Raw genomic sequence first — 46902 nt, 5'->3', positions numbered from 1 at the left:
CACTCGATGTAGTACTGCTCGAGAATCATCGTGGTTCCTCCGTATGAGTCGATTTCGTCCTCGATGTGGACAACCCTGCCACATACCCCCTAGGGTATGTCAAGTACCCCATGGGGTATCCAAGCGAACCCCGCTCCCCCCGACCGGAAGCACAACCATGAACACTCCTGCCGCCCCCGTCGCCCGGACCGCCGTCACCCCCGAAGCCGATACCCAGGTGCTGCATCGGCTGCGCCGCGCCCAGGGGCAGCTCGCGGGCGTCATCGCCATGCTCGAGTCCGGCCGCGAGTGCCGGGACGTGGTGACCCAGCTCGCCGCCGTCTCCCGGGCGCTCGACCGCGCCGGCTTCAAGATCGTTGCCGCACAGCTTCGTCGGTGCATGCTCGACGAGGAGGACGACACGTGCCCCGACCGGCTCACCGAGGAACAGCTCGAGCGCCTCTTCCTCGCACTGGCCTGAGGGCTACCGCCCGGCGACCCTGAGGGCTACCCGCCCGGCGACCCTGAGGGCTACCGCCCAGTGACCCTGAGGGCTACCGCCCAGCGACTCTGAGGGCTACCCGCCCAGCGACTCTGGGAGCTCCCCCCGGGTGACGACGTTCGCGCCGCGATCAGCGCCGTCGGGCCCTGACCACGGTGTCGTGCACGGTGACGACGCGTCCGTCCGGGTCGGTGACCTCCCGCGCGACGGCGGCATCGGTGACGACGTCCCAGCCGTCGGGATCGAGCAGCGCCACGACGTCCGCCCCCGTGAAGAACAACTCGGGTCGCGGCGGACGCGGCACGGTGGTCTGCAGGTCGGAGGGGTGATGCCCGACGATCAGGAGGGTGCCGCCGGGGGCGACCGCCTCCCCCAGCCGACGGAAGAGGACGTCACGTTCCGGCGAGGGCAGGTGCATGTACTGCGCGGAGACCAGGTCGTATCGCCCTCGGCCCGGGTCCCAGGCGGTCAGGTTCTCGTGCAGCCACGAGATGCGGCCGGCGACCTCGGCGCCGGCCCGGTCCGCGTGCTCGGCGGCGCGTTGCAGGGCGACGCCGGAGACGTCCACACCGTCGACTCGCCAGCCGCGCTGCGCGAGCCAGATGGCGTCCGCGCCTTCGCCGCACCCGACGTCGAGGGCGAGTCCGGGCGAGAGGCCGGCCACCTCCCCCACGAGGTGACGATTGGGCTCACCGCTCCACAGCGCGGGACGGGAACGGTAGCGCTCGTCCCAGAGTTCTTCGTCCTGTAGATGTTCGGGCACTACGACTCCTTCGATCGTCGGGAGGGGGGCGCGGCCGGCCGGCCGCGGACCGTATCGGCGAGTCGGGACCACACCGTCCGCGGCCGAGGCCCGATCAGCTCGCCCACCCGGCCGGGGAGATGCCGCTCGATCGCCGATTCAACTTCTTGCACAGAGGGATTGACGAGCGCGACCGGTCCGACGAAGACCGTCGGCACGATCTCGTCGCCGCCGCTCACTGCCCGGATCCGCGCGGCGGCGGCCCGGTCCTGCCAGATGTCGGTCTCGACGACCTCGATGCCGCGCCTGTGCAGGCCCCGGCGCAGGCGCGAGCAGAACGGACACCCGGGCCGCCACAACACCTCGACTCCGTCGACGAAGTCGGGCAATGTCATCCGGTTTCTCCTTCCGCCTACGTCTCGTCCATATACCCAGAGGGGTATACGACCTCACTGTACCGGCCCGCCCGGCGCTGCGCCGCGCGGCCGGCGCCGTTCCCCGGCACGGTGACCTTCGACCCTTTCCGGCGACGCCCGAGGGGTGGACCGTGGAACCACAGCCGCGAGGCGATGCGGAAGGAGAAGCCGTGGCCACGTGGGTCGTTCTGACCGGTGTGCTCCTGGTGGTGGCGCTGTTCGTCCTGTCGCAGGCAGTGCACGTGGTGACCCAGTACGAGAAGGGCGTGCTGTTCCGGTTCGGCCGGCTCATCGGCGTCAGGGAACCCGGACTGCATCTGATCATCCCTCTCGTCGACCGGTTGACGAAGGTGTCCCTGCGGATCGTGACGATGCCGATCCAGTCCCAAGGCATCATCACCCGCGACAACGTCAGTGTCGACATCTCTGCTGTGGCGTACTTTCGCGTCATCGACGCCGTGAAATCCGTCGTCGCGATCGAGAACGTGGCGGCGGCTATCGATCAGATCGCCCAGACCACGCTGCGCAGGGTCGTCGGCCGGCACACGCTCGACGAGGCACTGTCCGAAACGAATGTGATCAACGCGAACATCCGTGAGTTCCTCGACGTGTCCACTCTGGAATGGGGTGTCGAGGTGACGCTGGTGGAACTGAAGGACATCCAGTTGCCCGACAGTATGAAGCGGGCCATGGCGCGGCAGGCCGAGGCGGAGCGGGAGAAGCGGGCCAAGATCATTGCCGCCGAGGGCGAGTCGATCGCCGCGACCGCCCTCGGGCAGGCATCCGACACGATGCTGGCCCACCCGCTCGCCCTTCAGTTGCGCAACCTGCAGACACTGGTGGAACTGGGCGTCGAGAAGAACACGACCGTGGTGTTCCCGGCCCCCATGATGAGCGCCATCTCCGAACTGAAGACGTTCCTCGACCGCGAGATCACCGCCGCCACGGCGGGTCCGCCGCGTAGCGCCGCGGACAGCGCACGACCACCGGAATCCGAGATCGCCCGAAACGGCACCCCGGCACCAACGGTATCGGCACACGAGGGGTTGGGGTCATGACGGAACTCGACGGAGGTTCGGTCCTCGTCACCGGGGCAGCCGCGGCATCGGCGCCGCCGTCGCCACGATCCTCGCCGGTGAAGGCGCCGGTGTCGTCGTCGCCGACGTGCTCGACGACGAAGGCACCCGCCACGCCGCGACACTCGGCAAAGGCTCGAAGTTCGTGCACCTCGACGTGACCGACGAAGCGCAATGGTCGGAGGCGGTCGCCGTGGCCGAATCCATCGGTCCGTTGCGGGCGTTGATCAACAACGCCGGCATCCTGGCCGTCGGCACCATCGAGGAGCAGACCCGAGTCGAGTTCGAACGCGTGCTGCAGGTCGATCTCGTCGGCCAGTGGCTGGGAATGCACGTCGCCGGCCCGGCGCTGCGTCGCGGGCGCGGGGTCGTCGTCAACATCTCCTCGACGGCCGGCCTCATCGGCTACGCCGGCCTCGGCGCCTACGTGGCGAGCAAATGGGCCCTGCGCGGCCTGACGAAGACCGCCGCGCTCGAGTTCGCCCCCGACGGGGTCCGGGTGTGCTCGGTGCACCCCGGCCCCATCGACACACCGATGACGGCGGGAATGGACCGCGGCATCGCCGCCACGCAGCCGATCCCCCGCTTCGGCAGCCCCGAGGAGGTGGCCCGGATGGTGCGATTCGTCGTCACCGAGGCCACCTACTCGACCGGCTCCGAATTCCTCGTCGACGGGGGTGCCACCACCGGCTCGGTGCTGGACCTCGAGACAACGGATTCCCCAGCGACACAATAGCTCGGGAAACCAGAGCACCGGCGCCGGTGGAGTGATTCGATGACCGGGTGTGCAGATGGATGGCCTACTCGGGCGAGCCGATCCTCGTGGAGGACCTGCTGTTCAAGCCCGAGCATTCGCTCATCGACCAGAGCCTGCACTCCCACCTCGGAGCCACCACCACCAACGGTGACGGATTCGGAATCGGCTGGTATGGAATAGGTTCCGAGCCGGCCCTGTTCAAGAGCATCGATCCGGCGTGGAACAACCACAACCTGCGGGAGATCGCCGGGCAGATCCGCACCCCGCTGCTGTTCGCGCACGTGCGCGCCTCGACCGGCACGCAGGTGCAGCGCAGCAACTGCCACCCGTTCCGGCACGGGGAATGGCTGTGGATGCACAACGGCGAGATCCTCGGCTTCCGGGAGATCAAACGAGAACTGATGATGGCCGTGGATCCGTCGCTGTACCCGGACGTCGCGGGTACCACGGACTCCGAGGTGCTGTTCTTCCTCGCTCTCACGTTCGGTCTCCGGGACGATCCGTTCACCGCGGTCGGCCGCGCGGTCGGGATGGTCGAAAAGGTCGCCCGCGACCACGGAATCGACGACCCCGTACAGATGACCGTGGCCACCACGGCCGGCGACACGATCTGGGTGTTCCGCTACTCCACTGAAGGCCGGACCCGGTCGCTGTTCTACTCCACCGAGGTCGCCAAACTCCGCGAGCTGCACCCCGAGGTGGAGATGTTCCATCGTCTGGGCATCGACACCCGGTTCGTCGTGTCCGAACCGCTCCGCGATCTGCCGGGCGCATGGAACGAGATGCCCGAGTCCTCGGCCGCCGTGGTCGGCCCCGCGGGCAACGACATCCGGCGGTTCCGGCCGCTCGAGCCGGTGTAGCCGAGATCCGGGACGTTGTGCCCTGTAGCTGTGCGTCGGCAGCATGCGATGGTCTAACCTGCGTGAACGCAGCAGTGTCGAGGGCCCCCGAGAGGTCGATGCCATGAGTCTCGAGAGTTCACAGAAGGGGCCGGCGACGGCCTCGGGTTCCGCCCTGGTGCTCGCGGTGCTGGCTGCGGGCCAGTTCCTGATGACGCTCGACAGCTCCGTGATGAACGTGTCGATGGCGACCGTGGCCGCGGACGTGAACACCACCATCACCGGCATCCAGACCGCTATCACCCTCTACACGCTGGTGATGGCCACCCTGATGATCACCGGCGGCAAGGTCGGCACCATTCTCGGCCGGCGCCGGGCGTTCGGGCTCGGCCTGATCATCTACGGTGCCGGCTCGTTCGTCACCGGCATCGCACCGAATCTCACCGTCCTGCTCATCGGCTGGTCCCTGCTCGAGGGCATCGGTGCGGCCCTGATCATGCCCGCGATCGTCTCCCTGGTCGCGGCGAACTTCCCCGCCGAACGCCGTCCCGCCGCCTACGGACTGGTGGCCGCCGCGGGCGCTGCGGCAGTCGCGGTGGGGCCGCTGCTCGGCGGGGCGGTGACTACGTTCGCGTCCTGGCGCTACGTCTTCTTCGGTGAGGTCGTCGTCGTCTTCTTGATCCTGCTCACGCTGCGCCGCGTGGAAGACATTCCACCCCAGCGGATCCGGCTCGACCTCGTCGGCTCGCTCCTGTCGGTGGTCGGCCTGGGAATGTTCGTCTACGGCGTGCTGCGCTCGAGCGAGTGGGGCTGGATCCAGACCAAACCCGGCGGACCGCAGATTCTGGGTCTGTCCCCCGTCATCTGGCTGCTGCTCGGCGGCCTGTTCGTGCTCTACCTGTTCCTGCGCCGGGAGACGTACCTGGCGAAGACGGGCGGCGAACCGCTGGTCGATCCCGCGCTGTTGAAGAACAGCCAGCTCACCGGGGGGCTGAGTATGTTCTTCGCCCAGTTCCTCATCCAGGCCGGAGTGTTCTTCTCCGTCCCTCTGTTCCTGTCGGTGGTTCTCGAACTCAGTGCGCTCGAGACGGGCGTGCGGATCCTTCCGCTGTCGATCGCTCTGGTCCTGGCGGCCATCGGAATCCCGAAGCTGCGACCTCACGCGAATCCCCGGCTCGTCGTCCGGCTCGGTCTCGGGACCATGGCCGTCGGCATCCTCATCCTTGTGGGCGGAATGGATCCCGGCGCCAGCGCGGCGGTCGTGTCGATCCCGATGCTGCTGATGGGTCTCGGCCTGGGTGCGCTGGCCTCCCAGCTCGGTGCGGTCACGGTGTCCGCGGTGCCGGACTCGCAGAGTGCCGAGGTCGGCGGTCTGCAGAACACGGCGACCAATCTCGGCGCGTCCCTGGGAACCGCCCTGATCGGGTCGATCCTCATCGCCACCCTGACCACCTCCGTCATCGCCGGCATCGAGAACAACCCGGCGGTACCGGAATCGGTGCAGCAGCAGGCCACCACGGACATGGCTGCCGGGGTGCCGTTCCTGTCCGACACCCAGCTCGAGGATGCCCTGGCCGACGCCGGGGTGGACGAGAGCACCGCGGATGCGATCGTCGAGGTCAACTCGGACGCGCGGCTCGAGGCGCTGCAGGTGGCCTTCGCCGTCACGGCCCTGCTCGCCGTCGCTGCCCTGTTCGGCACCGGATCGCTGCCGCGCGTGCCGGTGGGCACCCGGCCCGGGGAAGGTCAGCGCAGGCCCGACGAGACCGACGACGAGCGCTGAGGCCGGAAGGCCAGGTCCCGGAGCCGCACCCAGTTCCAGGTCGGTGCCGAGACCAGGGCTCCCGGACGGTGCCGGGGCACCCGCACGCGGAGCGCCTGCGGCTCGACGGTGCATCGCACGGGCGTGGGCAGCATCAACGCTTCCCCGTCCACCCCGACCGGTATCTCCGGGGCGTCCGCATCGACGACCACCTCGGTGGCCGCGCGCTGCACCAGACCCCGGCTGCGCGTGCGGCGCAGCAGGTCGACCGCCTGCCCGGCGCCGGCCACCGAGATCGCCACCACTCCGAGCACGCCGCGGTCCAGACGGGGCCGGCGTCCCAGCCCCGCGAGGTCGTCGGTCGCGTACGGGTCGTTGCTCACCAGGACGGCCTGCGCGCCCTCCACCGTCGTGTCACCGTCGATGCGGGCCCGCAGCCGGGTCGCGCTGTCGCGGGCGAGCAGGTCGGGCATCATCCGCAGCGCCGTCCCGGTCTTGTCGTCCCGGTATGCCGGGCTCTGCACCACGTCGGCGTAGACGCCGAACGAGGCGTTGTTGACGAACACCCGTCCGCCGATCCTGCCGAGATCGACGCGCAGTTCCACCCCGTCCCGCAGCGCGTCCAGGCCCGCGGCCGGGTCCTCCCGGTCCAGGCCGAGGTCCAGCGCGAAGTGGTTCCGCGTGCCGGCGCTGATCACCAGGAACGGCAGTCCGTGCTCGGCCGCGATCGCCGCCACCAGGGCCTGGGTGCCGTCGCCTCCGGCGACACCGAGCAGGTCGGCGCCCCGCTCGACCGCCTGCCGGGCCAGGGCCTCGACGTCGACGGGACCCGGCCCGGCGAGCAGTGCCACCTCGGCGCCGAGTTCTTCGGCCTTGCGTTGCAGATCGAACTTCACGACCTTGCCGCCCCCCGAACGGGGGTTCATCACCAGGAACGGGCGGTGGACCGGCGGAGCGGGGTACTCGGGCATCCCCTGTTCCGAGCCCCGTCGCAGGGCCGCCCGCGCGCACAGCAGCGCGAGCAGCACCAGGGCAACCGACACCAGCGCGACCCACAGCACGCCCTCCCGCACGAACAGCACGGGCAGGGCGAGAGGTGCGATCACAGCCAGGCCCAGTGACAGCGCACGCGCCAGCCCCCGGGTCGCGAGGAACCAGTACAGGGCCGCGACCGTCACCGCTGCCACCGCCACGCTCACCACCAGGAGTGCAACAGCGCCGCGCAGGCCCGCGACGACCACCGGCACGACGGCAGCGCAGAGGACGGCGACGAATGCCGCCCGCGCCCACCATCGGCGCGAAGCCGGTACCTGGTCGCCGGGAGCGGCGTCCACCGGGTTCACGACCCGGTCTTCGAGCCCGGCAGCTTCTCCGTCGGCTGCTCGCCCGCCGGCTGTTCGCCCGTCGGAGATGCGCCCGTCGGAGATGCGCCCGTCGGAGGTGCCGACGTCACGTCCCCCGCCGGCTCTTCCCAGGCCCGGGCCGGCCGGATCAGCACCTCGAGCGCGAGCAACGCCAGCAGGGCACCGAGAACGATCCACACGACCACGAGACCGGTCGGGTACCGCCAGAACATCAGCATCAGCGCGGCGACGCCGATGATCGCCAGCCGCAACGCGGTCCGCGCCCGGTAGGCCCCGGCTTCCACCTGGTTCGGTGGCCGCGGCTTACGGGACCGCTGCACCGCGTCCATGCCTCGCCCGAATCCGCGACGGACGGCTGCCGCGGAGGCCGATCCCCCGGTCAGGTACGCCCCGACCGCGATCACCAGGCCGAGGACCGCCACCGCCCGCAGCGCGGTCCGCAGCGGCACCAGCACCGTGTCGGCGATCGCCGAGGCGGCGTCCGGGGACAGCACGTCCGGGGGAATGTCGCCGAGGTAGAGGGACCGGGCGACGATCAGCGCGATCGCGAGGATCAGCATCCCCACGAGCAGTGCCGTCCCGACGAACGCCAGGGCACGACGGCGACGGCCGGGCGGAGCAACGGCCACCGCGGCCACCGCGGCGGCGATCGTGAGCCACGGCAGCACATCCGACGCCGTGTTCAGGGCGCTGACCGCCCGTTGCGCCTTGATCAGTTCCGGCGACTGGAACAGCACGAACTGCTTGTCGATGTCCGGGATCTTCTCGGCGAAGGAGAATCCCCGGTCCAACAGACGAGCCTTGACGTTGTCGATGATCGTGCCGAGGGAGATGCTGACCGTGCCGCTCTCGTCCACCGTCACCGAGGACGGCCCGCCCTCACCGGTGACGACTGCCACCAGACCGGTGTGCGCGGCTCGGTTGGCCTGGATCCACAGATCCTCGAACTGGTCGGTCTGCACCAGCGACAGCACCGTCTCGTACACGAAGTTGCGTGCCTGCCCGGCGATCACCGGCGCGAGGCCCTCCACCGCCCGGTCCACGCGCGGCGCGTCCGCGGTCGCCGGAACGGCATCGGTCAGGGCGGTCAGCGCGTCGGACGTGAGGCCTTCGACATCGACCCGCGCGAAGATCTCGTCGGTGACCGTGCCCGCGATCTCGGTCTGCACCGCGGGATCGGAACCGAGCGGGGCCACCGTGGTGACGTACCGATCCGTGTCGAGGATTTCGCTGCGGACGAACCGCGCCGTCACCGACGTGATCGCCAGCAGAGCGACCAGCACGGTCAGGATCGCCACCGCAGTCCAGCGCAACGCGTGCCGCGGCGGACGCGACACGGGCGGGGGCGACGGCGGGGGCGCCTCGGGCGCGGCCTCCGTCCGCGCCCGCAGCGCGGCCACCTCGGCCCGCAACCGCTCGAGCTCGGCCCGTTCGGCGGTGTCGAGCGGAGCGGTGCCCGTGCCGCTGCGCGTAGGCTCGCTGTCCATCGTCATCTCATTCCACTCGGTGTGACACGGCGGCGGACGAAGCGCTCCAGGGGGATCGAAACCTCTGCACCCTTTGATATTCCGCCGATCGGTGGACGGCCCGGGGTCGATCACCTCGGTCCGGCCTTCACGCGAACCTAGTAGTCCAGCCGTGGATTCCAGGTCGATACCGCCCAGATGACCACCACGTCGAGAGCGATGATCAGAATCGACCACCACGGGTAGTACGGCAACCACATGAAGTTGAGCAGGATCGACAGGGCCGCGACGACGATCGCCGCGACCCGGCCCCAGGTGGCCCCGGTGAGGAGGGCAGCACCTACCACGATGAGGACGGCACCGGTGACGATGTGGATCCAACCCCATGTGGTGAGATCGAACTCGAAGGTGTATTTCTGTCCCACCACGAACAGTTCGCCCTCCGCGACCGCCGCGACGCCCTGCAGCAGTTGCAGAATTCCCACGGTGGCGAGAACGACGGCGGCACCGACCGAAGTGCCCGTCGCGATCTTCTGTCCGACGCTCCTTTCGGCGGTACTGCCCCGGCTCACGCTGCCGTGGCTCGCACTGCCCTGCCCGACACGCACATCCTCGGACACGACCCGTCCCCTTTCCTGAGATCCGGCTCGGTGATCTGCGGTGAAACGACCCGTCGTATCGCCTCCGTTCCTCAGCCGGCGGGTGAGCTTCGGAGCCGGGACCCGACTCGGGTCTGCGCCCAGGACTCGGGCCTCAGATCGTCGACCTGCACACGGGGACCGTAGAACTCGTGAACCAGGCCGAGGACGCGGGCGAGCACCTCCGCGTCCGTGAGATCGTCACGGAGCACCAGATGCAGTTGAGCCGGACTGTCGCCGAAATCCTTCGGCATCATCAGCCGGCACACCCAGTCGCTCATCCGGGCCTCCCGACGCAAGATCTTACCCGGCAAGAAGATCGAGAATGCCGCTTCGCGCCGACCGGCATCCCGACGGTCAACCCATCGACCATCCCGGGCTCCTTCCGACGTCGTTCCACTCCCGATCCAGGGCCGAGATCCTCCGCTTCGCACCGGCCCGGTGCACTCCGTAGAGGAGCAGCAGCGCGACACCGGAGCCCATCCCCCACACCGTGAGCGCGGCAACGACACCGGCTACGACGCCGTCCGAGCCTGTTCTGGGCGCGGCGACGGGATCACCGTTCGAGTCGATCCAGATGTCGATCGTCTCGCCGGGTTTCGCACCGAAGGGCACCTCCACCCTGCCCGTGCGTGTTTCACCGGTCTCGGTCGTCCACCGCGCCGTCGCTCGGTCCGGGTCGCCCGGACCCCGTGTCGCGGTGTCTGTCAGGGCGTCGGCTCGCGCAGGTGCCGGTTCCTCGAGAAGGACCGCCGCCACCTGGTGCCGTTGCTGATGCTCCTGCATCGCCAGTTGGCCGATCCGGGCGTAGGTCGCCGTCCCGTAGGCGGCGGCGAACGGAATCAGGACGAGCACGAACAGTGCCACGGCCAGGACGAGGGCGGATTCCACTCGCTCGGATCGTCGCATCAGGGGATTGCCGCTCCACGGAGCGCGGCGCCACAACCGGAGGGCCAGGGGCTGCTCTGCGTTCATCTCGATACTCCTGCAGTTGCTCGACTACAGTGTTCCGCCGCCGACGGCCGGTGGTGTAGAGCACAAGGTCACCGCTCGATTCGGGTGGTCGCGAGAAGGAGCCGGGGCCTCCGCCCGGCGGTGAGATCGAGGGTCTTTGTCCCCTGGGGAGAGGCCGGTCGCGGTGTCATTCTCGATGTGAGTCGCCCGGGTCGTCGGGAGCTCCGCCCCACCCGGGGTCCGCACACAGAGAGGTGCACATCATGGATTCGTTCTGGGATTACGTGTGGTACACGATCATCGTCTTCGCCTTCGTGGCCTACCTGATCGTGCTGTTCCAGATCTTGGTCGACCTGTTCCGCGATCACACCGTGTCCGGCTTCGCCAAGACCCTCTGGGTGATCGGGCTGGTCCTCTTGCCGTACCTGACAGCCTTCGTCTATCTGATCGCCCGGGGCCGCGGCATGGCGGAGCGGTCGATGCGCGCCCAGCAGGAGACCAAGCAGGCCACCGACGAGTACATCCGGCAGGTGGCCGGCAAGTCCCCGGCCGAGCACATCGCCGATGCGAAGGCTCTGTACGACTCGGGAGTGATCACCGAAGCCGAGTTCGAGCAACTCAAGGCCACGGCGCTGGGACGGACATCCGCTGGACAGGCGGGCATGCAGGTCCGGTAGGAGAGGTCCTGCACGGCATCGCGAGGACGGGCGATCCGGTTCCGAGATGCTCGAAGCAGGCAACCAGTAGGCCGCGCACCGAACGACATGAGGTGGTTCCGGGCGGGGCCTTCCGGATGGGGTCGGAGGACTTCTGCCCCGAGGACATCACCGGCAACGTGCGAGAACGGACGACGGTGCCGACACCCACCCCGGCGGGTCCTCGAGGGCGGATCACACCTCTGCGCACCGACTGCCGGCGCTATCGGCCCGCAGCCAGGCAAGGGGAAAGCACGGAAAGGTCCACCTGCCTCATCGGGTTCCCCTGCCTCATCGCGCTTTACTGCATCGTGCGCGGTCGCTGAGCAACGCGGGTCAATCGATCGAGAACCAGGCCCGCACCTGCGCCTCGTGGTCGACGTAGCGTTCGCCGGAGACGTCGACGACAACCTTGTCGATCGTGCCCCCGGTGAAGCGGAACGGGGACACGTAGTCCGGGGTGACCGGCGAGGCGCTGTCGCGCCCGACGCAGATGCCGTCACCGACGAGGCAGAACGCCCCCGGCTGGGTGACGATCTCATCGGAGGCCACCTGCTGATCGTCGACATAGAGAGTCAGGGTGCCGGCGAAACCCGGCATTGCCGGATCGGTGTTCTTCCCCGATACGGCGAATTCGGCGGTGCACACGTGAGCGCCGAGGGTCAGGTCCCGGTCGGCGACCACGGTCTGCAGGTGCGTGCCGACCCAGTTGAAGGCATAGCGCAGACGACCGTCCTTGACGTACAAGCTGTGACCACCGGCCAGACCGCCGTGGGCGTACAGGACTCCCTCGGCAGCGGCCGAGTCCACGTGCACACCGGCGACGATCGTGTAGGACCGACCGGTGATGGCGACGCCGGCCGCCTCCGGGACGTCCGCGCAGTCCGGATAGTAGACATAGTGGTCGCGCTTCTTGCCCGGGTGGGGACGTTCGGCGAGCACCTGTTCGAGGGCGCTGCGATCGTCCAGCGGTAGCCCGTGGTGACGACCCGCGTAGTAGAACCACAGGCTCTTCAGAGCTTCCAGCCGCTCGGGTTCGGCGTCTGCGAGGTTGTGCAGTTGCGCCCGGTCCTCCGCGAGGTGGTACAGCTCCCACACGTCCTTGTCGAAGTGCCCCCACCCGGACAGGGGCGGATGCACGGAACAGACGAGCCACCCTTCGTGATACAGCGAACGCTGCCCCAGCATCGTGTAGAACTGCACGTCCTTGCCCGGTGCTGTGGGATCGGTCAGCGAGGCCGCGAAGCTCTCTCCTTCGAGGGGGCTCTGGGTGTATCCCTTCAGAACCGCGGGTGGGGTGATGCCGAGCAGCTCGTAGATCGTCGGGACGACGTCGACGGCATGGACGTACTGCGAGCGAGGTTCGGCCGAGGCCTCGATCCGCGCCGGCCACGAGACCACGCACATGTCGGCGACTCCGCCTTCGTAGCCGGCCCAGCGCTTCCAGTACGGAAACGGGGTGTCGAAGGCCCACGCCCAGCCGGTGTTGTAGTGGTTGTACGACACCGGTGTGCCCAGCTCGTCGAGGTGCGGCAGGGTGGTTTCGGTGGTGTCGGGGATCCCGTTGAAGAAGCGCCATTCGTTGAACGATCCGTTGGGTCCGCCTTCCCCGCTGGCACCGTTGTCGGAAACCACGACGACGAGGGTGTTGTCGAGCTCGCCGCTCGCGTCGAGCATGTCGATCACCCGGCCGAGCTGGTCGTCCGTGTAGGAGATGTAACCGGCGAAGACCTCGGCCATCCGGACGAACAGGCGTTGCTCGTCGGCGGTGAGCGAGTCCCAGGGCCGGACGGTGTCGAGCAGCGGCCACGGCTGACCGTCGGGCCCGGTGGTGGCCGGCTCCCCGTGCGGATTGATCGGTGACAGCTCGGTGTTCTCAGGCAACAACCCGAGGTCCTTCTGCCGCTGCAGGATCTCGACGCGGATGGCCTCGTAGCCCTGGTCGAACCTGCCCTTGTACCGGTCGGCCCATTCGGTGAACACGTGGTGCGGGGCGTGCCCGGCCTGCGGGGCCAGGTACATGAAGAACGGCTTGTCGGGGTCGATGGTCTTGGCGTCACGGATGAACCCGATCGCCTTGTCCGCAAGGTCCTTGGACAGGTGGTAGCCGTCCTCGGGCGTTCCGGGGGCGTCGATCGGGTGATTGTCGTAGACCAGATCGGGGTACCAACTGCTGGATTCGCCGCCGAGGAATCCGTAGAAGCGCTCGAATCCGCGGCCCAGCGGCCACCGGGACTTGACCGCCGACATGTTCATTTCTTCCCCCGGCGTCAGATGCCACTTGCCGACGCAGTAGGTGTTCCATCCCCGCTCGGCCAGGACCTCCGAGACGAACCCGTTCTCGAACGGAATGTGGGTGCTGATGCCGGGGAATCCGGAGCTCAATTCGGCGATGGTCGCCATTCCGTTGGTCGTCGCGTTGCGTCCGGTCAGCAGCGACGCGCGGGTCGGGGAACACAGCGCGGTGGTGTGGAAGTTCGAGTACTTCACGCCGCGGTCCGCGATCCGCCGCATCGTCGGGGTCTCGATCGGACCGCCGAAGATGTCCATACTGCCGTACCCGACGTCGTCCCAGGCGATGATCAGGACGTTCGGGGCGTTCTCGGGTGCCTGGGCGGGCAGATACGGCGCCCAATCAGGGACGGAATCACGAATGTCGACCGCGATCTTTCCGTGGTGGGTTCTTGCCATGGCAACGCTCCCGATCTCGAGCAGACCTGTCGTCCTCCGGCATCTCGAGCGTACCGACCAGCCGAATCACCAGACATGCAAACGGCACGATCCGGCGAAGTCTCATCGCATGATGTCTCGGATTCGGCAGAATATGACGACGCCGCCCCTCCGGTCGCGCCTGTCCCGGAACTCCGACGCGGCGAGGCGAGAAGGGCCCGACTCATGATGTGGATCATCTTGGTGTTCCCGGAAGTTCCACTGTGGTCGGGCGTGGCAGCTCTCGTTCTGCCGCGCGGACGCCGATGGCCGACCGGCGCACCCCGCCACCGCCCTCCACCCCCGGAGGGGGCATCGTGACCTGGGCACTCCCGGCGATCGCCGGCATCTTGCTCGTCTTCGCGGCGATCTCCGGACGGGTCGCGGGCACCTCCGTCACGGCTCCGATGGTCTTCACCGTCGGCGGCCTCGTGCTGGGCGCACAGGCTGCCGGGCTGATCGACGTCGAGGCCACCAGCGAAACAGTGAAACTGCTCGCCGAGGTCACCCTTGCCCTCGTGCTGTTCTCCGACGCCGCTGGTGTGGACCCGACTGCTCTACGGTCCGAGATCTCGCTTCCTGCACGCCTTCTCGGTATAGGACTACCGCTGACCATCACGGCCGGCTTCGCCGCCGCGGTACTCGTCCTGGGCGACCCCTCCTGGCCCGAGGCGCTGCTGCTCGCCGTTCTCCTCGCGCCCACCGACGCCGCTCTCGGACAGGCGGTGGTCACCCTGCCGATCCTGCCGACGCGGGTGCGCCAGGGACTCAACGTCGAAAGCGGCCTCAATGACGGCATCTGCGTACCGCTGTTCCTGATCGTGCTGGCGATCGCACGTGCCGAGTCCGGGGCAATCGGTGGCGGTGCAGCCGTACGGTTGGTCACCGAGCAGATCGGCTACGGCATCGTCGCCGGGGTAGGTGCCGGAGCGGTCGCGGCGGCGGTACTGATCCTCGCCGGCCGGCACCGCACGATCGACCCCCTGTGGGTTCAGATCGTGCCGGTGGCCGCCGCCACGCTGGCCTACACCGCCGCCGTGCCCCTCGGCGGCTCGGGATTCATCGCCGCGTTCGTCGGCGGGCTGACCTTCGGGACGATCCGGCACCGCGCCGACGAGGAGGTCTCCCAACTGATCGACGAGGCCGGGGATGTGTTCAACGCCGTGACGTTCATCGTCTTCGGGGCGGTGTTGCTCGGGCCGGCCCTCGAACACCTGTCGTGGCCGGTACTCGCCTACGCCACGCTGAGCCTGACCGTCGTGCGCATGGTCCCCGTCACACTGTCGCTGCTCGGCACCCATGCCCGCGCCCCCACCCTCGCCTTCCTCGGCTGGTTCGGCCCCCGCGGACTGGCCACCATCGTCTTCGTCATCCTGATTCTCGAAGAACCCGGTACCCTGCCCCACGAAGACCTGCTACTGCTCACCGCTGTCGTCACCGTAGGCCTGTCGGTCCTCGCCCACGGAGTCACCGCCGCCCCCCTCGCCGACCGGTACGCCGCATGGTTCCGCCGCCACCCCCGACCCGAACGGAAGCCGGCACACGAGGCGTAGACGCCGCGGCACCGGATATGCGTCCGGAATATCCGATCTGTCCTGCTCGGGTCCATTTCAGGCGCCGTAGGTCACCGGATCGAGCGGTCTTCACCGAGCTCCTTTCCGGGCGCGGCCATCAGGTCTACCGTCGATTGCGTAGAACCCACCGGCAGACCGACTTGCCAGGTCGTCATCGGACTCTCCGACAAGCCGGCCGTCCGGGACGAGGCGGCACGTGGACGCCGCCGAACCGGACGTGGAACCCGCCACGGGTACGTGGCCTTGCCACTCCATCGACGACAACTCGGCAAAGGAGACGACGCGATGACCGAACAGGTCGAACGACAAATCGACAGTGACATCGACGAACTCGGTCCGGTGGACTGGATCGTAGTGGAGTTCCCGGGCAGCAGGTTCAGGGGCGAGATCGCACCCGCCCTCGAAGAACTCGTCGAACGCGGAACAGTACGCGTCCTGGATCTGCTGTTGCTGAAGAAGGACACCGACGGATCGCTCGAAGCGTTCGAGCTCGCCGACCTGGACGAAGCGGAGATCGGCGCGCTGCGCTCCTACGAAGCCGAGCTGGCGATGCTGCTCAGCGAGGAGGACGTCGAGGCGGTCGCCGCGGCCGTAGAGCCCGGCAGCACCGCGGCCTTGCTCGTGTGGGAGAACCTGTGGGCCGCACCGTTCGCGTCGGCGATCCGCCGCGCCGGGGGACAGCTGGTGGCCAGCGGCCGCATTCCCGTACAGGCCCTGCTGGCCGCAATCGAGGCCGACGAACAAGAAGGAGATTGACATGCCACTCGCAGCCAGGCGCATGCGTCGCGCCGCGGTGATCGGACCCGCACCCGTGGCACGTACGGCCACCACCGTTGCGACGGCGGCGGTAGTCGCCCACGGTGTCCGCCGGCGTTCCGACCGCCGGGAAGATCGGCGAGAGGACCGCAGAGACCGGCGCTGACCCGACGGCCGGAACACGGCCGGCTCGTCCGTAAGCCCGACAGCGAAAGGGACTGCCATGGTTGCCACGACGTCAGCGGTGTCGCCGCGTCGTCCCGCCCTCGAACGGTTGCGGGAGGCCGAACATCTCGTCCTGGAGCTGCCCGTCATGGGCCACATCAGCCTCCCGCCGCCCGAACAGCTCGCATACCTCGCGGGCGTCGGCACCTTGGTGGCCCTCGAGCTCCTCGAGTGGCCGGTGGCGGTTGCCATCACCGCGGGCCACCTTCTGGCCGAGGCGCATCACCACCGCCTGCTCCAGGGAATCGGCGAGGCGCTGGAGGAAGCCTGAGCTCCAGCTCGGCGAGGCGGTCCGGCAGGCGTCCGGACAGCAACGCCGGGACGGGGCGGGCGGCGCTCTCTCGGATCAGAGACCGCGCTGAGCGGTGATCCGCCCCGCGGCGATCGCATCGACGAGCGCAGCGTGGTCCCGGACGTTCTGCTCGGCGTAGGCGACCGCGAAAGCCGCTATGGCGTCGTCGAATTCGGTTCCGGATCCGAGGTATGCGGCGATCGCGATGCGGTCGCCGGATCGGGCGTGCCCGTACGCCAGCACCCGTCCGCACAGCCGCCCGTACAGCGTCATGCCGGTGGGGGTCATCGCCTCGACGACCGCAGAGCCCTTGCCGTCCCGCAGCTGCCGCAGGTAGAAGTCGCGCCGGATCCCGTCCGGGCCGGGGCCCTGCTGCCAGCCGAGGAAGATGTCGCTGGCCGCCTGCATCAGCCGCTGGCCGTTGACCACCCGTTCGCCCTCGTTGGCGAACGTCGGTCCGTCCACGTAGTACGAGAGCACGGACCGTTGCGCCTCCTTGGCCTGCAGGAAGAGCGGGTCGTCGTCACCCGTGCCGCGCAACAGGAAGATCCACGCCCGGGTCCCGACGCTACCGACACCGACCACCTTGCGCGCCGCCTGCACGAACTCGAACTGCTCGAGCAATACCCGCCGATCCCACTGGAGGGTCGAGCGGTACTGGCGCAGGCGCTGGTGCAGGTCGGCGTAGAGTTCGTCCGCGTCCGCGTCGGGCAGCACCTCCTCGATGGGGACGATGAGCGGCGGGTTGCTGATGATCCGGCGCCGGCCGTCGACCACCTCGGTCAACTTGGCCAGCGCCTGGACGCTGTCCCGGTGCCGGGACTTCTCGAGAGTCTTGCGCAGGCGCTTCTTCATGGACGAGTCGAGTTCGTCGCGCAGCTCCGCGAGTTCCGCGCCGGCTTCGATGTGCGAATACCAGACCGCCAGATTCCCACGCTCCGCCTGCCGGGCGATCGTCTCGCGGTATTCGGCGGCACAGGCGCGGGCGATGCGCGCCTGCTGCTTGCTCGTGAATCCGTTGTCCTGCGCGGCGATCACGAGACTGGCGACGAGCCGCTTGACGTCCCACTCGAACGGCCCGGGATACGTCTCGTCGAAGTCGTTGATGTCGAAGGTCAGCTTGCGTTCCGGGGTGGCGAAGATACCGAAGTTGCTCAGGTGCGCGTCCCCGCACAGCTGAGTGAGGACGGTCGTGGTCGGCCCGCGGGACAGATCGTCGGCCATCACCAGGGCCGCACCGCGATAGAAGGAGAACGGAGTTTCTGCCATGCGGCCGTAGCGCACCGGAACCAGGTCCGGCACCCGGGACGTCGCCTGCTGCTCCAACAGGTCGAGCGGATCGGGACGACCGCTCGTATCGAACTCGGCGAGCGCGGAGAGCGGGATCCGGGCGCGTGCCGCCCGGCCGCGTTCCGCCCGCTCCTCCCTGGTGAGGTGTTCGACTGCTGTTGCGCTTCTCGAGGTCTCGGCCATCGGATTCTTCCTCTCACGTCTTCTTCTGCTGCTGGCGCCACTTCACGGCCGCGGTCAGGAAACGGATGCCGAGCGCGATGAGGACAAGGTTGCCGACCATCTGCGCCGTGACGAGCGCCCGCGCGCCCTCGGTGGTCGCGACGATGTCGCCGAAGCCCACCGTCGCGAAGACGGTCATGCAGAAGTACAGCGCGTCGATCCGCGAGAGCGGCTCGTCGAACGCTTCCGGATAGTTGTAGGACAGGACGTGATACACCGTCGAGTACCCGACGAGGTAGACGGCGACCGACAGCAGCAGCGCCTCGATCGCCTGCACGGCCGGGTACGGGGACCGCAGCACCTGCCGGATCTGCCAGGCGCACACTGCGCACACCAGGAGGGTCCCGCCGATCAGCAACGCCAGGGTGGAGACATCGTCGATGTCCTCGAGCGGCAGCACGAAGTACGCGATCACCAGCAACACCGTGGTGAGCAGCGGCCGCAGCACCGCCAGCCAGAGCAGCCGTCGGCCTCCTACGTCGGGCAGGCCGGACGGGGCGTCACCGTCGGTCATCGGCGACGTCCCGGCCTGCCGGCGAAGCCGTCAGTAGGAGTCCCGACGCGGGTTCCACGTCGACACCGCCCAGATGACGACCACATCGAGCGCGATGATCAGTATCGACCACCACGGGTAGTAGGGCAGCCACATGAAGTTCGCGAGAATCGACAGTGCCGCAAGCACGATGGCCGCAACCCTCGCCCAGGTCGCGCCGGTGAAGAGGACAAGACCGACGAGGGTGATCACCGCACCGAGCACGATGTGGATCCATCCCCAGGTGGTGAAGTCGAACTTGTACGTGTACTCGATCCCGACGACGAACAACTCGTCCTCGGCTACGGCGGCGATCCCCTGGAAGATCTGGAGGATACCGATCGTGGTGAGGATGATCGCGGCGCCGATGGACGTACCGGCCGCCACACCCTGTTTGACACTCGTGTCCTGGGACATGCCACTCGCCTTCCCTTCGCTCCGGCCCGACGTACGGTATTGTGCGCGCGCCACCGGCCACCCCGCATCGAGTTGACGATCTTCGTGCGATCCCGACCGCATGGCTGCGCGGGAGGGATCCGAAAGGTCTTCGGTCACCACATCGACCGAAGGGCGAGTCGTCCGCGGCCGAGCGGAGAACGACGCCACTGCCGGTCGTGCGCTCCAGTCACCGCGTCGACACAGCCGGACACGGCCCGACCACCTGTTCCCGGCACAGCGGAAAGAGGAATCCCATCGGCGATGCCGACATCCTGGGTCCCGTCGACCATCTCGTCGTCGAGTTACCGCAGACCGACGGCTCGGCCCTGCTGCTGCCGGACGGCCTCGTCGCGCGCGGGATCATCGCGGTGCCGGACCTCGCCTTCGTCCGCAAGGACACCGACGCCTCCCTGGGCGGGATCGACGTCTCCGAGATCGGCTCGAGGACGACATCGACGTGATCCTCTTCGCCGGGGCGGCCACCTGCATGCTCGACGACACCGACCTCGGTGAGACCGGTGCGGCCCTCGGGTGCTCGGCGGCGATCGTCGTCTACGAGAACACCAGGGCCGCACCCTTCGCGGCCACCGTGCGCCCCAACGGCACCCGACTCGTCGCCTCACTCGAGGTGCTCGAAGACCAGACCTGAAGTGCCAGGGAGCACTGACCGAGCTCGAGGCCGAGAACTCGGTCCTCGGCTCGTAGCGGTTTCCAGGAGTTCTCTACTCCGCGCGCCATACCGGCGCGCGCTTCTCGGCGAACGCGCGGGCGCCTTCCTGCGCGTCCGCGGAGGCGAACACGGGCTCGACGAGCGCCCGCTGCGACGCGAACGCCTCCGCATCGGTGTACTGCACCGCCGAGGACATGATCTGCTTGGACGCCCGGACGGCGAGCGGCCCGTTGCCGCTGATGCGGGCGGCGAGCGCCCGCGCCCCGTCCAGCGCCGCACCCGGCTCGGTGAGGGTGTTGACCAGACCGTGCGCGTGCGCCACCTCGGCGGTGAGCGGGTCGCCGGTCAGCACGATCTCCATGGCGAGCTGGTACGGCAGCACCTTGGGCAGGCGCAGCAGGCCGCCGGCTGCCGCGACGAGTCCGCGCTTGACCTCGGGCAGCCCGAATTTAGCGCCCCGGGCAGCGACGACGAGGTCCGCCGAGAGCGCGAGTTCGCATCCGCCGGCGAGAGCCCAGCCCTCGACCGCGGCGATCAGCGGCTTCGTCGGCGGACGCTCGGTGAGCCCGGCGAATCCCCGGCCGGGCAGCGACGGCCGCTCGCCCCGGGTGAACGCCTTGAGGTCCATGCCGGCGCAGAAGGTGCCGCCGGCGCCGGTGACGATCCCGACGACCAGGTCCGGCCGCGCCTCGAACTCGTCGACGGCGGCAGCGAGCGCCTTGGCGACCTCGAGATCGACGGCATTGCGCGCCTCGGGCCGGTTGATGGTCATGACGGCGATGCCGTCGCCGAACTCGGTCAGTACAGCGCTCACGTGGCGTCTCCTCGTCGCGGGGGTTCCGGCCGCACCCGCGGCGCCGCCGGAGCGTCCCGTCGAGTCGATCACCGGACCGGCGCCCGGGACAAAGTCCGAACGGGAGATCGACCCATAGCCGAAACCTATGTAGCGGAACCCGGGCCGTGAGGTACCCGTCACTGTTCTCGCACCGAGGGGAAGAACCCGGGCGGCGGGGGGCGTTGGACTCGACCGATCGACGACGACCACGACATGGAAGGAGACACGCGATGCGCACAGCGCCACCGGCTGCCCCGCCGGAACGACCGGCGCCGCAGCCGATGCGACATCCCGTCGCGTGCGTCCTTCCCCCAGCGGGACCCCGGCAGGCGGGGTCGCCGACGACGCGACCCGGCATCTGCTGACCGCCGCCTCCGCATCCATCCGTTCCTCGACACCGTTCTGCGCCACAACGCGTTTCGTTCTGCCACGACTTCATGCCGGGGCACTGCGCCGCCCCGACCGAACCCGCATTCCATCCTCGGAAGGAGGACCTGCCCGTGACTACGATGCTCACCGACCTGCTCGCCCCGTCGGACACCACGCCGGACTGGGACCTGGCCGCGTGCCGCGGCGACGCGACGCCGGACGCCTGGTTCCCGGACCCGTCGGAGTCGTTCGACTACGCCCGCCGGGTGTGCGCCCGCTGCCCGCTCGTCGCCGCATGCGCCGCCTACGCCGGCGAGACCCGGCAGTCCGGCATCTGGGGCGGCAAGGAGTTCCGCCGCGGCCGCGTGACCCGCGGATAGCCCCTGCACGTCACGCCTGCGCCCCCGTCACCGACTCGCGACGGGGGCGCCGCGCTGTGCGCGACCGGGACACCTACCGATCGCTCAGTAAACATGTCATGCTGACCGGCGTGGAACACATCGACCTGTCCGTCGCCGACGGCATCGCCACCATCACCCTCGACCGTCCCGACCAGCTCAACGCCTTCACCACCACGATGGAGCACGAGCTGATCGAGGCCTACGACCGCTGCGACGCCGACGATTCCGTGCGCGCCGTCGTCATCACCGGCGCCGGACGCGCCTTCTGCGCGGGCGCAGATCTCTCTGCGGGCGCCGACACGTTCGCGCAGCGACTCGACGAACCGCGCGCCGACGACGTCCGGCGCGACGGTGGCGGCCGCGTCGTGCTGCGCATGTTCGAGTGCCGCAAGCCGATCATCGCGGCGATCAACGGCCCGGCCGTCGGCGTCGGCATCACCATGACGCTTGCGGCGGACTTCCGCCTCGCCGCCGACGACGCCCGTATCGGCTTCGTCTTCAACCGCCGCGGCCTCGTCCCCGAGTCGTGTTCCACCTGGTTCCTGCCCCGCCTGGTTCCGCTGCAGACCGCCCTGGACTGGGTGTACTCGGGACGGATCTTCGACGCGACCGAGGCCCACGCGGCCGGGCTCGTCTACGCGCTCCATCCCGCGGCCGATCTGCTCGATCAGGCCCGCGCGTTGGCCCGCAGCCTCACCGAGCACTCGGCGCCGGTCTCGGTGGCGCTGTCCCGGCAGATGATGTGGCGCACGCTCGGCGCGGAGCATCCGATGATCGCGCACCGCATCGAGACCCGCGGCATCAACATCCGCGGCACGGGCCCCGACGCCCGGGAAGGCATCTCGTCCTTCCTCGAGAAGCGTCCCGCGGCGTTCCCGGACCGGGTGTCGAGGGATCTGCCGGATCTGTTCGGTGACGACCTGCCGACGCCACCGTTCCGTCCCTGAACGGTCACCATTGACTGTTTAGATGGGTGGCCCCTACGCTCGGGGGCGACGAACCGAGAGGGGATCCTCATGTCGACCCACGTCCGACCCGCCGTCGTCGAACGCTGGCACCACATCGTCGAGCACAGCGACGAGGCAGCCCTGGACGATCTGATCGCCGACGACGCCGTCTTCTACTCCCCCGCGGTGTTCACGCCGCAGGAGGGGAGAGACCTGACCCTCGCCTACCTGCGGGCCGCGCTCGCCGTGTTCACCGGGCGGGACTTCCGGTACGTCGGCGAGTGGTACTCCGACGGATCGGCGGTGCTCGAGTTCACCGCCGATCTCGACGGCATCCACGTCGACGGCATCGACATGATGCACTGGAACGACGCCGGGCAGATCACCTCGTTCAAGGTGATGATCCGGCCGGTCAAGGGCCTGCAGGCCCTCATGCCGCTCATGGCCGCCCAGCTCGGGCAATCGTAAGGCCGCACCGTAGGACCGCACCGCCTGCAAGACCGCACCGTAAGACCGCACAGCACAAGGAGTTCCGCATGGCCCTGCCCCCGATCCTGCAAGACCGGCTGCGCCTGCCCGTGGTGGCGTCGCCGATGTTCATCGTCTCCGGCCCGGACCTGGTGATCGCCCAGTGCACCTCCGGCGTCGTCGGCTCGTTCCCCTCGCTCAACGCCCGTCCCCAGGCGATGCTGCGCGAGTGGCTCACCCGCATCACCGAGGCCCTGGCCAAGCACGACGCCAACCACCCCGAGGCGCCGTCCGCTCCCTACGCGGTCAACCTCATCGTGCACCGCTCCAACGACCGCCTCGAAGAAGACCTCGCCACCATCGTCGAATTCGAGGTCCCGGTCGTCATCACCTCCCTCGGCGCCCGCACCGACGTCAACGACGCCATCCACTCCTACGGCGGCATCGTCCTGCACGACGTCATCAACAACACCTTCGCGCGCAAGGCGATCGACAAGGGCGCCGACGGGCTCATCGCCGTCGCCGCCGGCGCCGGCGGGCACGCCGGCGCCCAGTCCCCGTTCGCGCTGGTCCAGGAGATCCGCGAGTGGTTCGACGGCCCGCTGCTGCTGTCGGGCTCGATCGCGCACGGCCGCTCGATCCTCGCCGCGCAGGCCGCCGGCGCCGATCTCGCCTACGTCGGGTCGGCGTTCATTGCCACCGAAGAGGCCAACGCCGACGACCGCTACAAGGACATGATCGTCGACTCGACCGCCGCGGACATCGTCTACTCGAACCTGTTCACCGGCGTGCACGGCAACTACCTGCGCGGCAGTATCGAAGCCGCCGGCCTCGACCCGAACAACCTCGCCGTGTCGGACCCGTCGGCCATGGACTTCGGCACCGGCGAGAGTTCGGGATCGGCACCGGCGGCCAAGGCGTGGCGCGACATCTGGGGTTCAGGACAGGGCGTCGGCGCGGTCGACGCCGTCGTGCCCGCTGCCGAGCTCGTCGACCGGCTCACCACCGAGTACCGCGCGGCGCGCGAGCGGCTCGCCGGCCTGTAGGCGCACCGTCCGGCTGACGGCGGTCGCCACGAGCACCCCGCCGAGGAGCGCGGCGAGCACCCCCGCGGTGCTCGCCGCGCCGACGGTCGTCGTCAGCACGCCCACCGTCAGTGGAGCGAACATCGCCGGCAGCGACGTGACCAGACCGGTCGCCGCGCCGACCCGTCCCCGTACCTCGTCGGGTACCAGTTCGGCACAGCGAGCGGTCACCACCACCGACCACGACGGGGTCACCGCCAGCAGGGCCGCGTAACCGGCGGCCGCCGCGACCGGCGAACCTGTGGCCGCCGCGAGGACCGCCAGAGCCCCGAGGGCCGCCGAGAGCACGAGCAGACGGTGTGCCGGAATCCGGCGCCGCAGCCGCGGCACCGCCAGGGCTCCGAGCATGCCCCCGCCGTACGCGCCGGCGAGCACGATGCCGACCGTCGAGGAGGGCGCGCCGCTGCCGACCAGGAGCACGACCACCACCAGCCCACAGCCGTTGACCACGAACTCGGCGACGGCCGTCAGCGCCGCGGTGGTACGGACGAACCGGTGGGATGCGAACCACCGCAACCCTTCCCGGATCGACGCCCACGGCCGCTCCGCGACCGGGCCGGGGCCGCGAGGCGCCTGCAGCGGGGTGCGGACCCGGGCCGCGGCGGCCCCCGCCACCACGAACGACACGGCATGTCCCGCGAAGGGCAGCGCGGCGCCGAGGCCGTAGAGGGTGGCCGCGAGCGGCGGTCCGGCCACGCCCGTCGCATACCCCCGTGCCTCGAAAAGCCCGTACGCCGTGCCGATCTGCTCGCGTTCGACCACCTGCGGCACCGCCGCGTCCTCGGCGAGCCCGCGCACCGCCCACCCCGCCCCGAGCACCGACACGGCCGCGAGGACGGGCACCGGATGGAACAGGCCGCGCCACGCGCAGTACGCCAGCACCGCGGCGGCGACGGCCGAGCAGGCATCGACGGTGATCATGACGCGGCGGCGATCGAAGCGGTCGACGATCCACCCGGCGGGCACCGTGGCGGCCGTGAAGGCACCCATCGTCACGGTGGAGACCAGGCCGACCGTCGCGGCAGAACCACTGACCGCGAGCACCCACAGCATGATCGCGACGCCGTAGCCGCGGCTGCCGAGCTGCGCGACCGCCTGCCCGACGCACAGCCGCGCGAAGTCGGGATTGCGGAGGGCACCGGACACGGACGTCACCCGAGGCCGGCGGGGTGACCGAGCGCCGTGACCGCCAGGACCGGTTCGGCGGTGGGGTCGCAGCCGAGCAGGTCTTCGAGTTCGCGGTCGCGCATCGCCGTCGCCGTCACCGCACCGAGGCCCAGCGCGGTGGCGGTGAGCAGGACGGTCTGACTGACGTGGCCGAGTTCGACGAGGATGTCGCGGTAGGCCCGGGAGTGTTCGTACCGCCACCGAGTCCGGGCCGGTACCGCCGTGTAGATGAGCAGCGCCGGGCAGTCCGACAACCACGGCTGCTCGCCGAGCGCCGCGTCCAGCACGGGCCGGGGCACGCTCGGCCCGATCCGTTCCAGCCCACCGCGCATCGGCGCGTAGTGGAAGAACCCCGGCTCGAGTCCGTCGACGCGGTTCGCGTAGAGATACAGCTCGAGGGGGGTGCGGGCACCGGCGGACGGGCTGGTCTTCAGCAGCACCTGCCCGACCTGCGGATGGTCGATCACCGTGACGGGCCCCGCCGCGACGCGGGCGACGGTGCCCACGGCGTCGAGAGACACGGGATCGGCCGTGAACTGCCGGACCGAACGGCGCTCGAACAGCGCCTCGACGAGGCCCGGACGCTGCCATCCCGACGAGTCCGGCCGGTCGCCGGGCACGGGGATCATCGGATGCTGCGGATAGGACTTGGCGGCCGCGGGCGCCGGCTGTTCGCTCGCCTTGGCAGCCGACCGCAGTTCGTCGTCGAGCACGTCGGCGAACCGGACGTCCGAGCCGGTGCGGGCCGCGAAGTGCAGGTAGCGAGCCGACGGACCCCACGTGCCCCATTCGACGAGCATCTGCTGCTGCTCGGCGTGCTCGGCCGAACCCTCGGCGACGAGCACCTGCGCCTCGAGCAGCCGGTGGGCGATTCCGAGGGGCAACTCCCCCAGTTCCGCGATGCTGTCGAGTTCGCGCCACGACGCGAACCAGCGCAGGACCCGCTCGCTGTCGGGGGTGAGGGCGAACTGCCGGTGGTGCAGGTAGTCGTCCCACACCAACGTGCCGTTGCGCCAGAACAGCACCGCGTACTCGGCGACGGCGACACGGGTCATCGGTTCTCTCCTCGGTGTGCGGGGACGGCGGCGGCGATCAGAGCGCGCACCGCGTTCGTGGTGTCGGAGTCACCGGCGCCGTGTTCGGCCCAGCGCCAGTCGAATTCGGGATTGACCTCGAGGAACACCGGGCCGGTGGGCGTGTCGAGCAGGTCGACGGCGGCGAGGTCGAGCCGGAACCGGTCGAGGAGCCCCCGCACCGCTTCGTCGATGCCGGACGGAATGGCACAGCGCCGCACGGTGATCGACTCCGGCCGGGTCCACAACGACTCCGGGGTGGGCCGCGTGACGGCGTACCCGATCAGGGTTCCGCCGACGGCGTGGATGCGCAGCTCCCGGTCGGCCGCCACGTACTCCTGCACGAGCACGGGTGCACCCGTGTCCTGTCGACCGTCGAGTGCCGTGCGGGGGACGCGCTGTGGGTAGATGCCGCGCAGACGGCCGGGCCGTGGTTCGACGCAGTGCCGGCCGAGGCTCTTGACCAGCAGGTCGCCGTCGCCCGGGAGGGCCCGGGCCGCGACGTCGAGCCGTGTCGTCACGAGGGTCGCGGGGACGCGCAGCCCGGCCGCGCGCGCGGCAGCGAGCTGGGTGAGCCGATCGGGGGTTCCGGGCCGCGCGGCGGGGTTGAGCGTGCGCACCCCTTCGTGCGCTGCCAGGGCGGTGACGAACGCCTGCCACTGGTCCCGCACGTGCAGTGTCACGTCGGGTGCGGTGTGCCCGCTGTGCAGGGCGTCCACGTCGAAGTACCGCGACCAGCACACCCGGGGCCGGAACGTCCGGCCGTCACGGACGAGCAGGCCGTCGAGCGGGTCCCACTGCACGTCGGTGCCGGCGCAGCGGTCGCTGTCCAGACGCACCAGCGCGGTGCCGCGCGCGGCGAGCCACAGTGACAGAGCGTCGACCTCGCGGTCGGCGGCCCGGGTGAGGACGAGGACGCACGGCGCGGGATCCGGCGCCGTGGGATGTCCGACGCGGGCCTGGAAGTCCAGGGATTCGGCCGAGGCCGTCGTGACGTGGGGGTGCGGGCGCAGCAGCAGCGGCAGCGCAGCGGTCATGGGGGTTCCTCCGGTGGCGGTCGAGGGGACGGGACGGCCGGAGCACTGTGGTACTCCGGCCGTTGCACGTCCGTCGATCAGCCGCCGTGACACCCCTTGCAGCCGGGCCGGGTCATGGCTTCGACGTAGTCGCTCGCATACGCGGCGAAGGTGGCGTCCTCGATCGCCGCGACGCTGCGCAGCGCCGCTTCGTCATCGAGGGTGAGCAGGGTCCGGGCCATCTCTTCGACGTTCATGGCGTCCGCCTTTCCTGGGGGGGGTTCCGCCGTCCCCGGGACCGGGTGGGCGGGCGTCGATCCGACATACCGATCGTCGACCACGGCGTCACCCGTGCCCAGGCACCCCAGGGCGGAATCTGCCCACCCCCTGCCGGTCAGACCTCGTCGAAGTAGGTCAGCTTCGGCGCGCCGGCGAGCAGCGGGCCGAGTTCGGTGATGGCGCCGGGCCCGGCCCGGAACTCGCGGTAGGCGGCGTCGTGCTGTTCGGACTCCCACTTCTCCACGACGACCCAGTGCGCCTCGTTCGACCGGTCGGCGAGCACCTCGATGCCGAGGCACCCGTCGAACGCGCGGGTCTCCTTCAGAACCCGGTCCATCAGTGCGCGGCCCTCCCCGAGCGTCTCGGGCTTGAACTCGAGCTCCAGGAATGCGGTCAGTGCCATAGCTCCTCCTCGTGGACGATTCTTGCTGGACAACATTTCCGGCGGTTCAGAAGATCGAGTATCCGCCGTCGATCAGGGTGGACGATCCGGTCTGGAACGCGGAGGCGTCACTCGCAAGGTACACGGCGATGCCGGCGAAGTCCTCGGGAGTTCCCCACCGGCCCAACGGTACCCGCGAGATCACGTGGGACTCGAACGTCTCCGAGTCCTGCAGCGGCCCGGTCATGTCGGTGGCGATCCAGCCGGGCAGCACGCTGTTGACGCGGATGCGGTGCCGGGCGAGTTCCACCGCGCAGCCGTTGGCCAGCGCCAGGACCCCGGCCTTGGTGGCGGCGTACGCCTGATTGCGTCCGGCGCCCTGGATCGCACCCAGGCTCGACGTGACGATCATCGATCCGCCGGTGCCCTGGCCGACGAGCACCCCGGCCGTCTCCCGCAGGGTGAAGTACGCGCCGTCGAGGTTGGCCGCCATCACCTTCCGGTAGTCCTCGGTGCTCGAGTCGACGAACCGCGCGAGCGGCACCCCGATTCCGGCGTTGACCACGACGACGTCCAGCCCGCCGAGTTCCTCGACCGTCGCGGCGACACCGTCGCGGACGGCCGCTTCGTCGGACACGTCCACCGATCGGGTGAGCACGCGGACCCCGGTCGCCTCGAGGTCGGCCGCCGCCTTCGCGAGCCGGTCGGTGCCGCGGCCCCACAGCGCGACGTCGGCGCCCGCGGCGGCGAGTCCCCGCGCCATGCCCAGGCCGATGCCGGCCGAGCCGCCGGTGACCAGTGCCCGCTTCCCGGACAGATCGAACATCGTGTCGCTCCTTCGAAGGTGGCGTGGATCAGGCGTATTCGGCGGCGATGTCCCGGCCGATGATCTCCTTCATGATCTCGGTGGTGCCACCGTAGATGGTCTGGATGCGGGTGTCGACGTAGGCGCGCCCGATGGGGTACTCCATCATGTACCCGTAGCCGCCGTGCAACTGCACGCACCGGTCCACGACGCGCTTCTGCAGCTCGGTGGCCCACCACTTGGCCTTCGCGGCGTCGACGGCGGTCAGCTCCCCGGCGTTCAGCGCGAGCACGCACCGGTCGACGTGGGAACCGGTCACCTCGATCTCGGTGAGGATCTCGGCGAGGACGAAGCGGGTGTTCTGCAGGTCGCCGATCGGCTTGCCGAATGCCGTGCGTTCGAACACGTAGTCCTTGGTCCACCCGTACGCCGCCCGGGCGGCGGCGACGGCACCGACGGCGATGGAGATGCGTTCGAGGGGAAGGTGTTCCATGAGGTGCACGAACCCCTGCCCCTCGGTCCCGAGCAGGTTGTCCGCCGGCACCCGTACGGCGTCGAAGGACAGCTCGGCGGTGTCCTGGCCGGCCAGGCCCACCTTGTGCAGTTTGCGGCCGCGGGTAAAGCCCGGCATGTCGCGTTCGACGACGAGCAGGGAGAAGCCGCGGGCGCCGGCCTTCGGGTCGGTGCGGGCGACGACGATCACCAGATCGGAATGGATTCCGTTGGTGATGAACGTCTTCTGCCCGGTCAGGATCCAGTCGTCGCCGTCGCGCACCGCGGTGGTCTTGATCCCCTGCAGGTCGGACCCGGTGCCGGGCTCGGTCATGGCGATGGCCCCGATGAGTTCGCCGGCGGCCATGCCGGGGAGCCAGCGGCGCTTCTGCTCCTCGGTGCCGAGGTCGGCGATGTAGGGGACGGCGATGTCGTCCTGCAGGCTCATGCCGGAGCCGAAGGAGGTGGTGCCGGTGCGGGCGACCTCCTCGGCGACGACGCAGCGGAACCGGTAGTCGGTCACGCCGGACCCGCCGTACTCCTCGGGGACGCCGAGGCCGACGACGCCCGCCTTGCCCGCGGCGATCCAGGCGGAGCGGTCGATCAGCCGCTCGTCCTCCCAGCGTTCGTAGTTCGGTTCGACCTCGCGGGCGAGGAACTCGCGTACCGTCTCCCGGTACGCGTCGTGGTCGGCGTCGAAGAAGTAGCGCTTCATGAATGTCCCTGTCTCGGTGTGCACGGTCTCGGTGTGCAGGGCGGGCGGTGCGGCAGTCACGCTCCGGACGGGCACCCCACGATGCGCAGCGCGATGACGGTGTAGCGCGCGGCGACCTGGTCGGGGGTCAGGGGCCCGCCGATCCGGTACCAGCGGGCGATGGACTGGCACATGCCGAGCAGGGCCCGCACCGCCTCGGCGATGTCGTCGACGACGAACACGCCGCGTTCGACGCCCTCGCCGACGAGATCGAGGGCGATCAACTCGACACGCTTGCGGGTTGCGGCGTAGTGGCGGCGATTCTGCGGCGACACGTGGCGCAATTCGGAGTCGAGGGCGGACTGCCGGGATCGGTAGGTCGAGTTCAGCACGATCGCCTCGACGAAGTGGGTGAAGCGCCGCACGGGGTCGTCGCCGCCCGCGGCGACGGCCGCGAGGGCGCGCTCGGTGAGATCACGTACGGCGGTGTGGAGGAGCGCGACGAGGACGGCTTCCTTGTTCTCGTGGTGGTAGTACAGCGCGGGTACCGTCACCCCGACCCGGCGGGCCAGATCCCGGACGCTGGTGCCGTGGAAACCGTTCTCGCCGAAGGCGTCCAGGGCATGCTCGAGGATGGGGTCGAGCTGCAGCGCCTCGAACTCCCGCCAGTTCGCCAACCGGCGGAGTTCGGGCTGGGCAGTCATCGACCCCGTCCTCTCACATGTTGCTCGTGTGCGACGATCAGCGCGGGGCCATGCGGATGGCACCGTCGAGGCGGATGACCTCGCCGTTGAGCATGGGGTTGGAGACGATGTGCGCGGCCAGGGCGCCGTACTCGGACGGGTCGCCGAGGCGGGCCGGATGCGGGACCTGCTGACCGAGGGACTTCTGTGCCTCCTCCGGCAGCGACCCGAGCAGCGGGGTCTTGAACAGGCCCGGCGCGATGGTGACGACGCGGATGAGCAGCGACGCGAGGTCGCGGGCGATCGGCAGGGTCATGCCGACGACACCGCCCTTGGACGCGGAGTAGGCGGCCTGCCCGATCTGACCGTCGAACGCGGCGACGGAGGCGGTGTTGATGATGACGCCGCGCTCGCCGTCGACGGGCTCGGTCTTCGCGATGCGCTCGGCGGCCAAGCGGATGACGTTGAACGTGCCGAAGAGGTTGACGTCGACGACCTTCTTGAACGCGTCGAGCGGGAAAGCGCCCTTCTTGCTCACGGTCTTGACGGCGTTGCCGATGCCGGCGCAGTTGACCGCGACCCGCAGCGGGCCGAGCGATTCGGCCAGGTCGAGGGCCTCGGTGACGGCGGCCTCGTCGGTGACGTCGGCGGCGGCGAAGCGGACGCGGTCGCCGAGTTCCTTGGCGATGGTCTCGCCGTTGGAGGACGGCAGGTCGATGATGACGACCTGGGCGCCGTCGGCGAGCAGGGCCTCGACGGTCGCGAGGCCGAGGCCGGAGGCGCCCCCGGTGACGACGGCGACGCTGTCGTTGACGATCATGTTCTTCCCTTCGGTTCTGTTGTGTCTCAGAGGCGTTCGATGACGGTGGCGTTGGCCATGCCGGCACCCTCGCACATGGTCTGCAGGCCGTAGCGGCCGCCGGTGGCCTCGAGATGGTTCACCAGTGTGGTCAGCAGGCGGGTGCCGGACGAGCCGAGGGCGTGGCCGAGGGCGATGGCGCCGCCGCGCGGGTTGAGCTTGGCCGGGTCGGCGCCGAACTCGTGTGCCCACATCAGCGGCACCGGGGCGAACGCCTCGTTGACCTCGTAGGCGTCGATGTCGTCGATGCTGAGCCCGGACTTGGCGAGGATCTTGCGGGTGGCCGGGATGGGCGCGGTGAGCATGAACAGCGGGTCGTCGCCGGCGACGGCGAACGAGTGGAACCGGGCCCGCGGCGTCAGGCCCAGCTTGGCCGCGGCCTCCTCGCTCATGATCAGCGCCGCGGAGGCACCGTCGGACAGCGGCGACGAGTTGCCCGGCGTGATGTGCCACTGCGCCTCGGGGAAGCGCTGGGCGTACGCCTCGGTGTAGAACGACGGCTTCAGCCCGGCCAGGCCTTCGACGGTGGTCGCGGCGCGCACCGTCTCGTCGACGGTGTGCCGGACCTGCGCACCGGCGGCATCGGTGACCGTGATCGGGACGATCTCCTTGTCGAAGAAGCCGGCGGCGATCGCCTCGGCGGCCCGCTGGTGCGACTGCGCCGAGAACGTGTCGAGCGCCTCGCGGTCGAACTTCCATTTCGCGGCGATCAGTTCGGCGGAGATGCCCTGATTGACCAGGCCCTCGGGGTAGCGGGCGGCGATGCCCGGGCCGGAGGCGTCCTGGCCCATCGACGAGGTGCCCATCGGCACGCGGCTCATCGACTCGACACCGCACGCGATGACGATGTCGTAGGCGCCGGCGATGACGCCCTGCGCGGCGAAGTGCGCGGCCTGCTGGCTCGAGCCGCACTGGCGGTCGATGGTGGTGGCCGGCACCGACTCGGGGAAGCCGGCCGACAGCAGGGCGGTGCGGGAGATGTTGAGGGCCTGCTCGCCGGCCTGATTGACGCAGCCGCCGATGACGTCGTCGACCAGCGCCGGGTCGAGGTCGTTGCGCGCGGTGATCTCCCGCAGGACGTGGGCGAGCAGTTCGACGGGGTGGGTGCCGGACAGGGCGCCGCCGGGCTTGCCCTTGCCGACCGCGGTGCGGACCACGTCGACGATGACAGCGTTGGTCATGAGGAATTCCTTTCGAGGGGTTGGAGCGGCCCGGGTGTCCCGGAGGGATCGACGAGACCCCGGGCCGAGATCAGAGGGTCAGCGACCCGTCCAGACCGGCTGCCGCTTCTGCGCGAACGCGGTCGGGCCTTCCTTGGCGTCCTCGCTGGTGAAGACCGTCCGCAGCGCGGCGTCGTTGGCCTCCCACACCCCCGGCTCCCAGTCGTCGCCGTGCGCGGTGCGGTGGATCATCGCCTTCGATTCGCGCACCGACAGCGGCGCGTTCGCGGCGATCGTCTCGGCGAGGCCCAGCGCCACCTCGAGCGCGGTTCCCGCGGGGGCGACCCGGTTGACCAGGCCCAGTTCCCTGCCCTGGGCGGCGGAGATCGGCTCGCCGGTCAGCGCGATCTCGAGGGCGATCTTGCGCGGGATCTGCTGCTGCAGGCGGATGACCCCGCCCGCGGCGGCGAACAGGCCCCGCTTGACCTCGGGCAGGCCGAGTTCGGCGTCCTCGTCGACGACCGCGAGGTCGGACGCGAGCACCAGCTCGGTGCCGCCGCCGAGGGCGAACCCGTTGACCGCGGCGATGGTCGGCTTGCTGATCCAGTGCTGGGCGTACCCGGCGAAGCCCCATTCGGGATGTCCCTCGGCGGCGAGACTCTCGCCGGTGGCGAGGGCCTTGAGGTCGGCGCCCGCGCAGAACGCGCGGCCGGCGCCGGTGAGGACCACCACGCGCACCTCCTCGTCGGCCTCGGCCTGCTCGAGCAGCGTGCCGACCGCCGTAGAGAGCGCCGCGTTCACGGCGTTGAGCGCCCGTGGGCGGTTGAGCGTGATGACGGCGACGTTGCCGCGGCGCTCGTACAGCGCGGCAGCTTCGGTGACGGTGGACTCCTCGGCCATGGGGCTCCTGTCGGAAACGGTCAGGTCTACTTATCGATCGCTAAATCACTATCACGGACCGATCGATCGGTCAATGGTCTCGTCTAGCTAGCGTCCGATCAGGACGTTCTGGTATGGATGAGCGGTACGCGATCACCGGGCCGCGGAGCACCGAAACCCGCTCGGCCACAAGGACGGCAGGAGAGCCCATGCAGGCCGTGCAGTTGATCGACCGAACCGGACCCGAGGGCGTGCGGCTCGTGGACGTGCCCGAACCCGACCCGCACGGCAGCGTCCTCGTCGATCTCCACGCCGCCGGAGTCTCGTTCCCGGACCTGTTGCAGACCACCGCCGGCTACCAGGTCGTGCGCCCCCTGCCATGCGTGCTCGGCGTCGAAGGGGCCGGCGTCGTGCGCTCCGCACCGGCGGACAGCGGCCTGACACCGGGACGACGGGTCGCCGTGCTCGCCGCCGCCGGCGCGTGGCAGCAGACCGTCGCGGTGACCCCGGAATCGGTGTTCCCGCTTCCCGATTCGGTGTCCCTGACCGCCGGCGCCGGGTTCCTCATGAACTACCTCACCGTCCACTTCGCGCTCGACGAACGCGCCCGGTACCGCGCCGGCGACACGGTGCTCGTGCACGGCGCCGCGGGCGGTGTCGGCGTCGCCGCCCTGCACGTCGCGGCCGCCCTCGGCCTCGAGACCGTCGCGGTGGTGAGCACCGCGGAGAAGGCGGCGGTCGCGAAGGCCAACCGCGCCACCCACACCGTCCTCGCGGACGGCTTCAAGGACCGGGTCCTCGAACTCACCGGCGGCCGCGGGGTCGACATCGTCCTCGACCCCGTCGGCGGGGACCGGTTCACCGACAGCCTGCGTAGCCTGGCACCGAACGGACGCCTGGTGGTCCTCGGCTTCACGGGCGGCGAGATCCCCACCGTCAAGGTCAACCGCCTGCTGCTCAACAACATCTCGGTTCTCGGCGCCGGATGGGGCGAGTACGTGCGCACCTTCCCCGGCTACACCGCCCGCCAATGGGCGCAGCTCGAACCGCTGCTGCGCTCCGGGGCCCTGCAGGTCCCCGAACCCACCGTCCACCCCATGGCGCACGCCGCCACGGCACTGCGGTCGCTCGCCGACCGGACCGCGACCGGCAAGGTCGCCCTGAACCTGCGCCCCTGATCGTCCCGAGCACCCGACCCCCGGAGGACCCATGACCATCGACCCGATCGGAGTCGACGTGACCATCGACGACGGCATCCTGCGTATCACCCTCGACCGGCCCGCCCGGATGAACGCCGTCACCGCCGCCACCCTCGAGGCCGTCGCCGACGCCTTCGAGAAGCACGCCGGCGACGACGCCGTGCGCGTAGCGGTCCTCACCGGTGCCGGCCGCGCGTTCTGCACCGGTGCCGACCTCGCCGGCAAGGACCTGTCCGCGCCGCCGTCGGCCGAGACCATCGACGCGGCCAACCGCACCGTCGCCGCGATCCGCGCTTTCCCGCGGCCGGTCGTCGGCGCCGTCAACGGTCCCGCTGCCGGTGTCGGTGTGTCCCTCGCACTGGGCTGCGATCTCACCGTCGCGGCGGAGTCGGCCTACCTGTTGCTCGCCTTCACCCGCATCGGCCTCATGCCCGACGGCGGCGCGACGGCACTCGTCGCCGCGTCGATCGGTCGGGCCCGGGCGCTGAAGATGGCGCTGCTCGCGGAACGGCTGCCCGCGAGCGAGGCCCTCGCGGCCGGCCTGATCGCCGAGGTGTACCCCGACGACGGTTTCGCCGCCGCCGTCGATGCGCTCGCCGCCCGGCTCGCCGCCGGCCCCGTCGAGGCCTTCCGTTCCACGAAGGACGCGATCAACGACGCGACCCTCGGCGAGCTCGACAACGCGTTCGGCCGCGAACGAGCCGGCCAGCTCGAGCTGCTGGCGTCCGCGGACTTCCACGAGGGCGTGAGCGCCTTCCAGGAGAAGCGGACGGCGGTGTTCGGGCGGAGCTGAGCCGGCCCGTCAGGACGTCGAGGCGGGGGTGGCGCCGACCGTCTTGAGGGCGATCGCGACGTACTTGCGCGCCACCTCTTCCGGAGTCAGGGAGCCCTCGCGGTGATACCACCGCGGGATGGACTGGCACATGCCCAGCAACGCGCGGGTGGTCTCGGCCGGGTCCTCGACGTCGAACACCCCGCGCCGGGTCCCGTCCTCGACGATCTCGAGGACGAGCTTCTCGATCTCCTTGCGCACCGCGCGGTAACGCTGCCGGTTCTCGGGACTGAGGTAGCGCACCTCGCCCTCGAGCGCGGCGAGTCGGGGACGGTTCGTCATGCGCAGCACGATCGCCTCGACGGCATTGGCGAGCCGCTGCACCGGGTCGTCGCCGCCGTCGGCGTCCGCGGCGTAGGCGCGCGCCATCACGTCACTGGTCGAGAGCTCGAGCAGCGCGATGAGCAGGCCTTCCTTGTTCTCGTGGTGGTAGTACAGGGCGGGCACGGTGACGCCCACCCGGCGGGCGATCTCCCGCACGGAGGTGCCGTGGAACCCGGTCTCGTAGAACGCATCGAGCGCCGCGGAGAGGATGGGAGTCAGCTCCATCGGCTCGAGACGTCGCCAGTCCGGCCCAGCGACACCGTCCGCGACGGTGCCGTCGGTGGAAGTTCCCATGTGCCGTACCCAACCTATCGATCGCTACGTTCGGACGGCTCGAGGATACCCGTGCGCCGGCAGCACCCGGGACGCCTCCGCGTCCGGGCGCTTCCAGGGCGGACGGTGGGGGCGAACTCAGCCCATCGGATCGTCGGCGCCGGCGCGCCCGGTGTCGTGGAACGGCCCCTGGAAGGTGCCCCAGCGGACGCACTCCCAGCCGCCACCCGGCAGCGGGACCAGCTCGACGCTCTCGGTGTTGGCGAGGTGGTTGCTGGTCGCGAAGCTGCCCGGCACCCGGCCGAGGTGGGCGGCGACGAGGCGGATCGCGGCACCGTGGCTGACCACCACGACGTCCCCCGAACCGCTGTCGAGATAGTCGGCCCGCACCGACTCGACCACCGGCAGGTAGCGGTCCAGGACGTCCATGCCCGATTCACCGCCCGGCACCCGGTCGCGCAGGTCGCCGGTGTGCCAGGACTCGTACACCTTCATGAACAGCGTGTGGGATTCCTCGTCGCTGCGGTCCTCGAGCTCCCCGACCTGCACCTCGTGCAGGCCTTCGCGGACGACGGTGGTCACCCGCGCGGCGAGTTCGACGTGCTCGGCGGTCTGCCGGGCGCGCAGGGCCTGCGAGGCGAACAATGCCGTCGGCGGCTGCTGCGCGAACCCCCGCCCGAGGGTGCGGGCCTGCGCGACGCCGAGCTCGGTCAGTTCGGCGCCCGGCAGTTTGGTGTCGAGGCGACGCGCGACGTTCGCCACCGTCTGTCCGTGCCGCACCAGGATCAATCGGCCGCTCAACGCTATTCCTCCCCGCGCCGCAGCCGTTGCAGCCACCGCGCATCCTCTTCGTCCGACACCGGGGCCACACCGTGCTGGGACACCGCCGCCCAGGAGCCGAGGAACCGCACCTGCGCGAAGCGGTGCAGCGCCTTGAGCGCCTCGGCGACGAGCGCGTCGTCGATGTGGCCGACACAGTCCAAGTGAAAGAAGTAGGTCCCGTATTCCTGACGGGTGGGACGGGACTCGATCCGGGTGAGGTCGATGCCGCGGGTGGCGAACTCGGTCATGGCCCGCACGAGGGAGCCCGGCTCGTTGGGCAGCTGCAGGATCACCGAGGTGCGGTCGACGCCGGTGCGGGCCGGGGTGGCGGCGGGCCGGGTGGCCAGCACGAAGCGGGTGCGGGCGCCGGAGTGATCGGCGACGCCGTCGGCGAGGACCTGCAGGCCGAGTCGCTGCCCGGCCAGCGCGGTGGACACGCCCGCGTCGGCCTTGCCGGCCGCGACGTCCTCGGCGGCCCCGGCGTTGGACGAGGCGGTCACCACCTCGGCCTGCGGCATGTGGTCGGCGATCCACTGGCGCACCTGTGCGGCGGCCACCGGATAGGCGTGCACGGTGCGGGCCTCGCCGAGCGTGACGCCGGGCCGGGCCACGACGGTGAAGGCCACGTCCAGCTCGGTCTCGGCCACGATCTGCAGGCGCGGGCCCACCGCGAGGGCATCCATCGTGGGGGGCACGGAACCCTCCACCGAGCTCTCGATCGGCACCACGGCAGCGTCGACCGCGCCGTCGCGCACGAGTTGCAGCGCCGCGGGCGGGCTGGCGGCCGACACCCGCTCGACCGGACCGTCGAAGGTTCCGGCATCCTCGAACCGGGCGAGGGCCATCTCCGTGAAGGTTCCGGTGGGACCGAAGTAGGCGATGCGTGGCACGCCTAGAAGGGTACGCACCGAATTCGTCCGGACCCTGTCGTCACGGCAAACGTCGTCCCGGCAAACGTCGTCCCGGCAAACGGAATCATCGCGGCGGCAGGCCGAGGCCGGCGAGGTCCCGCGCGACGGCCGGCGGGTCGTCGACCTCGACGGCGAGCAGGATCTCGCGCACCGCGGCCGCGGCCTCGGGGATCAGCCGGGTCAGCCGGGCGGGGTCGGGTGCGGCGAGCGCGGCGCGCACATCGTCGCCGCGCAGGGCGGCGACGGTGGCGGCGAGCAGGGCGAGCACCTCGCCGGCGTCGCGGGCGCGCGCGGCGAAGCCGGTGCCGGCGTGGGCGAGGACGGACAGGAAGTCGGCGACCTCCCCCGCCTCGCGCCCGGGGGGCAGGCCGGGGCTGTGCCCGGCACCGACGAGCGCGCGGGCCGTCTCGGGCAGGTCACCGGCGTCGACGTAGACGGTCAGGGGGGCGGGGACGGCGATCGCGAGCGCCACGTCGAGCTCTTCCGCGGGGCAGTCGAGCTGGTAGCGGACCGGGACCGGGTGCAGGCCGGACAGGCGTTCGGGTGCGACGTCGAGTTCACCGACGATCCGCAGCGTGGCGGCGCTCCCGGCGGGGGCCTCGGTCAGCGCGGACACCGGCACGACGGGGTCGCCGATCGCGGTGTGGGCGGGGGCGGCGAGTGCGTCGGCGAGGGTCGGGTGCCGGCGGGTGAGCAGGGCGGTGAGCAGGCCGCGGGGCTCCTCGCGGGACGGCGGCATTCCGAGCGTGAGCGGGATGGGCACCTCCTCAGGTTAGTCGCCGGGCTGTTGCGACCCCGATCACCATGACTTAGGTTTGCCTCACCTACTAATCGAGGAGGATCCGATGCCGGCCACCACCGCCCTTCCCGCACCCTCGACCGCCGAGACCGTCCGCACCGCCATCGTCCGCACCGGCTCCGCCGTACTCGCCACCGGCTCCGCCGTGCTCGCCACCGGCTCCGCCGTACTCGCTACCGACGGAGCCGCGCCCGTGACCACGGTGCTGCACCACCTGCACAGCGACGGCGACCTGCTGGTCGTCGTCCCGGACGACTGTGCCGCCGTCGCGCTGGCCTGGCAGCGGGGCGCCACGGGTCTGCACGCCGTGCTGGAGCTGACCGACCATTCGCCGCTGCGCCTGCGCAACCCCGTCCGCTCGCTCATCTGGCTCCGCGGCACCGCACACACCGTCGCCGAGCCCCGGCGGCTCGCCGCCGACATCGCCGCGACCCTCCCGCACCCCGCGCTGCTCGACGTCGGGCACCGCGCCGAACTGCTGCGTCTGCGGCTCACATCCGTCGTCGCCGCCGACACCACCGGCGCCGAGGCCGTCGAGGTCGCCGACGTCCTCGCCGCCGCCCCGGACCCGTTCGCCGCCGTCGAGTCCGCCTGGCTCGAGCACCTCGAGCAGGACCACGGCGACCTCGTCCACCGCATCGCCCGGCACATTCCCGCCGCCGAGCGGCGTGGCCGCATCCGGCCCCTCGGCCTGGACCGCTACGGCCTGCGCCTGCGGCTCGAGTCCGGCCGCGGCGACCACGACGTGCGGATTCCGTTCCCCGAACCCGCCGACGACGCCGAGTCCCTCGGCCGCGCCCTGCGCCGCCTCGTCGGCTGCCCCTTCGCCAACGGGCTGCGCGCCAGGCACTGATCTTCCCGCCCGCTTCGGCGGTATCCTCGAGTCAGCAGTGCGTCGCATGTCGAAAGCCGCGAATCATGGCCGATTTCGATCCGGAAGCCACCCGTCCCGCCGGGCAGGGGATCGCGGCCGAACTCGCCGCGGCGGGATTCGACGATGCCCTCGTCGTCGGCCGAGGCGGCTTCGGTGTGGTCTATCGGTGCCGGCAACGCTCCCTCGGACGCACCGTCGCGATCAAGGTGCTCTCCTCCGACCTCGACGCCGAGAACCGCGAACGGTTCCTGCGCGAGGGCTTCGCGATGGGCGGACTGTCCGGCCACCCGAACATCGTCAACATCCTCCAGGTGGGCGTCACCTCCACCGGCAGGCCCTACATCGTGATGCCGTACCACCCCAACGACTCGCTCGCGGTGCGGGTCCGCCGCGACGGTCCGATGCCGTGGTGGGACGTCGTGCGCGTCGGGGTCAAGCTCGCCGGCGCCCTCGAGACCGCCCACCGCGCCGGCACCCTGCACCGCGACGTCAAGCCCGCCAACATCCTCGTCACCGAGTACGGCGAGCCACAGCTCACCGACTTCGGTATCGCCCGCATCGCCGGCGGTTTCGAAACCGCCACCGGCGCCTTCACCGGATCGCTCGCGTTCACCGCCCCCGAGGTGCTCGAGGGCAAACCCCCCACCCCCGCCTCGGACATCTACGGCCTCGGCGCCGCCATGTTCGCCCTCATCACCGGCCGCGCCGCGTTCGAGCGACGCACGGGCGAGGAGATCATCGCCCAGTTCCTGCGCATCACCAGCCAGCCCATCCCGGATCTGCGTCCCCACGGCATCCCCGACGACGTGTGCACCGCCATCGAGCACGCCATGTCGGTGGATCCGGCCCGCCGGCCCGCCACGGCCGCCGACTTCGGCCGCGAGTTGCAGCAGGTCCAGGCCCGGCACGGCCGCCACGTCGACGACATGGCACTGCCGGGCGAGTCGCGGTTCCACGACCAGCCGACGGGCCGGCACCCCCTCGTCGGACCTGTCACAGCCGGGCCCGGCAGCACCGGACCCGGCGGTACCGGGCCCGGCACAGCCGCGCCTGCCACGGTCACCGCGGTCTCCCCGGGGTCCGCCCCACCCCGACCGAACGGTCGACCACCGTCGTCCGGCCCCCCACCACGGTCCGGACCCCCGTCGTCCGGACCCCCGTCGTCCGGTCCGCCGCGTCCGGGCGAGTCACCCGCGCGACGAACCGCGCGGCTGCCGGTGCTGCTCGCCGTGCTCGCCGTCGCGCTGCTCGCCGTCGCGGCCACGGCCGTCTTCGTGGCGACCCGGCAGGCCGGCGACGCCGGGACCGCCGCGGCGGGCGAGACCACCGAGGTCGCCCCGACCGCCGGGTGGCGACCGCTGCGGGACGCGCCCACCGCCCGCCAGCAGACCGCCGCCACCGTCGCCGACGGCACCGTGTGGGTGTTCGGCGGCCTGGACGACTCCGGCTCCTCCCCCGCTCACGAGGGCTACGACCCGGCCATCGACACCTGGAAGTCCGGACCGGACCTGCCGATCCCGCTCAACCACGCGATGGCCGTCACGTGGGACGGCGTGCCCGTCGTCCTCGGCGGCTGGATCCCGGACGGACCCGACCTCACCGCCACCGCGTCGAACCGGGTCTTCGCCGTCCGCAACGGCGAATGGGTGGAGATGCCGCCGATGCCCCGCGCCCGTGCCGCCGGGGCCGCCGTCACCATCGGGGACCGGATCTACGTGTTCGGCGGCCAGGCCGACGACACCCTGATCCGTCCCACCGACGTGTTCGACGGCACCGCCTGGAGCACAGTCGCCGACATCCCCACGCCACGCGAGCACCTCGCGGCCGCGACCGACGGCACCTACGCCTACGCGCTCGGCGGCCGGGACCTGGCCGCCGACAAGAACGTCGCCACCGTCGAACGCTTCGACCCCACCACCGGATCGTGGACCGCCCTGCCCGACATGCCCACCCCGCGCGGCGGGCTCGGCGCCACCTACATCGACGGCCGCATCGTCGCCGCCGGCGGCGAGGAACCCACCCGCGTCCTCGCCGACGTCGAAGCGTTCGACCTGACCACCGGCACCTGGTCCGAGCTACCGGACCTGCGGACGCCGCGGCACGGGCTGGCCCTCGGCGCGGTCGGCGACACCGTCTACGCCATCGACGGCGCCACCGAACCCACCCACGCCGAGTCGACCTCCGTCACCGAGGCGCTGCAGATCCCGCCGCGCCGCGTCCAGCCCGGCCCGGCGTGGCGGCAGCTGCGCGACGCCCCGACCGCCCGCCAGCAGACCGCGGCCGCCGTCGCCGACGGCACCGTGTGGGTTCTCGGCGGTCTCGACAACAACGGGTCCACGGCCCGGGTCGAGGGCTACGACCCGGCGATCGACACGTGGAAGGTGGGACCCGATCTCCCTCTTCCGCTCAACCACGCGATGGCCGTCGAGTATGCGGACGAACTGGTGGTGCTCGGTGGATGGGTGCCGGAGGGCGCCGATCTCACCGCGCGGCCGTCCGATCGGGTGTTCGCGCTGCGCGGCGGCGAGTGGGCCGAACTGCCCGCCATGCCGCAGGCCCGTGCCGCCGGGGCCGCCGTCACCATCGGGGACCGGATCTACGTGTTCGGCGGCCAGGCCGACGACACCCTCCTCACCACCACCGACGTGTACGACGGCAGCAGCTGGAGCACCGTCGCCGACCTGCCCACCCCACGCGAGCACCTCGCGGCCACCACCGACGGCACCTACGCCTACGCGGTGGGCGGCCGGGACCTGGCCGCCGACAAGAACGTCGCCACCGTCGAACGGTACGACCCCGGCACCGACACCTGGACCGCGCTACCCGACATGCCCACCCCGCGCGGCGGGCTCGGCGTCACCCATCTCGACGGCCGCATCGTCGCCGCCGGGGGCGAGGAACCCACCCGCGTCCTCGCCGACGTCGAAGCGTTCGACCTGATCACCGGCACCTGGTCCGAGCTGCCACCGATGGGCGTCGCCCGGCACGGTCTCGTCGTCGCGACCGTCGGTACCACCGTCTACGCCGTCGACGGTGCGCAGCGGCCCACCCACGCCCAGTCCACCGCGCTCGCGGAGGCACTCGACTTCTGGTGACAGGCCGCTCCGCGGCCCGTGTGCCCTTTGGGCTGCCCCAGCCGCCCGAAAGACACACCGCCTCTACCGCTCCGTGCCCGCACTCCGCGGGTCACGGCTTCGGCGTGGCGGAACGCGCCCGCCACCAGCCCACCGCCCCGGTGACGAGCAACGCCCCCACGAGCGAGCCGATGATCCCGCTCGGTCGTAGCGACAATCCGTCGCCGGCCAGGAGACTGACGAGCAGCCCGCCTACGAACGACCCGGCGAGCCCGGCAGCGAAGGCGAGGGTCCAATCGATCCGTCCCGCCGACCTGCCCAGCAGCAACTGGGCCGCGGCGCCGACGACCATCCCGAACACAAGGATTCCGATGAGCAGCATGGCGACAGCATAGACTCCGAGTTCGCCAGCGAATGATTATCGGGGCGAACGTTTTTCGACACTTCTGCTGCTATGGGTGCCCACCGTGGCCGACCGGAGGGACCCCGCACAGCGCACGTCGGGCCGCGCGGCCCGTCGGGTGCGCTCCTCGAGAGCCGCGAACCCGGTCTCGGAAATGGTGCCTGTGCCGAGCAGTTCCTTCGCACGCCCGATCACGCGATCAGGATCAGGATGTGAGCGGTCTGCGGCGACGCGGCACAATCGCGCCCGTGACGATCCGCACCTGGCTGACCCCGCCCCCGCGCCGCCCGGCCGCACCGCTCGATCCGTCGGACCGGCGCGCGCTGTGGATCGAGATCACCATCGTCCTGCTCGTCACGTTCGGCCTGAGCGGGCTGTCGTCGATGCTGTCGCTGCTCGAGTCGGCGCTGGCGCCGGCGCCGCTGTCCGACCAGACCGTCGCACTGAACGTTCCCCGCTCGTCGCAGCAGTTCATCGACCTGGCCCGGCAGCTGCTCGGCATCGTGCGGCTGCTGGCGTGGGCGGCGCTCGGGGTGTACCTGCTGTGGCGCAGCGGCATCGGCCCGAGGGCGATCGGTTTCGCCCGGGACCAGGTGCGGCGCGGCCTGCTGCCCGGTGTGGGGCTGGCGGCCCTCATCGGGATCCCGGGTCTCGGCCTGTACCTGGTGGCACGCGCGGCAGGCCTCAACCTCACCGTCGCCCCGAGCACCCTCGAGGACTACTGGTGGCGGCTGCCGGCGCTGGTGCTGTGGGCGATCGCCAACTCCGCCGCCGAGGAGGTCCTCGTCGTCGCGTATCTGATCACCCGGCTGCGGCAGCTCGGCTGGTCGGAGAACTCGTCGCTGCTCGCGTCGGCGCTGCTGCGCGGCAGCTACCACCTGTACCAGGGGGTCGGAGGCGGGATCGGCAACGTCGTGATGGGCCTGGTGTTCGGCCGGTACTGGCAGCGCACGTCGCAGCTGTGGCCGCTGGTGGTGGCGCACGCATTGATCGACAGCGTCGCATTTGTCGGTTACCAGGCACTTCGCGGGCACGTGTCCTGGCTGCCCTGACCCGGCCTGCGTACATTGGGAGGTCGTGAACGGCGACCATCCCGACCCTCGACCCCGGCCGCCGCGGCAGCCTCCGCAGATGCCGCCGCCGCGCCGACCGGCGCCGATGGGCCGGCCGGCACCGCCGCCGTCGCCGGAGGGACCGCAGGTCATCCGCCGCGACGGACGTCCCCCCGCTCCGCAGCAGGCCTGGTCGCAGGCGCCCACCCCGCAGTACCGGTCGCCGGCGCCCCCGCCTCGGCAGCAGCCGCCAAGGCAGCCGCCGAGGCAGCCGCGCGACTGGGCGCCCACCCAGACTCCCGAACGGTACGACGAGCCGCGCCGCGCGGCCTCTCCCCCGCCGTCACCGCCCCCACCGTCGCCGCCCCCGCCGCGGCGCCGGCCCGCTCCGCCCGCGCCCGAACCGGCCCCCCGCCGCCGGCCCGGCGTCGCCCGTCGCGTCGTGCGCCGCGCCGCGATCGTCGTGCTCGTGCTGATCGCCCTCGTCGGTGCGGGTGCCGTCTACCTCGACGGCAAGCTCACCCGCGTCGACGCGCTCGCCGACTATCCCGACCGCATCGCCGACACCCCGGGGACCAACTGGCTGCTGGTGGGCTCCGACAGTCGCACCGGCCTCAGCGCGGAGCAGGAGCAGGAGCTCGCGACGGGCGGGGAGACCGGTCCGGACCGCACCGACACCGTCATCCTGATCCACGTGCCCAGCGGTGGCGGGCCCACCACGATGGTGTCCCTCCCCCGGGATTCGTACGTCCCGGTCCCCGGTCACGGCCAGGACAAGCTGAACGCGTCGTTCGCGCTGGGCGGCCCGTCGCTGCTGGTGCAGACCGTCGAGGGCGCCACCGGGGTGCACATCGACCACTACGCCGAGATCGGGTTCGGGGGCTTCGCCTCGATCGTCGACGACCTCGGCGGTGTGGACGTGTGCCTGCCGCAGGCCATCGACGATCCGCTGGCGGGAATCTCCCTGCCGGCGGGATGCCAGGAACTCACCGGTCCGCAGGCCCTCGGCTTCGTGCGTACCCGCGCGACGGCACTGGCCGACCTCGACCGGATGAACAACCAGCGGTTGTTCATGTCCGCCCTGCTGAGCAAGGCCACCGGCCTGAGTACGCTGCTGAATCCGGTGCGGATGTGGTCGCTGGCCTCCGGGGTCGCCGGTTCGCTGCGGGTCGACGAGAGCGACCACATGTGGCACCTGGCCCGGCTCGGATGGGCGATGCGGGGCGAGACGGTGACCGCCACCGTCCCGGTCGGCGGCTTCCAGGACGTCTCCGGGATCGGCAACGTGCTCGTGTGGGATCGGTCGCGGGCCGTCCCGTTCTTCGACGCCCTGGCCCGGGACGAGCAGATCCCGCCGGAACTGCTCACGCCGCCGTCGTGAGCAGTTCCGGCTGTCGCGCCGCTCGCCCCGGGGGCAGGTTCAGCGCAGGGTGACCTGACGGCTGCGCAGGCCGTCGCGGGAGCGCCGTTCGGCGGCGGTGAGCGGCGCGTCCACGGCCAGCGCCTCGTCGAGCCGGGCACCGAACTCGGCGGTGGGGGCGACCCACTCGTCCGGGTGCCGCTCCGGATCGAGATCGAACACCGGCACGAGCAGCCCGTGGGTGCGGAACGACCCGGCGAACCGGGAGCCGTCCCCCAGGTGCAGCCCGCCCGCGGCGTGTACCCGCGAGAGCGCGGCCATCAGCGCGTCCTCGTCCTCCGGCCGCACCCAGCGCAGGTGCGCCTTCTCCCCGGCGTCGACCCACCACGCGGCGACGAGTCCTTCGCCCTCGAGCCGCGCGGACGGCATGATCGCGTCGTTGGCGTGCCGGACGGTGTTCGCGACGTCGGGCGAGACCTCGACGCCCTCGGGGATCCACCAGTCGAAGTCCCGGTGCACGGTGATCGCCGGGACGACGTCGACGTCGAGCAGGTCGTGCAGGCGCGGCCGGTCCGGCCCGGGTTCGGCGACGGCGAGGGACGAGCCGGCCTCCGCGTCCCGCGCCCACGCGAGCGCGGCGCCGAGTTCGGCGGCCGGGTCGGGGCCCCCGGCGGCGAGCTGCAACCCGATGTACGCGGCGGTCTCGTCCCCTTCCTCGCGGACGAGGGCGGCGACGGCGCCGGGCAGCACCGTGGCCGCCTGGACGACCCGGCCGGGGGTTCTCGTCGGCAACGGGAACACCGCCGACGGCACGAATTCGCGCAGGGCCACGAGGTCGCATTCGAGGGCGAGACCCTCGAACGGCCGGGTGACCGTGGCGGCCTCGGCCTCCCGGGCGAGCCGCCGCTGCTCGAGCTTCGCGGCGCGGTTGCCGCCGGGCTTGGGTCCGCTGTTTCTCTTACTCTTCTTGGCCACGGCGCAAAACTACACGCCGCGGGAAGCGCCGAGCCGAAGCTTGGTGCGCCCCGGATGGTTGGTGGCCACCCAGCCGACGCCCAGGTCGCGGCACAGGTCGACGTCGGCGGGATCGTCGACGGTCCAGCAGTAGGTGGCGCGGCCCGCGGCGGCCGCCTTGTCGACGAGTTCGGGATGCTGGCGCAGCGTGAAGATCGACGGGCCGATCGCCGTGGCACCGACGGTGGTGGCGGCACTGCCCCCGAGATAGCGCGACGTGTCGCCGAGGAGCACCGTCGGCAGCAACGGCGCCGACCTGCGCACCCGCCACACCGCGGCCGCGGAGAACGACATCACGACGACGCGGGAGAAGTCCGCGGAGGCGGGGGTGGCGAGCCGGAAGCGCGCCAGTTCGGCGAGGAGTTTCGCCTCCACGAGACCGCCGTAGCGCACGGGATGCTTCGTCTCGACGAACAGCTTGACGGGCCGGCTGGTCCAATCGAGCGTCAGCTCGATCAGCTGCCGCAACGTCA

48 protein-coding genes and 2 pseudogenes are annotated in these 46902 nt (G+C 70.7%); 20 read left to right on the top strand and 30 right to left on the bottom strand.

What is annotated here, in order from left to right:
* The first annotated feature begins 157 nt into the window (after window positions 1-157).
* On the top strand, window positions 158-460 hold the full coding sequence (locus OEY_RS0122510) for a metal-sensitive transcriptional regulator (RefSeq protein WP_003939454.1): 303 nt from the start codon (window positions 158-160) through the stop codon (window positions 458-460).
* A gap of 151 nt (window positions 461-611) precedes the next feature.
* Here OEY_RS0122510 and OEY_RS0122505 read toward each other — a convergent pair whose 3' ends face one another.
* Both OEY_RS0122505 and OEY_RS0122500 read right to left on the bottom strand, forming a co-directional pair.
* Window positions 612-1244 (bottom strand): class I SAM-dependent methyltransferase, encoded by a 633-nt coding sequence (locus tag OEY_RS0122505; protein ID WP_010596018.1) that lies wholly within the window; start codon window positions 1242-1244, stop codon window positions 612-614.
* The gene (locus OEY_RS0122500; RefSeq protein WP_010596017.1) at window positions 1244-1618 is read right to left on the bottom strand and encodes a glutaredoxin domain-containing protein; all 375 of its coding nucleotides are present in this window, start codon (window positions 1616-1618) and stop codon (window positions 1244-1246) included. Before OEY_RS0122500 ends, OEY_RS0122505 begins: the two co-directional genes overlap by 1 nt.
* A gap of 191 nt (window positions 1619-1809) precedes the next feature.
* Between OEY_RS0122500 and OEY_RS0122495 the strand changes: the two genes are divergently transcribed.
* The 4 genes and pseudogenes from OEY_RS0122495 (at window position 1810) to OEY_RS0122480 (ending at window position 6094) form a co-directional block, all read left to right on the top strand.
* On the top strand, window positions 1810-2697 hold the full coding sequence (locus OEY_RS0122495) for a slipin family protein (protein WP_010596016.1): 888 nt from the start codon (window positions 1810-1812) through the stop codon (window positions 2695-2697).
* Window positions 2694-3451 (top strand): annotated as a pseudogene (locus tag OEY_RS28855) (SDR family oxidoreductase). Before OEY_RS0122495 ends, OEY_RS28855 begins: the two are co-directional and overlap by 4 nt.
* Before the next feature lie 59 nt (window positions 3452-3510).
* Window positions 3511-4332 (top strand): class II glutamine amidotransferase, encoded by an 822-nt coding sequence (locus tag OEY_RS0122485; RefSeq protein ID WP_010596014.1) that lies wholly within the window; start codon window positions 3511-3513, stop codon window positions 4330-4332.
* A gap of 103 nt (window positions 4333-4435) precedes the next feature.
* Window positions 4436-6094: an MFS transporter gene (locus OEY_RS0122480; protein ID WP_010596013.1), complete on the top strand. Its 1659-nt coding sequence runs from the start codon at window positions 4436-4438 to the stop codon at window positions 6092-6094.
* Here OEY_RS0122480 and OEY_RS0122475 read toward each other — a convergent pair.
* The 5 genes from OEY_RS0122475 to OEY_RS0122455 all read right to left on the bottom strand — a co-directional run bounded on the left by OEY_RS0122475 (window position 6058) and on the right by OEY_RS0122455 (window position 10516).
* Window positions 6058-7416, bottom strand: a complete 1359-nt coding sequence (locus OEY_RS0122475; RefSeq protein ID WP_010596012.1) for a diacylglycerol/lipid kinase family protein — start codon at window positions 7414-7416, stop codon at window positions 6058-6060. The genes OEY_RS0122480 and OEY_RS0122475 overlap by 37 nt on opposite strands.
* The gene (locus OEY_RS0122470; protein WP_010596011.1) at window positions 7413-8930 is read right to left on the bottom strand and encodes a hypothetical protein; all 1518 of its coding nucleotides are present in this window, start codon (window positions 8928-8930) and stop codon (window positions 7413-7415) included. The genes OEY_RS0122475 and OEY_RS0122470 overlap by 4 nt, the downstream gene beginning before the upstream one ends.
* A 131-nt stretch (window positions 8931-9061) precedes the next feature.
* Window positions 9062-9523, bottom strand: a complete 462-nt coding sequence (locus OEY_RS0122465; RefSeq protein WP_010596010.1) for a DUF7144 family membrane protein — start codon at window positions 9521-9523, stop codon at window positions 9062-9064.
* A gap of 71 nt (window positions 9524-9594) precedes the next feature.
* Window positions 9595-9822: a hypothetical protein gene (locus OEY_RS0122460; protein WP_010596009.1), complete on the bottom strand. Its 228-nt coding sequence runs from the start codon at window positions 9820-9822 to the stop codon at window positions 9595-9597.
* Window positions 9823-9898: 76 nt separating this feature from the next.
* On the bottom strand, window positions 9899-10516 hold the full coding sequence (locus OEY_RS0122455) for an Rv1733c family protein (protein WP_010596008.1): 618 nt from the start codon (window positions 10514-10516) through the stop codon (window positions 9899-9901).
* Window positions 10517-10758: 242 nt separating this feature from the next.
* Here OEY_RS0122455 and OEY_RS0122450 point away from each other — a divergent pair, with 242 nt between their 5' ends.
* Entirely contained in the window at window positions 10759-11172 is a 414-nt protein-coding gene (locus OEY_RS0122450) for an SHOCT domain-containing protein (RefSeq protein WP_010596007.1), read from the top strand.
* Between the two features lie 354 nt (window positions 11173-11526).
* Here OEY_RS0122450 and OEY_RS0122445 read toward each other — a convergent pair whose 3' ends face one another.
* Window positions 11527-13881: an arylsulfatase gene (locus tag OEY_RS0122445; RefSeq protein ID WP_010596006.1), complete on the bottom strand. Its 2355-nt coding sequence runs from the start codon at window positions 13879-13881 to the stop codon at window positions 11527-11529.
* Window positions 13882-14216: 335 nt separating this feature from the next.
* On the opposite strand from OEY_RS0122445, the gene OEY_RS0122440 reads away from it, so the two are divergent.
* The 3 genes from OEY_RS0122440 (at window position 14217) to OEY_RS0122430 (ending at window position 16725) form a co-directional block, all read left to right on the top strand.
* Entirely contained in the window at window positions 14217-15452 is a 1236-nt protein-coding gene (locus OEY_RS0122440) for a cation:proton antiporter (protein WP_010596005.1), read from the top strand.
* Between the two features lie 306 nt (window positions 15453-15758).
* Window positions 15759-16229: a DUF6325 family protein gene (locus tag OEY_RS0122435; protein WP_010596004.1), complete on the top strand. Its 471-nt coding sequence runs from the start codon at window positions 15759-15761 to the stop codon at window positions 16227-16229.
* A gap of 223 nt (window positions 16230-16452) precedes the next feature.
* Window positions 16453-16725, top strand: coding sequence for a hypothetical protein (locus tag OEY_RS0122430; protein WP_029540166.1), 273 nt, complete (start codon window positions 16453-16455; stop codon window positions 16723-16725).
* Window positions 16726-16800: 75 nt separating this feature from the next.
* Here the strand turns inward: OEY_RS0122430 and OEY_RS0122425 are convergent, their stop codons facing one another.
* From OEY_RS0122425 to OEY_RS0122415, 3 genes are read right to left on the bottom strand one after another with little or no spacing between them, the layout of a single operon-like run.
* Window positions 16801-18219: a DUF2252 domain-containing protein gene (locus tag OEY_RS0122425; RefSeq protein ID WP_010596002.1), complete on the bottom strand. Its 1419-nt coding sequence runs from the start codon at window positions 18217-18219 to the stop codon at window positions 16801-16803.
* A 13-nt stretch (window positions 18220-18232) separates the two neighbouring features.
* Entirely contained in the window at window positions 18233-18772 is a 540-nt protein-coding gene (locus OEY_RS0122420; protein WP_003939435.1) for a potassium channel family protein, read from the bottom strand.
* Window positions 18773-18802: 30 nt separating this feature from the next.
* The gene (locus OEY_RS0122415; RefSeq protein WP_003939434.1) at window positions 18803-19207 is read right to left on the bottom strand and encodes a DUF7144 family membrane protein; all 405 of its coding nucleotides are present in this window, start codon (window positions 19205-19207) and stop codon (window positions 18803-18805) included.
* A 275-nt stretch (window positions 19208-19482) separates the two neighbouring features.
* Between OEY_RS0122415 and OEY_RS28850 the strand changes: the two are divergent.
* Window positions 19483-19877, top strand: a pseudogene (locus tag OEY_RS28850) (DUF6325 family protein).
* Window positions 19878-19950: 73 nt separating this feature from the next.
* Here the strand turns inward: OEY_RS28850 and OEY_RS0122405 are convergent.
* The gene (locus OEY_RS0122405) at window positions 19951-20712 is read right to left on the bottom strand and encodes a crotonase/enoyl-CoA hydratase family protein (RefSeq protein WP_010596001.1); all 762 of its coding nucleotides are present in this window, start codon (window positions 20710-20712) and stop codon (window positions 19951-19953) included.
* Between the two features lie 521 nt (window positions 20713-21233).
* Between OEY_RS0122405 and OEY_RS0122400 the strand changes: the two genes are divergently transcribed.
* From OEY_RS0122400 to OEY_RS0122385, 4 genes are all read left to right on the top strand, one after another.
* Window positions 21234-21482, top strand: coding sequence for a WhiB family transcriptional regulator (locus tag OEY_RS0122400; RefSeq protein ID WP_017681556.1), 249 nt, complete (start codon window positions 21234-21236; stop codon window positions 21480-21482).
* Window positions 21483-21592: 110 nt separating this feature from the next.
* Window positions 21593-22450, top strand: a complete 858-nt coding sequence (locus OEY_RS0122395; RefSeq protein ID WP_029540165.1) for a crotonase/enoyl-CoA hydratase family protein — start codon at window positions 21593-21595, stop codon at window positions 22448-22450.
* Between the two features lie 69 nt (window positions 22451-22519).
* Complete coding sequence (locus tag OEY_RS0122390) at window positions 22520-22918, top strand: nuclear transport factor 2 family protein (protein ID WP_010595998.1); 399 nt, start codon at window positions 22520-22522, stop codon at window positions 22916-22918.
* 68 nt (window positions 22919-22986) lie between these two features.
* On the top strand, window positions 22987-23964 hold the full coding sequence (locus OEY_RS0122385; RefSeq protein WP_010595997.1) for an NAD(P)H-dependent flavin oxidoreductase: 978 nt from the start codon (window positions 22987-22989) through the stop codon (window positions 23962-23964).
* Here the strand turns inward: OEY_RS0122385 and OEY_RS0122380 are convergent.
* From OEY_RS0122380 to OEY_RS0122330, 11 genes are all read right to left on the bottom strand, one after another.
* Window positions 23857-25149, bottom strand: coding sequence for an MFS transporter (locus OEY_RS0122380; RefSeq protein ID WP_237713778.1), 1293 nt, complete (start codon window positions 25147-25149; stop codon window positions 23857-23859). The two genes, OEY_RS0122385 and OEY_RS0122380, sit on opposite strands and share 108 nt — an antisense overlap.
* 5 nt (window positions 25150-25154) lie before the next feature.
* Entirely contained in the window at window positions 25155-26225 is a 1071-nt protein-coding gene (locus tag OEY_RS0122375) for a SagB/ThcOx family dehydrogenase (RefSeq protein ID WP_010595995.1), read from the bottom strand.
* Window positions 26222-27280, bottom strand: coding sequence for an ATP-grasp domain-containing protein (locus tag OEY_RS0122370; RefSeq protein ID WP_010595994.1), 1059 nt, complete (start codon window positions 27278-27280; stop codon window positions 26222-26224). Before OEY_RS0122370 ends, OEY_RS0122375 begins: the two co-directional genes overlap by 4 nt.
* A gap of 77 nt (window positions 27281-27357) precedes the next feature.
* On the bottom strand, window positions 27358-27516 hold the full coding sequence (locus OEY_RS30945; protein ID WP_010595993.1) for a hypothetical protein: 159 nt from the start codon (window positions 27514-27516) through the stop codon (window positions 27358-27360).
* A 137-nt stretch (window positions 27517-27653) separates the two neighbouring features.
* Window positions 27654-27941: a putative quinol monooxygenase gene (locus tag OEY_RS0122360; protein ID WP_010595992.1), complete on the bottom strand. Its 288-nt coding sequence runs from the start codon at window positions 27939-27941 to the stop codon at window positions 27654-27656.
* A gap of 46 nt (window positions 27942-27987) precedes the next feature.
* On the bottom strand, window positions 27988-28746 hold the full coding sequence (locus tag OEY_RS0122355) for an SDR family NAD(P)-dependent oxidoreductase (protein WP_010595991.1): 759 nt from the start codon (window positions 28744-28746) through the stop codon (window positions 27988-27990).
* 28 nt (window positions 28747-28774) lie between these two features.
* Entirely contained in the window at window positions 28775-29932 is a 1158-nt protein-coding gene (locus tag OEY_RS0122350; RefSeq protein ID WP_029540164.1) for an acyl-CoA dehydrogenase family protein, read from the bottom strand.
* Between the two features lie 56 nt (window positions 29933-29988).
* The gene (locus OEY_RS0122345; protein WP_010595989.1) at window positions 29989-30615 is read right to left on the bottom strand and encodes a TetR/AcrR family transcriptional regulator; all 627 of its coding nucleotides are present in this window, start codon (window positions 30613-30615) and stop codon (window positions 29989-29991) included.
* A gap of 37 nt (window positions 30616-30652) precedes the next feature.
* The gene (locus OEY_RS0122340; protein ID WP_010595988.1) at window positions 30653-31414 is read right to left on the bottom strand and encodes a 3-hydroxyacyl-CoA dehydrogenase; all 762 of its coding nucleotides are present in this window, start codon (window positions 31412-31414) and stop codon (window positions 30653-30655) included.
* Window positions 31415-31440: 26 nt separating this feature from the next.
* On the bottom strand, window positions 31441-32634 hold the full coding sequence (locus OEY_RS0122335; protein WP_010595987.1) for a thiolase family protein: 1194 nt from the start codon (window positions 32632-32634) through the stop codon (window positions 31441-31443).
* 78 nt (window positions 32635-32712) lie between these two features.
* Window positions 32713-33513 (bottom strand): crotonase/enoyl-CoA hydratase family protein, encoded by an 801-nt coding sequence (locus OEY_RS0122330; RefSeq protein WP_010595986.1) that lies wholly within the window; start codon window positions 33511-33513, stop codon window positions 32713-32715.
* 188 nt (window positions 33514-33701) lie between these two features.
* On the opposite strand from OEY_RS0122330, the gene OEY_RS0122325 reads away from it, so the two are divergent.
* Window positions 33702-34670 carry an NADPH:quinone oxidoreductase family protein gene (locus OEY_RS0122325; RefSeq protein WP_010595985.1) on the top strand — a complete coding sequence of 323 codons (969 nt, stop codon included), beginning with the start codon at window positions 33702-33704 and terminating at the stop codon, window positions 34668-34670.
* Between the two features lie 31 nt (window positions 34671-34701).
* Window positions 34702-35484 carry an enoyl-CoA hydratase gene (locus tag OEY_RS0122320; RefSeq protein WP_010595984.1) on the top strand — a complete coding sequence of 261 codons (783 nt, stop codon included), beginning with the start codon at window positions 34702-34704 and terminating at the stop codon, window positions 35482-35484.
* A 9-nt stretch (window positions 35485-35493) separates the two neighbouring features.
* On the opposite strand, the gene OEY_RS0122315 is transcribed toward OEY_RS0122320, so the two are convergent.
* The 4 genes from OEY_RS0122315 to OEY_RS0122300 form a co-directional block, all read right to left on the bottom strand.
* Window positions 35494-36141, bottom strand: a complete 648-nt coding sequence (locus tag OEY_RS0122315) for a TetR/AcrR family transcriptional regulator (protein ID WP_010595983.1) — start codon at window positions 36139-36141, stop codon at window positions 35494-35496.
* Window positions 36142-36258: 117 nt separating this feature from the next.
* Window positions 36259-36921: a histidine phosphatase family protein gene (locus OEY_RS0122310; protein WP_026137966.1), complete on the bottom strand. Its 663-nt coding sequence runs from the start codon at window positions 36919-36921 to the stop codon at window positions 36259-36261.
* 2 nt (window positions 36922-36923) lie between these two features.
* Complete coding sequence (gene pheA, locus OEY_RS0122305) at window positions 36924-37832, bottom strand: prephenate dehydratase (protein WP_010595981.1); 909 nt, start codon at window positions 37830-37832, stop codon at window positions 36924-36926.
* Window positions 37833-37917: 85 nt separating this feature from the next.
* Window positions 37918-38592 carry a hypothetical protein gene (locus OEY_RS0122300; protein ID WP_010595980.1) on the bottom strand — a complete coding sequence of 225 codons (675 nt, stop codon included), beginning with the start codon at window positions 38590-38592 and terminating at the stop codon, window positions 37918-37920.
* A gap of 106 nt (window positions 38593-38698) precedes the next feature.
* Here OEY_RS0122300 and OEY_RS0122295 point away from each other — a divergent pair, with 106 nt between their 5' ends.
* Both OEY_RS0122295 and OEY_RS0122290 read left to right on the top strand, forming a co-directional pair.
* Window positions 38699-39505 carry a DUF2470 domain-containing protein gene (locus tag OEY_RS0122295; protein WP_010595979.1) on the top strand — a complete coding sequence of 269 codons (807 nt, stop codon included), beginning with the start codon at window positions 38699-38701 and terminating at the stop codon, window positions 39503-39505.
* 65 nt (window positions 39506-39570) lie between these two features.
* On the top strand, window positions 39571-42621 hold the full coding sequence (locus OEY_RS0122290; RefSeq protein ID WP_010595978.1) for a Kelch repeat-containing protein: 3051 nt from the start codon (window positions 39571-39573) through the stop codon (window positions 42619-42621).
* A 91-nt stretch (window positions 42622-42712) separates the two neighbouring features.
* On the opposite strand, the gene OEY_RS0122285 is transcribed toward OEY_RS0122290, so the two are convergent.
* Window positions 42713-42982 carry a hypothetical protein gene (locus OEY_RS0122285; RefSeq protein WP_006944638.1) on the bottom strand — a complete coding sequence of 90 codons (270 nt, stop codon included), beginning with the start codon at window positions 42980-42982 and terminating at the stop codon, window positions 42713-42715.
* Window positions 42983-43251: 269 nt separating this feature from the next.
* Here OEY_RS0122285 and OEY_RS0122280 point away from each other — a divergent pair, with 269 nt between their 5' ends.
* Both OEY_RS0122280 and OEY_RS0122275 read left to right on the top strand, forming a co-directional pair.
* Window positions 43252-44055 carry a CPBP family intramembrane glutamic endopeptidase gene (locus OEY_RS0122280; protein WP_026137967.1) on the top strand — a complete coding sequence of 268 codons (804 nt, stop codon included), beginning with the start codon at window positions 43252-43254 and terminating at the stop codon, window positions 44053-44055.
* A 106-nt stretch (window positions 44056-44161) separates the two neighbouring features.
* Window positions 44162-45436: an LCP family protein gene (locus OEY_RS0122275; RefSeq protein ID WP_237713779.1), complete on the top strand. Its 1275-nt coding sequence runs from the start codon at window positions 44162-44164 to the stop codon at window positions 45434-45436.
* 39 nt (window positions 45437-45475) lie between these two features.
* On the opposite strand, the gene OEY_RS0122270 is transcribed toward OEY_RS0122275, so the two are convergent.
* Both OEY_RS0122270 and OEY_RS0122265 read right to left on the bottom strand, forming a co-directional pair.
* A complete protein-coding gene (locus OEY_RS0122270; RefSeq protein ID WP_010595975.1) occupies window positions 45476-46390 on the bottom strand; it encodes a DUF5926 family protein in 915 nt (304 codons plus the stop codon).
* A gap of 9 nt (window positions 46391-46399) precedes the next feature.
* A partial coding sequence (locus OEY_RS0122265; RefSeq protein WP_010595974.1) for a glycerophosphodiester phosphodiesterase family protein occupies window positions 46400-46902 on the bottom strand: 503 nt, incomplete at its 5' end.

The organism is Rhodococcus sp. P14, from assembly GCF_000256505.1.
GTDB classification, from domain to species: domain Bacteria; phylum Actinomycetota; class Actinomycetes; order Mycobacteriales; family Mycobacteriaceae; genus Rhodococcus; species Rhodococcus ruber.
Note: the sequence above shows the minus strand (reverse complement) of the source record. Positions and strands in the feature narration are given on the sequence as shown.

Excerpts from the sequence above, each read along its gene's own strand:
- OEY_RS0122420 (WP_003939435.1), bottom strand. The coding sequence starts at position 18,772 with ATGACCGACGGTGACGCCCCGTCCGGCCTGCCCGACGTAGGAGGCCGA.
- OEY_RS0122290 (WP_010595978.1), top strand. The coding sequence starts at position 39,571 with ATGGCCGATTTCGATCCGGAAGCCACCCGTCCCGCCGGGCAGGGGATC.
- OEY_RS0122455 (WP_010596008.1), bottom strand. The coding sequence starts at position 10,516 with ATGAACGCAGAGCAGCCCCTGGCCCTCCGGTTGTGGCGCCGCGCTCCG.
- OEY_RS0122510 (WP_003939454.1), top strand. The coding sequence starts at position 158 with ATGAACACTCCTGCCGCCCCCGTCGCCCGGACCGCCGTCACCCCCGAA.
- OEY_RS0122295 (WP_010595979.1), top strand. The coding sequence starts at position 38,699 with ATGCCGGCCACCACCGCCCTTCCCGCACCCTCGACCGCCGAGACCGTC.
- OEY_RS0122345 (WP_010595989.1), bottom strand. The coding sequence starts at position 30,615 with ATGACTGCCCAGCCCGAACTCCGCCGGTTGGCGAACTGGCGGGAGTTC.
- OEY_RS0122355 (WP_010595991.1), bottom strand. The coding sequence starts at position 28,746 with ATGTTCGATCTGTCCGGGAAGCGGGCACTGGTCACCGGCGGCTCGGCC.
- OEY_RS0122470 (WP_010596011.1), bottom strand. The coding sequence starts at position 8,930 with ATGACGATGGACAGCGAGCCTACGCGCAGCGGCACGGGCACCGCTCCG.
- OEY_RS0122330 (WP_010595986.1), bottom strand. The coding sequence starts at position 33,513 with ATGGCCGAGGAGTCCACCGTCACCGAAGCTGCCGCGCTGTACGAGCGC.
- OEY_RS0122285 (WP_006944638.1), bottom strand. The coding sequence starts at position 42,982 with ATGCTGCTCATCGGAATCCTTGTGTTCGGGATGGTCGTCGGCGCCGCG.
- OEY_RS0122425 (WP_010596002.1), bottom strand. The coding sequence starts at position 18,219 with ATGGCCGAGACCTCGAGAAGCGCAACAGCAGTCGAACACCTCACCAGG.
- OEY_RS0122390 (WP_010595998.1), top strand. The coding sequence starts at position 22,520 with ATGTCGACCCACGTCCGACCCGCCGTCGTCGAACGCTGGCACCACATC.
- OEY_RS0122320 (WP_010595984.1), top strand. The coding sequence starts at position 34,702 with ATGACCATCGACCCGATCGGAGTCGACGTGACCATCGACGACGGCATC.
- OEY_RS0122500 (WP_010596017.1), bottom strand. The coding sequence starts at position 1,618 with ATGACATTGCCCGACTTCGTCGACGGAGTCGAGGTGTTGTGGCGGCCC.
- OEY_RS0122370 (WP_010595994.1), bottom strand. The coding sequence starts at position 27,280 with ATGACCGCTGCGCTGCCGCTGCTGCTGCGCCCGCACCCCCACGTCACG.
- OEY_RS0122430 (WP_029540166.1), top strand. The coding sequence starts at position 16,453 with ATGGTTGCCACGACGTCAGCGGTGTCGCCGCGTCGTCCCGCCCTCGAA.
- OEY_RS0122300 (WP_010595980.1), bottom strand. The coding sequence starts at position 38,592 with ATGCCGCCGTCCCGCGAGGAGCCCCGCGGCCTGCTCACCGCCCTGCTC.
- OEY_RS0122415 (WP_003939434.1), bottom strand. The coding sequence starts at position 19,207 with ATGTCCCAGGACACGAGTGTCAAACAGGGTGTGGCGGCCGGTACGTCC.
- OEY_RS0122340 (WP_010595988.1), bottom strand. The coding sequence starts at position 31,414 with ATGATCGTCAACGACAGCGTCGCCGTCGTCACCGGGGGCGCCTCCGGC.
- OEY_RS0122350 (WP_029540164.1), bottom strand. The coding sequence starts at position 29,932 with ATGAAGCGCTACTTCTTCGACGCCGACCACGACGCGTACCGGGAGACG.
- OEY_RS0122325 (WP_010595985.1), top strand. The coding sequence starts at position 33,702 with ATGCAGGCCGTGCAGTTGATCGACCGAACCGGACCCGAGGGCGTGCGG.
- OEY_RS0122275 (WP_237713779.1), top strand. The coding sequence starts at position 44,162 with ATGGGCCGGCCGGCACCGCCGCCGTCGCCGGAGGGACCGCAGGTCATC.
- OEY_RS0122375 (WP_010595995.1), bottom strand. The coding sequence starts at position 26,225 with ATGACCCGTGTCGCCGTCGCCGAGTACGCGGTGCTGTTCTGGCGCAAC.
- OEY_RS0122445 (WP_010596006.1), bottom strand. The coding sequence starts at position 13,881 with ATGGCAAGAACCCACCACGGAAAGATCGCGGTCGACATTCGTGATTCC.
- OEY_RS0122450 (WP_010596007.1), top strand. The coding sequence starts at position 10,759 with ATGGATTCGTTCTGGGATTACGTGTGGTACACGATCATCGTCTTCGCC.
- OEY_RS0122460 (WP_010596009.1), bottom strand. The coding sequence starts at position 9,822 with ATGAGCGACTGGGTGTGCCGGCTGATGATGCCGAAGGATTTCGGCGAC.
- OEY_RS30945 (WP_010595993.1), bottom strand. The coding sequence starts at position 27,516 with ATGAACGTCGAAGAGATGGCCCGGACCCTGCTCACCCTCGATGACGAA.
- OEY_RS0122385 (WP_010595997.1), top strand. The coding sequence starts at position 22,987 with ATGGCCCTGCCCCCGATCCTGCAAGACCGGCTGCGCCTGCCCGTGGTG.
- OEY_RS0122435 (WP_010596004.1), top strand. The coding sequence starts at position 15,759 with ATGACCGAACAGGTCGAACGACAAATCGACAGTGACATCGACGAACTC.
- OEY_RS0122480 (WP_010596013.1), top strand. The coding sequence starts at position 4,436 with ATGAGTCTCGAGAGTTCACAGAAGGGGCCGGCGACGGCCTCGGGTTCC.
- OEY_RS0122360 (WP_010595992.1), bottom strand. The coding sequence starts at position 27,941 with ATGGCACTGACCGCATTCCTGGAGCTCGAGTTCAAGCCCGAGACGCTC.
- OEY_RS0122485 (WP_010596014.1), top strand. The coding sequence starts at position 3,511 with ATGGCCTACTCGGGCGAGCCGATCCTCGTGGAGGACCTGCTGTTCAAG.
- OEY_RS0122335 (WP_010595987.1), bottom strand. The coding sequence starts at position 32,634 with ATGACCAACGCTGTCATCGTCGACGTGGTCCGCACCGCGGTCGGCAAG.
- OEY_RS0122315 (WP_010595983.1), bottom strand. The coding sequence starts at position 36,141 with ATGGGAACTTCCACCGACGGCACCGTCGCGGACGGTGTCGCTGGGCCG.